The organism is Streptomyces sp. NPDC045778 (assembly GCF_056431945.1).
In genome coordinates this window covers 55990-113660 of record NZ_JBWKJZ010000028.1, presented here as the reverse complement: position 1 = coordinate 113660, position 57671 = coordinate 55990, and the positions used below count along the sequence as shown (strand labels likewise).

The following is a 57671-nucleotide window of genomic DNA, read 5'->3' as shown; positions in this document are numbered from 1 at the left end:
GCCCACGCCCGGCCACAGCCCCTCCCCCGGCCCGGACCGTGATAACCGGACAGTGACAACACGTCATCACCGGCAGACGCCGAGCGCCACCCTGCGTCGTGGCTGCCATCGGGACCGGGGCGGTGCGGCCGTGGAAGAGGTGCTCCTCCCACTGGTAGCCGGGTCTTCCGGGCATGGGCCAGGGGGCGCGTGTGAGAGCACGCCTCCTGAGCCGGTGCCATGGGCCCCGTCACTACTGCGATGCTGTTGGTGAATTCGGGCCCTGTCGCTTCGCCCCGCCTGTGGTCAGGCGGGGCGAAGTGCTGCGAGGTGGCTGGCCAGGCCCCGGTAGCGGGATCTGCGCAGGCCGTGGGCGTGCCTTCCGGCCCGGGCCTCACCAGCGCAGAGCCGAGAAGAGGCGGGCGAGATCCCCCGGAGTGCCGGGGTACATCCAGACCGTCCCAGTAGGCCGACCCGACCTCCAGGTTCCACCGCCGTCGTCCGATCTCGCTCATGGAGCGTTACATTCCGTCTGCCGTAGCGATACGAGCGCATCCTCTAGCGCTGCGGTGATGGGCAGGCGGACCAGGGTGACTGATGAGCTGCACGTGCGCTGTGCAGCGCGGCACAGGCACAGGTCGGCGGATGGAGGGCGGACGTACCCGGGTCCGCCCCCTCGCGGCGCGTGCCGTAGGTGAGCCAGCTGTGCTGTGGGCGGGCTCCACGCTCCCACCCAGGTGAACAAGCTCGCGTTGCGGCCCTGGACCGCGGTAACGCCTCTCATAACTCCGGCCGGAGACGCTCCGCCTGCCGCGTGGCAGGTCAGTACAGCTTGTTGACCGCGGTCCGCAGGGTGTTCTTCCATTCGGTGACCGGCGGGTCCCCCCAGTAGCTCTGCCACATGTTCAGGGTGACGGTGTCTCCGTCGCGGCCGACGCCCCAGAGGTAGTTGAAGTGCGGGCGGTCGGATGCCTCGGCGTCGAAGGTGTACATCCCGTGCAACGTCGCCCCTTCCTCCACGTCGAGTACGCCGTGGTCGTAACCGGTGGCGGTCACCCCGGGTTCCTGCGGACGGTTCGCGCACTCGGCGTAGCTCTTGCGGGTCTCTTCCGCGAACGTGATGGCTTCCGCTTCGGTGGCGAAGACCACCACCTTCTGCTCGGCGTAGGCGGTCTCCGCGGTACTGAAGTCCCGGTGCCAGACGTTGACTTCGGGTCGGCCTTCCGGCCAGTTCGCAAGGCATTCGTGTGACATGCCCCATCCTCGCGCGACCGGTGCCGCGCGCCACGACTCGGTCTTGGGCAGGTCGGAGATGTACAAGGTCCCGGGCCGAGGCCGCCACTGCTCGGCGCTCGCCGCCGGCCCAGATGCCACTGCTACCGCCACCACCGCGGCCCCCATTGCCATACCGGTCCCACGCATTCGCCCTCGTACCCCCATGACGTGTTCCTTCCCCCGCAGTGTTCCGATCGCTCATCGACCCTTTGCCGGGCAGCGACTGCACTGAAGTCCAGAGTGGGGTAACAGCGTCTCCTGAGCAGGGGCCTTCGGTAGCAGTGACCTGAAAAACCGTTTCCCTTGGCCGAAAGCGACGAACTGGTTCAGGGAGGAGGTCACCACTCCGGCGAGCAGGGGCTCCAGTCGCACACGGACCTGTGGCTCACTTCCCTGACCGGAGCGGACCCAGCGGGCATACAGCGGCGTGGGGCCCACGTCCTCGGCCAAGCCCGACCGTGTGCTGATGAGCCTGGGTAGGCGGGATCATCAGGCCGACCCGGGATGCGGTCGCCAGCTGCGCGGGCTTGTAGTCGGCGTGGGCGGCGGGCACACGGCCACTGACCCACCGGACGGAGTCAAGGGCGCCGAGTACCCCGCCGAATATCTTCCAGGCCGTCCAGGCCGTCCAGGCCGTCGCTGACGGGGACGGCCCGGTCGACTGGGCGATGGCGAATTTGGGCCCCACCGCGTGCCGTGCTCCTCAGTATGCCGTCGGCGCACGCAAGCAGGCGCCGCGGAAACCCGGCAGGTGCCCGCAGTCGGCCCAGCATCGTTCCGGTGAGGCGCTGGGCCGTGCGCGCGGTGGCCTGACAACGAATTCACTGGCCATGGCGGCGGAGAATAATCGGGATTCGATCAGCTGGAAGTCCTGAGACGTTGCACCGCCCCGGGCGCGGTGTAGAGGGTCAGCCCCTCGGCGAGCTGCTTGTCCAGTGCCGCCGCGGAGTGCTCGAAGTAGTCGGCGCGCACTCCCGCGTCCCGGGACGCCTGTGCCATGTTGCGCACACTGGCCAGCACCACGTCGAGGCCCTGGGTGAGCACCGGCTCCGCGTCCGAGTCCACGTCGGCGGCGAACGCGGGCATCACTTGCGTCATGCTCGTCAGCCAGGGCACCAGGAGTTCCGTGAAACCGGCCGCGGTGCCCTCCTGGTGTGAGGTGGCCATGGCGACCGAGTGGAAGAAGCCGTCGAACATCACGCTCATCGCGCTCAGCAGCGCCAGGTCGTACAGTGCGGCGATGCCCGCGTCAGCGCCGAGGTACTTGGCTGCCCCGAGCGCCTCCAACGTCTCCTTGTGCGCCTCGAAGTGCTGCTTCTGCCCGCTGTAGAGGACGAACGCGTGCGAGGTCGCGACCGTTGAGGGAATCGCCATGATCCCACCGTCCAGATAGGCCGCACCATGGCCCACTGCCCAGGCTTCCGTCTCTCGGGCCTGGGCCGGTGTGCCATTGGCGAGGTTCACCAGGGTCCGGCCGTGCAGGGAGCCCGCGACGGGCCGCAGGATCGCGTCGGTGACGTCGTAGTCCAGTAGGCAGACAAGTGTCAGGGGGCTGGCGAGGACCGCTTCCTCGACCGTTGCGGCTCGCGCAGCACCGCGCGCCACCAGGTCATCGGCCTTGGCGGCGCTGCGGTTCCATACGGTCGTGGGGTGCCCCGAAGTGATCAGGGCGTCCGCCAGAGCCCGTCCCATCTCGCCGAGACCGATGACTGTGACTGCTGTGTTGCCCACAAGTGCTCCTGTTGATGTGCTCGCTTGATCAGATGCCGTCCGTCCACCTTCAGGTCGGCACAGACACCTCACAAGTACGCACAAAAAAGTGCGTGGTTACCTCTGGGTGTGTAAGGAAAGAACACCTTGCGCCCTGAAGCGATTGACGGCCGGCGTCTTCCGCTGCCGACTGGGGCAGCAGCAGCCGGGGACAGACCGGTTCGGCTTGGCCACCCGTCGGACCGGCCCAGCCGTCCAGCTCTGCCGCAAGGAGCAGCCCGTATGAGCGCCGCGCCGCCCGCGGGCGCCCTCACCCTCGCGGGCGAGACCGTCTCCCGCCTCGGCCTGGGCTCCACGCGTCTGAGCCACGGCCGACAAGGCCCACGGCAGCGGACCCTGGGGCCGGCTCTCACGGGCGATGGCCGAGCGCCATGAAAGCTCGAGATCGCCTGCCAGGTGCCCCCAGAGTGTCGGGGGCACACCCGGCTCGACTGTCACGCTGTCGAGGTTCGGGGAGTCAATCCGCCAGCCACGGCAGGGGGCGGCTGGACGTCGCTTTGTCAACCGGTGAGGAAACGGGCGGCGCGCGTTGTCAGATCGGTGAGGTCTTCGTCGGCGCCCGCCGACCGTAGCCGGGGCAGGAATGAGTGGAAGAGGTGCCCATACCCCTGGCCGTCCCGGTCCGGAACTTCCACACGATGCCGTTCAGGGCCGTGCGGTCATCCAGCCGTACCCGTCCGAAACCAGCCGGGGGCAATAGCCTCCCCAGCAACTCCCGCTCTCCATCAGACAGTTCATGATGACGAATCACCACACCAGAATTCTCCTTGTGGTTGGAGCGCTATCGCGCCGAAGGTCTTGCCGATCTGATCGACGAGTCCCGGCGTCCGCGTGTCTCGCCCCCTACGCCCGCAGTGACGACAGGCCCTACGGCCTCAATCGCGAACGGGCACCTGGGGAGTAACTCCACCATGCCCGGCACGACAAGCAAGCCCCGTCCAGGATGTGCCAGTACCGTCCAACAAGTCGCGGGGCTGCCCGGCATCAGCCAGGGACGTCCTGTCCATGAACTCAGGGGACTTCACATTGCCACCTCGTCTGGGGACAGCCGACGGGAGTGATACTGACTTGGATACAGGTACGGATGAGGAGCATGACCAGTGACCAGCGACAAGCGCACAGGGCCGCCCAGTTTTGGAAGCGAACGCGACACGCTGCGGGCTTTCCTCGACTACCACCGCGCGACCCTCGCCATGAAGTGCGAAGGGCTTACCGACGAGGAGCTGCGGCGGCAGTCGATGCCGCCGTCCACGCTTTCGCTGCTCGGCTTGGTGCGGCACATGGCGGAGGTGGAGCGTGCTTGGTTCCGTCGAGTGTTCGAGGACAACGACGTGCCCCTGGTCTGGTCCGACCACATCGACTTCCAGGCGGCGTACGACGCGAGCACATCGACCAGGGACGAGGCATTCACGGCCTGGGAGGCCGAGGTGGAGAACTCGCGCCGCATCGAGCGGGAGGCGGAGTCCCTGGACCAGGCCGGGCACCAGCCAAGGTGGGGCGAGGAGGTATCGCTGCGGATGGTGATGGTGCACGTGCTTCTGGAGTACGGCCGCCACAACGGCCATGCGGACTTGTTGCGTGAGGGGGTTGACGGGACCGTGGGCGCCTGAATCTGGAGGAGTCTCCGACCTCCGCATGTGTGCCTCTTCCAGAGAATCGACCGCGCGGCTGGAAACAGGGAGTCCAAGGTCAGCCCTGTGGCGGCCGTCCGGTCGCTGCGCTGCGGCTCAACGACGCGGAGCTGGTGCGCCGCGATGATGCAGGGCATGTTGCGTCTGGGCACTCGGCGTGGAACCGGTGATAACCCGCCGCGGTACTGGGGCGTGTGTCGAAAGTGTCTGGTGAGGATGGAGGAGAGCCCATTTGTGGTCCAGAATGATTGGATGGTCAAGCTTGAGACGCCCCGTTTGATCCTGCGTCGCTGGCGTGAGGATGACGTTGCGCCCATGGCTGCGGTCAATGCCGACCCCGAGGTCATGCGGTGGATCCGTGACGGCAGCGTCCTTGACGAACAGCAGACTCGTGGTCGGGTCCAGGCATGGGAGAGCGAGTGGGAGTCACAGGGCTTCGGCCTGTTCGCCGTGGAGATCCGGTCCACCGGCGAGTTGGCCGGGTTCACCGGCCTTTCGGTGCCCAACTTCTTGCCGGAGGTACTGCCGGCGGTTGAGGTCGGCTGGCGGCTGGGACGTTCCCACTGGGGGCAGGGCTTGGCCACCGAGGCCGCTGCGGCCGCTGTACGGTTCGGGTTCGAAGAGCGAGGGCTGGAGCGGATCGTCAGCATCGCTCAAGTGGGCAATGACGCCTCCGAGCGGATCATGACCAAACTGGGGATGTATCCGCTCCGTGAGACGGTCAATCCCACCGGGGGTCGGCGAGTACGGGTGTTCGAGTTGTGGTCGGACCAGTACGTCACAACCACTCGTTGATGGCGGCAACGAGGACGGCAGCTTCGTAGCGGACCGCGAGTTTGTCGTACCTGGTGGCCACGGCCCGGTGTCTCTTGAGGCGATTGATACCGCACTCGACCGCGTGCCGAGCCTTGTCCTCCTGCGGGTCGAACTTCGGCGGCCGGCCGCCGCGCGAACCGCGTTTCCTGCGGTCGCGGGCCTGGTCGGCCTTGTCCGGGATGGTGCAGAGGATCCCGCGCCGCCGCAGATAAGCGCGGTTCTTCCGGGAGGCGTACGCCTTGTCGACGCGCACCCGACCTGGCCGGGTGCGCGGCCTGCCCGGCCCGAGACGCGGGACACGGACTTTGTTCAGGACAGGCCCGAACTGCGGGGAATCCCCGCGCTGTCCGGCCGTGATCACGATGGACAGGGGCTTTTGGCCCTGTTCGACGGCCAGGTGCAGCTTGGTGGTCAGGCCACCGCGCGAGCACCCGAGCCCGTGGTCGTCCGGCTCGACGGCGACGCCGCCGGGCGGCTCCTTCTGCAGCTCCCCTTTTTTCCTCGCCCCGACGGCATGCTGGTGGGCCCGGCACACAGTGGAGTCGACGTTGATGTCCCAGGTGATCAGCTCCTTCGCGTCGGCCCGGGCCTGCAGCGCGGTGAAGATCCGATGCCAGGTGCCGTCCCGCCGCCACCGGCGGAACAGGTCGTACGCCCGGCCCCACGGCCCGTACTCAGGCTCCGGCCTGGGCACGCAACGCCGGGGCGTGGAGCGCGCCTTCGCACACCCGCACTGGTTCCGCCGCCCTGCGCATCCGCTGGGAGATCCGTGACGACATCCACGGAGCCTTCCTCGAACTCGCCTGCTCACTCATCTGCTGGCGACTCCTGCAAACAACGTTAGCGACCCTCATCGACTCTCGATCAGTGTCGAGCCACTTCTGCCGCTGCTGCGTGGTCCATCAGTTGTCCGCCCTCATGAACATGTACCTTTGCCCGAACACAATTGCGCGGGACCTCGGTCCGCCCCTGGCGATGGAGCGGGCGATGCTGGTGAATGACCATGCATGGGTAGGGGTGTGCGGCTGCTGCGGTCTCGGCGCCCGGGTAGGTCAGAGGGCGACGTCCGCGTGCTCTCGCGCTTTCCATAGGGCAGGACGAAGTGGTGGCGTATTCCGTGCTCGTCACGCAAGGGCGCGGATCGCCTCGATGGTCTGGCCTACGCTGAGGGCCCCGTTCGCGCAGTCGGTCAGCAGGGCCGTCACCCGTGAGTCTTGGTATTCGCGCAACGGCTCGGGTGGGGTCTCGGGCGCTGCGGGTGGGGTGATGTCGTCGCGGGTCAGGAGGTAGTCCGCCAGGGCGGCGCAGGAGCGGTGTTGGAAGATGATGTCCGGTTTGATCGGGATGCCGAAGGTTGTTCCGGCCCGGCGGGCCAGGCGGACGTAGATGATGGAGTTCAGGCCGAGCTGTCGGAACGAGGCGTCTTCGTCGAAGTCCAGTGCCTCGTCGCCGATTTCCGGCTGGAGGATCTCGCGTTTGATGCGGTCGATCAGGTCTTGGCGGGGGTCGGGTGTGGGCTCTTGTGCAGGGGTGATGCAGTCGATGAGGTCTTGGTGTGGGCCAGTGGCGGGCTCTTGTGCGGCGGTGATGCGGTCGATGAGGGGGGTGAGTACCTTCGATTCGCTCAGTTCTGTGAAGACGGACACGCCTGCTTTCCGTAGGTAGCGGATGGTGTCGGTCCAGCGGACGGGCTTGGCGATCTGTTCGGCGAGTAGTTCGCGTACTTGCTGTGCGTCGGGGGCGAAGGGCCGGCCGGTCACGTTGGAGATGACCGGGGTTCGTAGTTCGCCCATGTCGACCGTGGTCAGCAGGTCGCGGAAGCGTGCGGCGGCGGGGGCCATCGCCGGGGCGTGGAAGGGGCCGCTGACGCGGACGGGGACGAAGCCTCGCACGCCCTCCACCTTTTCGAAGACCGGCTTGATCCGCGCCAGGTCCTCGAGGCTGCCGGAGAGGACGAACTGCTCGGGCGCGTTGTAGTTGGCGATGACGACGTCGGTGGCGTCGTGCTGCTTCAGGGTCTGCGTGATGGTGTGCTCGGAGACGCCGATGACTGCGGCCATCGCGCCGCCGCCGATCTGGCCCATCAGTTCCGCACGGCGTCGCACCAGTGTGAGGCCGGTTTCGAAGTCGAAGGCGCCGGCGGCGAACAGTGCGCTGTACTCGCCGAGGCTGTGGCCCGCGAGGAAGTCCGCGGGGGGCAGGTCTTCCTGGGCCGCGGACCAGTGCAGCGCGTTGACGACGTAGATCGCGGGCTGCGCGTACTCGGTCTGGGACAGGTGCCGTTCGGGGTTTTCCAGGCAGAGCTTTTCGATGGAGTATCCGAGTACGCGGTCGGCGCGGCGGCAGAGGTCGGGGAACCGTCCGAACAGGCTTCGCCCCATCCCCTTCTTCTGGGTTCCCTGGCCCGGGAAGACGTAGCAGCGCATCAGGGCCGCCCGCCCGCGAGGTCGGTGATGCGGACCACGGCGCACGTCCAGGTGAAGCCGGCGCCGACGCCGAGCAGCATGCACAGGTCGCCGGCGGCCACGGCGCGTTCCCGCACGAGGTGGTCGAGTCCGGCGATCTGGTCGCCCGCGCCGAGGTGGCCGACGGTGCGGCCCCAGGACCAGGTCGTGAGGCCGAGGTCGATGTCGAGTGCGGTGAGGACCTCGCGCTGGAGCACGATGCGTCCGAAGTGCGGAACGACGAAGCGGGCGATGTCGCCGAGACGTACGTCCGCGTCGTGCAGGGCTCGGTTGACGCAGTCGCTGAGGCCGGCCCGGAAGCGGCGGGTGAACTCGTCGAGTTCCACGTCGCCCAGGTATTGCAGTTTGCGCAGACGCAGGTCGATGGGGAGCGTGGGGTCGTGGTGGGGGGTGAAGGGCGCGTCGCCGCGGTGCAGGCGTTCAAGGGTGGGATCCGAGACCGTGGACGTGCTCAGCACCTGTGCGAACCCCGGCCTCTTGCTGAGGACCATCGCCGACGCGCCGTCGCCGGGGACGATGCCGATGTCGCTGTTCCAGCGGTCGATCGCCGGACGGCTGACCTTGTCGGCGGTGGTCACCAGCGCCGCCACGTCGCCGGTGGCCGCGAGGGAGCGCGCCGCGATGTCCAACGCGGTCATGCAGCCGTTGGAAGCGTTCTTGATCTCGAAGGCGAGCGCCGAGTGGTCCCCGAGTACTTCGCGGTGGATGTAGGAAGCCGTCGGGTACAGCTCAAGGCCTTGGAAGTACACGCAGGCGTGCAGCAGCAGGGCGATGTCCTCGGGCCGGTGACCCGACCTTTCCAGGGCTTCTTTGGCAGCGGCCACTGCCATCTCGGGCGGAGCTTCGTCCGTGGCCTCGCAGACCGATTCGAGCTGCGTGTCCTCGGCGTCCTGGGCGTCGAAGAGGCCGTCGGCGACGGCTTGTCCGACCTTGGTCGCCGGGGGCAGGTAGGTCGCGGTGCCCGCGATGAACAGGGCCTCTGTCTTCACTTCTCGTTCCCTCTCAGGGTGGTGACGTCGTGCAGCAGGAGCCCGGCGACGGCCTCGGCGGTCGGGTAGTCGAAGACCAGTGTGGCGGGCAGGGTGGTGTCCATCCGCTTGGCGAGGCGCTTGCGCAACTGGACCATGGTGAGCGAGTCGATCCCGAGGGAACGCAGTGCCCTGTCGGCCGGCACGCTGTCGGGTCCGGGCAGGCCGAGCACGTCGGCGACTTCGCTGCGGACGAGGTCGAGGAGCAGGGCCGGCCGTTCGGCTTCGGAGGCGTCCGCCAGCCGCGTATCGAGCGACTGCGCGGTCTCGGAAAGTCCGGCTTGGTGTCCTTCGGTGGTGCGGTGCAGCATGTCGCGCAGCAAAGGGGGCGCCGGCGCATCGCCGAGTGCGTGGCGCAGCGATGCCAGTTCCAGGCGCACGGGCATCAGCTGGGTCTCGGGCCGTACGAGTGCGACGTCCAGGGCATGGAGGCCCTCGGCCAAGGTCAGGGCACCGATCCCCTGGCGCCGCAGACGGCCAAGCTCGGCCTTGCCGAGGTGCGCGGTCATGCCCACTCCGGCCTGTTCCCAGAGCCCGAAGGCGAGGCTGAGTCCTGGCAGGCCCCGCTTGCGCCGGTTCGCCGCCAGGGCGTCCAGCGTCGCGTTCGCCGCGGCGTACCCGCTCTGGCCTGCGGTGCCCAGCGTTCCGGCCGCCGAGGAGAAGACGACGAACGCGGCCAGGTCCAGCCGCTCGGTCAACTCGTCCAACCAGCGCGCGCCCTGGACCTTGGGTGCCATCACCCGGTGCAGCCGCTCCGCGGTGAAGCCTTCCACCAGGCCGTCGTCGAGCACGCCGGCGAGGTGGAACACGGCCGTGAGGGGGTGGCTCGGGTGGATGCCTTCCAGTGCACCGGCCACTGCGGCCCGGTCCGCGGCATCGCCCGCGACCAGGTCGACCCGCTCGGCGCCCGCCGCTTGGAGTTCCCGTACGAACGCGCCGGCTTCGGGGGTGTTGCCACCGCGCCGTGACAGGAGCAGGAGCCGCCGCGCTCCATGCGCGCGGACCAGGTGTGCGGCGAGGGCGCTGCCCAGCTCACCCAGGCCGCCGGTGATCAGCACCGTGCCGTCCGGGTCGAGGGCACGTGGCAAGGTCAGCACCGTCTTGTGCGCGGCGTTCTGCCGCGCGTGGCGCAGGGCATGCGGCGCGTCTCGTACGTCGTAGGCGGTGAAGGACCCGTTGTCCTGCCTCGGATCGAGGGCGGACGGGTCAGCGGCCGCCTGGGCGAAGGTGAGGTGCGCGGGCATCGGCCTGAGGGCGGCACCGTCCACGCGCATCTGGTTGCCGAGCGCGGCTTCCGCACTGCCCATGACCCGGTCACCCGCGTGTACGGAGGTGACGCCGCTGCCGACCTCCATGGCGATCCCTGCGAACTCCAGGACCTGCGCGTGCTGGGGGCTCATGCGGGCAGCGCGCACCTCGATGCGGACTTCCTGCGGCGCGAGCGGCTCCGGCGCGCGCTCCTCGTGCGGGGCGGCGACGATGTCCAGCTGATCGTCTTCGCGCTGATGGAGGTGCCAGTCGCCGTCGTCCGGCAGGACGAGCGCGTCGACCTCCTCGACGGTCGGCCTTGCTCGTGGCACATGGGCGCTCTCGCCGCGCAGTACGCACTCCGGCTCGCCGCCGGTCTCGATCACGCGTGCCAGGAGCGGGAAGTCCGGGGTGCCGGGATCGAGGTCGATCAGGCGCAGGACGCGCTCGGGTTGTTCCGTGCGGGCCGTGCGCACCATGCCCCACACCGCGGCATGGGCCCAGTTCCCTGTCTGGTCGTCTGGGCTCGACGAGACCGCGTCGCGGGTGATCCAGATGAGTTCCGTGCCCTGGAGGCGGGCGTCGCCGAAGCACACCTGAAGCGTCCGCAGCGTTTCGGCGGCGCTGTGCTGCGCACCGTGCTCCGGAGCCGAAGCGCAGTCGGTCAGCGCGAACAGCAGGCGCCGGGGCGTGTCCGCCTGCGCGTCGAGCCGCTTCACGAGGGCGTCCGGATCGGGTACGACGTCGGCGCCGAGCCCCGCGCCCAGCTCCGCGTCGCCGACCACGAGGGTGCCCGCGGGGTCGGGGGTTTCGGCCACGGGGTGGACGGGTGCGAAGCCGACGCGGTAGAGGTGCTCGGCGAAGGGGTGTCCGCGGCGCCTGCCGCGCTGGAACTTCAGCCCGCCGATCCGGGCCACCAGGTGGCCTGCGGGGTCGGCCAGCCATACGGTGGCCGGCGCGAGGTCCTCGTCCCCGCCGGGGTCGAACGACACGCGCACCGTCAGTTCGCTGCCCGCGGTACGCAACAGCTCGACGTCCGACCAGATGAACGGGACGAGCGGCCCCTGAGGGGCGCCCGCCTCCATCAGAGCGGCGACGACGACTTGCAGTGCCGCGTCGAACAGCGCCGGATGCAGGCCGTGACCGGCCGGATTCAGCGCGCCGGGCAGGGAGACGCGCGCGTAGTGGACGCCGTCGCGGCAGGCGAGTTCGCGCAACCCTCGGAAGGCCGGGCCGTAGTCGAGCCCGTTGGCCAGGGCGCGCGTATAGAAGGCTTCGATGTCGAGGGCCCGGGCATCGGGCACCGGCCAGGTATCGATGTCCGGCGGCACGGTGGCGCCCTCACGCGCGCGGGTCACGCACTCTGCGCTCACGTGCTGCTGCCAGATCAGCGGCTCCTCGGTGTCCTCGGGCTGGCTGTAGAGGGCGAAGGGGCGTCGTCCGTGCGCATCCGGTTCGCCGACGGTGGCCTGGATCCGCAGCCCGCGGCCCGGCAGGAGGACGACCGGCTCCAGCAGTGTCAGGTCTGCCACGGCGTCGGCACCTGCGGTCCGGGCGGCGAACAGCGCGACGTCGATCAGGCCCGCGCCCGGTACGTAGACCTGCCCGCTGACGACGTGATCGGCCAGCCACGGGCACTCGTCGAGCGTCAGTCGGCCGGTGAACAGGTGGCCGCCGCTGCCGGCGAGCGTCGTGATCGCATCGAACCACGGGTGGCCGTCGGCGGGCTGACCTGGCGTCACCGCAGCGGGCCCGGCCGGAAGCTCGCCGAGCCAGAAGCGTTGGCGTTGGAAGGCGTACGTCGGGACGTCGACCTTGGAGGCGCCGCGGGAGGCGAGGGCTTGCTCCCAGTCCACGGGCACGCCCTGCTCGAACAATGCGGCGGCCGTTCGCCAGAGCTGGTCCACGCCGCCCGAGGCACCATCGGAGGGCGGGCCGACCTCGACGAACACCCCGAAGCCGTCCGCCCGCAACCGCTCCAACGCGCCGTCGAGCCTCATGGGCTCTGTGTCCGGCTCCGGCAGGTCGCGGAACCAGTAGTCGCCTCCGAGCTGGGAGCCCGGTACGACCTCGCCCGTCAGGCGCGCGTAGAAGGGGATGGAGGTCCGGGCGGGGGCCATGCCTGGCATCGCACCCGGGACCCGCCCTGATACCGCGCCCGGGGCCCGCCCTGATACCGCACCCAGGACCCGCCCTGACGTCACACCGCCGACCGCGCCCCCCGACCGCGCGCGAGCCCGAAGGGCGACGACGCGGGCGCCGTCCTCCAGGCTCAACGCCCCGCTCACCACGGCGGCGGCGACCTCGCCGTGCGCGTCGCCCACCACCGCCGCCGGTTCCACACCCCAACTGCGCCACAGCGCCGCATGTCCGAGGTAGGTCGCGAACAGCGTGCACGGCAGCACATCCGGAGTGTTCACGTCCTCCTCGCCGCGCAGCACCTTCAGTACGGACCAGCCGGTCAGCGGCGTAAGGACCGCGTCGCACTGTGCCACGGTGTCGCGGAACACCGCGCTCTGCTCCAGCAGGTGGCTGTCCATCGCTTGCGGCCGCGCGTCCTGGCCGCCGAAGACGAAGGCGATTTCCCCCGGCGCCGTGCCGGAGCCGGGCTCGACCGCCCGCAGGGCTTCGGCAGCCTCCCTGGCGCTGCCCGCGAAGACAACGGCGCGCGCCTCGAAGTGCGTACGGCCGACGGCGGAGGTGTAGGCGATGTCGCGCATCGACGCGGTGGGCCGAGCGTCGAGCCACTGGGCCCAGTGCGTGGCCTGCGCGCGCAGGGCGGCGGCGTCGGGGCCTGAGATCACCAATGGGTGGACGAGGTCGTCGCCAGGCCGGTCCGCGACGTCCGCGAGATCCGCGACGACGGCCTGCGGTGCTTCTTCGATGATGACGTGCGTGTTCGTGCCGCTGATGCCGAAGGAGCTGATGCCGGCGCGACGCACCCGCCGTGTCCGCGGCCACCGCCTCGGCTGCCGCAGCAGCTCCAGTTCGCCGCCGCTCCAGTCGATCCGGGTGTTCGGCCTTTCCGCGTGGAGCGTGCGGGGCAGCTGCTCGTGCTGAAGCGCCATCACCATCTTGATGACGCCGATGACGCCGGAGGCCGCCTGCGCGTGGCCGATGTTGGACTTGGCCGAGCCCAGGTGCAAAGGCCGTACGCGGCCCGAGAACACCGCGGCGAGGGCGCCGGCCTCGATGGGGTCGCCGAGCACGGTGCCCGTGGCGTGCGCTTCGACGGCGTCGATGTCGGCCGGGGCCAGTCCCCCGTCGGCCAGGGCCTCGCGCAGCACGCGCTGCTGCGCGAGGCCGTTGGGCGCGGTGAGTCCCTGGCTGCGGCCGTCCTGGTTCATGGCGGTGCCCCGCACGACGGCCAGCACCCGGTCACCGTCGCGCCTGGCGTCGGAGAGCCGCTTGAGCACCAGGACGCCGCAGCCTTCCGCCCAGCTCGTGCCGTCGGCGTCGTCGGCGAAGCTCTTGCAGCGGCCGTCGGCCGCGAGCCCGTTGAGGCGGCTGAACTCGACGAAGATCTGCGGGGTGCTCATCACGGTCACTCCGCCGGCGAGCGCCAGGTCGCATTCGCCGCCGCGCAGCGCCTCGCACGCCAGGCGCAGGGCCACGAGCGAGGAGCTGCACGCGGTGTCGATGGTGAGCGCGGGGCCGGACAGGCCCAGGGTGTAGGCCACACGACCGGAGATCAGGCTCGACCCGTTGCCAGTGATCTTGTAGCCGTCGCTGCTGGCGACGTCCCAGCGCCGAGCGATGTCGTAGTCCGAACTCATCGCGCCGAGGTAGACGCCGGTGTTGCTGCCTTCGAGGGAGGCGGGGCGCAGATGGGCCCGCTCCAGTGCCTCCCACGCGACTTCCAGCACGAGTCGCTGCTGGGGGTCCAGGGACAGCGCCTCGCGGGGGCTGAGCCCGAAGAACGCCGCGTCGAAGTCCTCCACGTCGCGTACGAAGCCACCCTTGCGCTCGAAGCGCCGGCCGGTGGCGGCGCGCTCCGCTTCGTCGAGCGTGCTGAGGTCCCACCCGTCCCAGCGCTGGGGGAACGGGCAGGAGGCTTCGCGGCCCTCGGCGAGCAGGTCCCAGAACGCTTCGGGCGTGTCGATCCCGTCCGGAAGCCGGCAGGCCATGGACACGATCACGACAGGGTCGTCGTCGGGCCGCATCGGCTCCGCGGCGACGGCGGGCGAGATGTCCGGGGTCTCGTCCTGCGCGCCGGCGTGCGTCAGCAGCAGGGTCGCGATGGCGTGCGGTGTGGGGTAGTCGAAGGCGAGCACGGTGGGCAGCGGGACCCGGGTCCGTGCGCTGAGCCGGTTGCGCAGCTCGACCACCATCAAGGAGTCAAAACCCTGTTCGCGCAGCGTCATGTCGGGACGCACGCCTTCCGGGGGCCGGCCGAGCAGGGCCGCGGCCTCCTCCGTGACGAGTGCGACCATGAAGGCCAGACGCTCGGGTTCGGGCAGTGCCCTCACGTCCTCGCGCCACGCGGCACTGTCGGCGGCCGGGTTCGCGTCGTCGTGTTCGTCCAGCCAGTAGCTGCGGTGTGTGAACGCGTACGTCGGCAGGTCCACCCTGTGCGCGTCCGAGGTCGCGTACAGGCGCTGCCACGGGATCGGCACCCCTTGGGTGTGCAGCTCTGCCAGCGCCCGCAGCGGCTGTTCGATTCCTCCGCGCTCGCGGCGCAAGCTGCCCACCACGACGGCCGTGTCGTCGGCTTCGGTTCCCTGCGCCAGGGCTATCTGGAGCACCGGATGCGGACTCACCTCGACGAAGACCCCGTACCCGTCCGCTCGCAGGCGTTCCAGCGCGCGATCGAAGCGCACCGGCTCGCGCAGGTTGCGGCACCAGTAGTCCGCGCCGAGGTCCGGCCCCGTCGCCCGCTCCCCCGTCACGCTCGAATAGAAGGCGATCCCCGCCTCCGCGGGGGCAAGGTCCGCGAGCTGTTCGCGCAGCGCGGGCAGCAGCGCGTCCATGTGCGGGCTGTGCGACGCGTAGTTGACGTCCACGCGCTGGCAGTACGCGCCGGTAGCCTCCATCCGCGCGAGGAAACGGTCCACCGCCTCCCCGTCTCCGGCCACGACGGTCGATCGCGCGGTGTTCACCACCGCGACGGACAGCGCCTCGCCACAGGCCGCCAGTTCCTCGGTGACGTCGTCCACCGGGCGCTCCACGAGCCCCATCGCCCCGTCCGGCGCGTGCTCGTGCACGGCCCGAGCGCGCAACGCCACGATGCGAGCGCCGTCCGCCAGGCTCAACGCCCCGCTGACGACCGCCGCGGCCACCTCGCCCTGGCTGTGGCCGACGACCGCCGAGGGCTCGATGCCCCAGGCGCGCCACATCGCGGCGAGACCGACGTACATCGCGAACAGGGCGGGCTGCACCACGTCGGTCCGCGTGAAGGTCGGCGCGAGCGCGTCCTGCCCCCGCACGACTGCGGCGACCGAGAACCCGGTGTGCGGGGCGAGGGCCTCGTCGCAGGCCGTCACGGCCTCGCGGAACGCGTCGTTCTGCTCCCACAGCGACCGGCCCATCCCCCACCACTGGGCGCCCTGGCCGGGGAAGACGAACGCGACGCGGCCTCGGCTCGCGGCCGCGCCCGTCACCACCGCGTCGTGGCTCTCGTCCGCGGCGAGCGCCCGCAGAGCGGCCACCGCCTCGTCCGTCGTCGCGGCGATCACCACGCCGCGCGTGGGGTGGTGCGTGCGGGTCGTCGCCAGTGAGTACGCGATGTCGCGCAGCCTCGTCCCGGGTGACTGTCCGAGGTGGCTCGCCAGCCGTGCGGCGTTACGCGCGAGCGCGTGCGGGTTCGTGCCGGACACCGCCAGGCAGAGCGGACCGCCGCCCGCGTCCGCTGGGGCCTGCATCGCGTCCGCTGGGGCCTGCACCGGGGCGCCCTCGGGTGCCTCGCCGAGGGCGATGTGCGCGTTGGTGCCGCCGTATCCGAAGCTGCTGACCCCCGCGAACCGCGGCCCGCCCGGCCACGTGGCCGCCTCGGTGACCACCTCCAGACGTGCGGCGGAAAAGTCGATGCGCGGGTTCGGTGTGCGGAAGTGCAGGCTCGGCGGAATGACACCGTGGTGCACCGCAAGGGCGGCCTTGACGAGCCCGAGCACTCCGGCCGCCGCTTCGAGATGGCCGAAGTTCGTCTTCGCCGAGCCGATGCGCAGCGGCGCGGGCCGGCCTGCCCCGAACACGGCGGCGAGGGCGCCCGCCTCTGTCACGTCGCCCAGGGGCGTGCCCGTGCCGTGCGCCTCCACGTACGACACCGCACTCGGCGCGACCCCGGCGTTGTCCCACGCCGAGCGCAGCACCTGCGTCTGTGCCTCGTGGCTGGGGGCGGTCAGTCCGTCCGTCGCGCCGTCGTTGTTGACGGCACTGCCGTGCACCAGAGCGTAGACGCGGTCGCCGTCGGCGAGGGCGTCGGAAAGGCGGCGCAGCACGACCACCGCGCAGCCCTCGCCCCGGGCGTAGCCGTCGCCGTCGCCGTCGAAGGCCCGGCTCAGGCCGGCCGGGCTCTGCGTGCCGAGTTTCGTCAGGGCCACCGAGGTGTTCGGGTGCAGCATCAGGTTGACGCCGCCGGCGAGTGCGACGTCCGACTCGCCGCAGCGCAGGCTCTGCACGGCCAGGTGCACCGCGACCAGGGAGGAGCTGGACGCGGTCGCCACGCCCATCGCGGGGCCGCGCAGCCCCAGCGCGTAGGCGATGCGGGAGGGGATCACCGAGGTGTCCCAGCCGATGGCGGAGTGGGCGTGGATCGCCTCGGCGGCGCCCTGCGTGAACAGCGGGTACTCCTGCCACATCGCGCCCATGAAGACGCCGGTGCGCGTGCCCGCGAGGCTCGCCGGGGAACGCCGCGCGTCCTCGATCGCGGCGCACGCCACCTCCAGGGCGATCCGCTGCTGGGGGTCCATCTGCCGGGCCTCGGCCGGGGGGATGCCGAAGTGCTCCGCGTCGAATCCCGTGACGTCGTCGAGGAATCCCCCTCGGCGGTTCGCCGCCTGGCCGGACGCCTCCGCGTCGGCCCACGCGGTGGCGTTCCACCGGTTGTCCGGCACCCGACGCACCGCGTCGACGCCCTGGAGCAGAGCCTGCCACAGTGCGGTCGGATCCTCGATCTGTGCCGGCAGTCGGCAACCGATGCCGACGATCGCCACCGGCTCGTGGCGGTCGTACGTCTGGGCGGCGGTCTGGTCAGCCACGGGTAGCCCCGATCTCCTCGGACGCGTAGAGCGCCAGGCATGTCTCCTCGATCGCGGCGAGCGGCTCCGCGTCGTTCAGGATCGTCATGTGGTTCGCGGCGTCGATCTCCACCAGGCGAAGGCCCGGCAGCTCGCGTTCCCAGTCCTGCTGGTAGTTCACGTGGTCCAGGGAGAAGGTCTCGCCTGCGACCTGGAAGTAGGGTTCGACCTCACCCAGGAAGAGCCCGCGCCGGTTGTGGAAGTAGGTGCACAGGACGGCTTCCGGACGCGGCAGAGGCCTGATGGTGTGCTCGCCGAGCCGGTAGGCGAGCTGGATCGCCATGTTGCGCCTGACGAACCGGGCGATCTGGGCCGGTGGCATGGCAAGGCCGCGCTCGGCCGCCGATTCCGCGAGCCTCGCTACGAACGCGTCCTCGTCCAGATTCTCCGTGACCTCGTCCCGGTCCTCCGCGATCTCGTCCCGGTCCTCCGCGACCTCGTCCCGGTCCTCCGCGACCTCGTCCCGGTGGACGAGACGGGCCCGCAGGGCCGCCGGGTCCTTCTCCCCCGCCGGCCAGAGCAGGGAATTGACGACCTGCAAAGCCGCGCTCTTCGCCGACTGGAACCCGTTCGCGTTCGACTTCGCCAGGCCGGTCTCGTCCGGCGAGTCCACCATCGTCAGCGAGGCCACGTCCTGGCCCTGCGCCTGCAACCTGCGGGTCACCTCATAGGCGACGATGCCACCGAGGCAGAACCCGCCGACGTCGTACGGCCCCTGGGGCTGCGCCTGGCGGATGACCTCGGTGTAGTACTCGGCCATGGCCGTGACGCCCTCGATCGGCGCGTCCTCGGTCAGCAGGCCTCGGGCCTGGATGCCGTAGAAGGGGCGGTCGATCCGCTCGGCGATCGAGCGGTAGGACTCGACGCCGGCGAGGGCGCCGTGGATCCAGAAGACCGGCCTGCCCTCGGTGACGCCGTTGAGGCGCACCAGCTCCGGGGCCGGACCGCGCGTGGAGGGGGCGGTCGCCTCGGGCAGCCTCGCGATCACGTCGTCCAACGTGTCGTGCGGCTGCCACCATTCAGGCCGGAATCCCGGGAACGCATGGGTGATCCGGCCCAGCATCGCGACCAGGAGCAGGGAGTTGAGGCCGTAGTCGGCGAGCGACCTGGTGCTGTCGATCTCGTGGCGCGGCAGGCCGAGCACCGAGGCGACGAGGTCGGCGACGAAGGCCTCGCCCTCCACAGGGCCGACGCCTGTGTGCGCGGCCTGATCCGGCCGCGGCGCCTGCTCCGCGAAACACGTCAGGCGGGCGAAGGGGTAGCCGGGCAGTGCGATCCGCCTGCGGCGAGCGCCGCGATGCATCAGGTCCCAGTCGATGGACGCGCCCGCGACCCAGTGCTCCGGTACGTGATCGAGCCGCTCCGGCTTCCCGTCGTGCGCGGCACCGGCAGCGGAATCGACGCCGTCGGCGAACGCCACGCGGGCGAGCGTGTCCGGGTCGCCCCTCAGCCAACCATCCAGAACGCGCGCGGCGTCCTCAGTGCTCTGCGCTACGAACGCCAGCCGGCAGCTCATCGCTTCCCGGCCGACCTGCAACGTGTACGCGATGTCCGCCCAGGAGCGCGGATCCGCCTCGGCAAGCCGGTGCGTCAACCGGCGCGCCCGCTCGCGCAGCGCGTCGAGGCTCTGCGCCGAGAGCACAAGGACCTGCGCGCCCGGGTCGTCGTCCCGGTCCGCGGAGGCGATGTGCTGCTCCAGCACCACATGGGCGTTCACGCCGCCGATCCCGAAGCTGTGCATGCTCGCGCGGCGCGGCAGCGGTCGGCCCGCGTCGTCGGTGCGCTCGGGCCAGGGCAGGTTCCGTTCGGCGACGCGCAGCCGCGACCCCTTCAGGGAGAGGTCGCGGTGCAGTCGCCCGAAGCCAGGGAGCGCCGGGATCACGCCGTGCCGCATCGCCTGCGCGGTCTTCACCAGCGCGGCCAGGCCGGAGACCACCTCCGTGTGCCCGATGCAGGGCTTCACATTGCCCAGATACGTCACGTCGTCGCTGTCGCCCTCGCTGTCGTCATCGCCGTCGCCCTCGCTGCGGAGGCCGACGCCGAGCGCCGCCAGCTCCGCGCTGTCCGCAAGCATCGAACTCATGCCGTGGGTCTCGATGTAGTCCACGGCGCCCGGATCGATCCCGGCGTCGGCGAAGGCGTGCGCGACGGCTGCCTTCATGCCCTTGATGTTCGGTGCCGTGAAGGACACACCCCGGCCGCCGTGGGCCACGCCGGTGCCGCGCACGACGCAGTGGACCACGTCCCCGTCCTCCAGGGCCCGCCTCAAGGGTTTGATCAGTACGGCGGCGACGCCCTCGCCGCGCGCTGTACCGTCGGCGCCCTGTTGGAACGGCCTCACGTCGCCGCGCGGGCTGAGCATCCCCGCGGTCCGCATCCCGCCGAACCCCGCGGGTGACATCACCAGGTTCACCCCGCCGACGAGCGCCTGCTCGCACTCGCCGTCGCGGATGGAACGGATCGCCCGGTGCAAGGCCACGAACGAGGACGAGCACGTCGTGTCGCACTGCTCGCTGGGGCCGTTGAGGTCGAGCAGGTACGAGATCCGGTTGGGCACCATCGCGGGCGACGGCAGGCTCATCAGGTCCAGGGCCGCGGGCCGGTACTCGCTCTGCGTCGCGGCGACGAACACGCCCGTGGGCCGCGTCCGCAGCTCGGCCGGTCGATAGCCCGCGTCCTCGACGGCGTTCCACGCCGTCATCAGCAGCAGGCGCAGCTCCGGCGTCACCTGGCGGGCCTCGGTCATCGACATGCGGAAGAAGAGCGGATCGAATTCATGCACCCCGTCGAGGAAGCCGCCCCGCAGCTCGGCTGCCTCCTCGCCGTAGCACGCCCAGTCCGCACGCTCTTCCGGTGGTGCGGTGATGCACCGTCTGCCTTGCTCGACGATCCGCCAGAACGCGTCGACGTCGTCGGCCCCGGGGAAGCGTGCGGCCATGCCGACGATGGCCATGCCGTCGAGCGCGGCCTCGTCGATCTCAAGCTGAGGTTGAATCTCAAGCTGAGGTTGAGGTTGAGGTTGCGCGGGATCGGGCGCCCGGTCGGGCGACGGGGGCTGCGGCGGAAGCACATCCCGCAGGTCATCGGCGTATTCGCAGACGATGAACTCGCCCAGCTCGGCCAGCGTGTTGTGCTCGAACAGCACGGTGATGTCGAGGTCGATGCCGAGCGTCCCGCCGAGGGTCCGGGCCACGTTCACCGCGAAGATCGAATCGAGCCCGTAGTCCGAGAAGGGCTCGCACCGGCCGATCCTCGTCCGCGGGATGTCCAACGCCTCTGCCAGCACATCCAGCGCGACTGCCTCGATGTGGGCGCGCAGCCGGTCTCCGGGCTCACTCCCGGCGCTCGGATCGGCCGCGGCCCGCGCCGGACTCTCGCGCACCGGCGCCCCGTGCGGCGCGGACGGGCGCGGCACGGCTGTCGCCTGCCGTATGACGCCGTCGCTCTCGCCCACGATGATCTGCTGCCCCAGATCCTCGGCATCCTGCGCGGGCAGAGCGATCGCGTGGAAACCCTCCTGCGTCAGGACGTGCCGCCAGTGCGCGGTGGACAGCAGCGGGCTGCCCGGGATCCGCAGGTACGGGTCCTCATAACGCCACCATCCGTCCAGGAGGCCGAAGGAGAACTGGCTGAGGAGATTGTTGGCGGTCAGCTCGTTCAGGACCAGCAGCCCGCCGGGCTTGAGGAGTGCCTTGGCGTTGCGCAGGGTGTGGCGGATGTCCCGGGTGGCGTGCAGGACGTTGGCGGCGATGACGACGTCGTAGCCGCCCAGGGTGAGGTCCTGGGCGGCCACCGGGCGCTCGATGTCCAGGATCGCGCAGGTCAGCGAAGGGTTTTCCGCACCGAACGAACGCTCCGCGTGGTTCAGGAAAGCCCTTGATATGTCGGTGTAGCAATACTCGCGCACGTCCAGGCGCGCGGATCGCAGCGCCTCCAGGACGACGGCGCTCGTGGCTCCCGTGCCGGCGCCGATCTCCAGGATCCGCGCGCCATCCGTCCTCAGGGGCCGTCGTCGCAGCCGCGCCACCAGGTCGGCGGCCAGGACCTGGTTGAAGAACGCGGACGCCGGATTGGTCTCGTACGCGTTCTGCACCAACTCCAACGATCCGCCGGGGAAGAGGACCTCGGTGGCCGGTCGCCGTCCGCTGAGGATGTCGGGGAAGGCACGCAAGGCGGTCTCCACCAGCAGGTGGGTGGCCGCGAGGTCGGGATTCTCCTGCCACGCGGGCTTTGCCGTCTCCCACTCGCGCCACAGCTGCTCGACCGGCCGCTGCCGCGGGGCATCGTCGTCGAGCAGGATCCTGCCGCCCTGCCGCTCGATGTAGCCGGCCCCTTCCAACACGCGCAGGCTTTCGTCGAACCAGGCGCCGTACCCCGGCGCGAGGCCCGCCGCCTCCCGTGCGGCCTGGGGAGTCTGCCCGGATTCACGGAACGCGCCGAGCGTGCACAGATGGGACCAGAGAAAGTCGAGCAGCAGCTTTTTCACGATCAGTCCCTTCGAAGGCCGCGATCAGATCGCGAGCGCGGTCAGCTCTGCGATGCGGGCGCGCAGCCGCTCCAGTTCGCCGCCCGGCGCCGCCGACGGTTCCTGGAGGTCGGCGGGCACGGCGTCCGACGGCACGGCGTCCGACGGCACGGCCGTGGGGAGGATGACGTCGTCGTCGCCCAGCACGATGCCCCGGTTGTTGAGCGCGGGACTGAACTTCATCAACGTCAGCCTGCCGACCGGCGCCGCGCACAGCCGTTCGATCGCCGCCGTCAGCTCGTCCGGCTGGATCAGCGGCGCCTGCGCCGCGACCACCGCGCCCGGCTCTCCCTCGGTGGGTGCGTTGTTGAAGCAGTAGCCCAGGTTCAGCACCTTGCCGACAGTGCCGTAGCGGCGTCGCACCGTCAGGGCGAACGAATCGAGGAACGTGCAGGCGGCCGCGTAGTTCGCCTGCTTGATGGCTTTGAGGTACGAGTTGATCGAGGACAGGAACAGCGCGAAATCGAGCGAGTCGCCGCCGAACACCTGCATGCACCGCACGCTCGCGTCGACCTTGCCGCGCAGCACGTCCTCGAACTGCGCCTCGCTCATCCGGGCCAGGCTCGCCCCCGAGAACACCAGTCCCGAGTGGATGACACCATGCACCGCGCCGAACCGTCGTACGATCTCGTCCTTCGCCGCGCGCAGGGACGCGAGGTCGGTGGCGTCGCAGCGCAGGTACAGCGGCGCGGGACCGTCCGCGCCGCTCGCCCGAGCGATGGCGGCCTCGACTCGCGCGTCCCGCGGCCTGCGTCCGAGCCACACCACCTGGGCGCGGTACCGGCGGATCACGTACTCGCTGATGACCGTGCCCAGGGCGCCCGCCCCGCCGATGATGACGTACGTGCCGCCCTGCCGCAGCCGGGAGGACATCGGCGCGGCCTGCTGGACGGTCATCAGCCGCTGCTCGTGCCAGCGGCCTTCGCGGTGGATACGCAGATTGCCGTCCGGGTCCGGCGCCAGGTCGAGCACCGCGGCCAGAGAAGGCGCGTCGTAGTCCTGGACGTCCGCCACCCGCACCCGCCAGTTGGGGTACTCCTTCGCGGTCGACCCCGCCAGGCCGGCCACGCCGGCGTGCGCCGGGTCGACGACCTCGGCCTCATGCACGGCGTGCGCCCGCTCGGTGATCAGGGTCAGGCCCAAGGAGCGGTCGCCGTACCCTGCGGCCAGAAGGGCTTTCACCGTGCGGAAGGCGTGCAGCGAGCCGCTGGACTGGTCCTCGACGACGCCCGCACCGGGCCGGTCGTCCACGGCGCTGGGCGCCACCCAGATCAGATGGTCGAGTTCCGGGAGGGACCGGAGGGCCGTCACCAGGTCGTCGTGCGTGCTCTGCCTGTCGTGCGTGCTCTGCCTGTCGTACGTACGCTGCGACGGGTCCGCGACCACGTGCGCGCCGGGCAGACGCGCGAGGAGCACGTCCCGCGCCTGCCCTGGGGGCGCGATGATGCCCACTGATGCGGAATGCTGCGGCCACGTCGCGGGTGGCGTCGGCTGAACGGGATCCCACACCGGCATCAGCGTGGCGAGGCCGCCCGCCGGATCCGTCGGCTGCTCGGCTCGACGGCCTGCGATGCCCCGCAGACGCAGGCACACCGTGCCGTCGCCGGTCGCGAGGTCGATGTCGATCCGGTCCGCGCCGCGCGTGTCCTGGGCACGGCGTATCAGGGCCCACATGGTGGTCGCGCCGGGGGCGAGGAATTCGGCCGACTTGATGCTGAACACCAGTCCGACCCGGTCGCCGTCGCCGTCGAGCAATCGCATGCACTGCATCGCCGAGTCCACCAGCGCCGGATGCGGGGCGGGGCCGTCCATGCTTCCTGACACCGTGCTGGGCAGCCGCAGTTCGGCGAGCACGGCGTTGTCGCCGCGGTGCACCGCCGCGACCCCCTGGAACGTGGGGCCGTAGGAGATACCGCGCTCTTGCCACTCGGCGTAGAAGCGCGCGGGGTCGAATTCCGCGGACGGGAGATCCCGCAGCAGCGCGGGCAGATCGAGCGCCGGCGCAGAGGTCGGCTCCTCGGCGGACACCTCGCCCTGACAGTGGAGAACGGGCTCGTCTCCGGCGGACTCCGTGGACGACACCATGAACCGGGTGACCTCGCCGTCCGCGCGAAGAGCCACCCGCAGTGCGCGCGGCACGCCGGATACCGCGAGGGGCCGGAGGAAGACGATGTCGTTCAAGCGAACCGCGTCGCTCGTGGTCCGCCTCGCCGCTGCCGCCGCCCACTTCAGATACATGGCCCCCGGGGCGATCCCGGCCCCCTGCACCTGATGTTCACGCAGGTAGAACTCGTCGCCGGTGAGGACCCGCCCATCGTGCTGCGGCCTCTCGTCCGACGCCGCGCGGGCCGACAGTGCGTAGCGTTCCCTCTCGAAGGGATAGCCGGGCAGCGGAACGCGGCGGTAGGAGCCGTCTGGGAACAACTCGGCGAAGTCCGGTGCCTCACCCTGAAGGAACCGTTGGGCGAGTGCCTGCACCCTGGAGTCCGCGCCATGCGCCGCAATGTCCTGCCCGGAGAGCCAGGCGGTGCACTGGCTCTCCAGTTCCGCGATATCCGCGACCACGCTCGCCCATCGATGCCGCAGGTGCCTGCGGCCGAGCAGAAGGGTGTGGCTCACGTCCTCGACATCGAGGTCCGGGTGCTCGCGGCAGTGTCGCGCGAGCCGGACCACCTGCTCGCGCAAGGCGTGCTCCGTCGCCGCCGACAGCGCGATCAACCGGGTCCCGTCCTGCCTGCCCCGCGCCGGCGTGGGCATCTTCGACGGCTGCTCGACGACAGCGTGGGCGTTGGTCCCGCTCGCGCCCAGCGACGTGACAGCGGCGCGCCGCTTGCCGCCTTCGGGCACGGCCCACCGCCTCGGCTCCGTGTGTACGAAGAACGGGCTGCCGGCCAACGTGACACTGGAGTTCGTCGCGGTGTGGTGGGGCAGACCGGGAATCACCTCGTGCCTCATCGCCAGCAGTGCCTTGATGACGCCGATCACGCCGGCCGCGGCCTGCGCGTGGCCGACGGATGCTTTCGTCGAGCCGAGCGAGCAGAACCGCTCGGCGTCCGTGAAGCCGCGGAAGGCGCGATCGAGCGCCCGGAACTCCACCGGGTCGCCGAGCTTGGTTCCGGTGCCGTGTGCCTCGACGAGGCCGATCCCCGCCGGGTCGATGTCGAAGTCCTGATAGATCTGCCGGATTAACCGTTCCTGCGAGGTGCCGTTCGGCGCGGCGATGCCGTTCGTCGTGCCGTTGTGGTTGATCCCGATTCCGCTGATCACCCCGTGGATGTGGTCGCCGTCCGCCTCGGCGTCCGAGAGCCGTTTGAGGACCAGCGCGCCGACTCCCTCGGCGGGCACGAATCCGTCGGCCGCCTGGTCGAACGAACGGCACCGGCCCGTCGGCGACAGCATCCCGGCCCGCGACGCCGCCAGATACAGCCGCGGCGAGTTCTGGACGTAGACCCCGCCCGCGATCGCCGTGGTGACCTCGCCCGCCCACAGCGCCTGACAGGCCAGGTAGAGGGAGACCAGCGAGCTGGAGCACGCGGTGTCGACCGCGATCGCCGGACCGTGCAGGTCCAGGTAGTACGCGATGCGGGACGGCACGAGCGAGTTCATGTTGCCCCACAGTGCCTGGCCCGGGTAGTCGGAAGGACCCGTCAGATCCAGGTAGTCGCCCGCGGCGCAGCCCACGTAGATTCCGCACCGGTCGCGGTCCAGCGACTCGCCCGCGTGGCCCGCGTCCTCGAGCGCCCGCCACGCTTCTTGAAGGAACAGCCGCTGTTGCGGCTCCATGTAGAGGGCCTCCGCACCGGAGATCCCGAAGAAGAGCGGGTCGAACTCGTCGACGCCGTCCAGGAGACCGCCGTCCAGGCACACGCTGCCCAGCGACGCGAGGTCCCAGCGGGACACCTTCGAGACAGCGTCCCGGCCGGAGGCCAACAGGTCCCAGAACTCGTCGACATCCCGGGCGCCCGGGAACCGACCGCTCATACCGACGATCGCGACGGGCTCCCGGGCACCACCGCGCGAGGGCCCGGGCACCACGGGCGGCCCGGGTACCGCGGAGGGCCCAGACACCACGGACGGCCCAGACACCACAGGCGGCCCGGGCACCGCAGGTAGCCCCGACGGTCCGGACGGCTCGGACACCCCTGACGGCCCGGACAGCGCAGACGACGCGGACACCACAGACGGCCCGAGCGGCCCGGACACCGCAGACGGTTCAGCCACCACGGACAGTCCAGAGACCCCAGACGGCCCAGAGACCGCGGCCACAAGGGCGGCGCCCTCCTCCTCGACGATGAAACTCGTCAGCCGCCGAATCGACGGGTTCTCGAACAGCACACTCGGATCGAGGTCCGTGCTCAGCGCGTCGTTGAGCCGGTTCACCAGGGAGACGCCGGTGAGCGAGTCCAGTCCGTAGTCGGCGAAGGGCTTGTCGGCCGCGAGTTCGTCCGCGGTCAGCTTCAGCGTTTCGGCGAGGACCCGCTCGACGCTCGCGCGCACGTGCTCCTCGATCGAGCGGACGTGCCCCTTGAGCGAACCGGGCGCGGCGGGCCGCGGATCCCGGCGCGCGACGGGCGCCCCGGCGCGCGCCAGCAGGACCTGCTGGCCCAGGTCGCGGGCGGGCTCCGCAAGGAGTTCCACCGTGTCGAACCCGCACTCCCGCAGCACTTCGCGCCACGCGTTCGAGGACAGCGCCGGTCCGCCCTGGATGCGCCGTCCGTCCGTGAAGCGCCACCACCCTTCGAGGAGCCCGAAGGTCAGGTGCGACCACCAGTCGTTCCGGGCGAGTTCGTTGAGTACGAGGACTCCGCCGGGCCGCAGCAGTGCTCTGGCATGACGCACGGCCTGCACGATGTCCTGGGTGGCGTGCAGGACGTTGTTGGCGATGACGATGTCGTAGGCGCCCGCGGCAAGTCCCTGTGCGCCGGGTTCCCGCTCCACGTCGAAGGTCCTGAAGGACAAGTTCGGCACGTGTCCGGCGAACCGCCGCTCCGCGTCGATCACGAACGCCTTCGAGACGTCCGTATAGCAGTACTCAGCGAGGTCGTAGCCCCTCAGCCGGGCGAAAACACGCTCGCTGGTGCTGCCGGTGCCCGCTCCGATCTCCAGCAGCCGGACCCCGTCGCGGCGGGCTTCCACCGCCGCGCGCACCGCGCCGGCCGTCACGTCGTTGAAGTAGTCGGCCGTCGCGTTCCCCCGGTACACCGGTTCGACCAGCTCGAACGAGCCGCCCGGGAACATGACCGCCGTGGCCTTCGTCCGCCCGGACAGGATCTCGGGCAAGGCCTCGGTCATGCGCTCGGTCAGGCCGGTCTTGGCCGCCAGCTCCGGATCTGTGGCACGGGCGTCCTTCCACGCACGCCAGGCGCGCCACGCCTGTTCGAGGCCTGGCGCACTCTTCCTGGGGGCCACGTATTCGCCCTCGCGTACGAGTTCTCCGTGGCGCAGCAGTACGGTCACCGTGTGGTCGAGCCACGGGGCGTAGGACGGCGTGATCCTCTGCCCGATCAGGTCGCGGCGAACGGGCGCGTCGAAGAGTCCCGCCGCCACGAGCTGTGCGAGCACCAGCGGGCGCGAGAGGCTGTCCAGCTCCTCTGTGGCGGACGCGCGGCCGGACAGGAACGTCTCGACGCTCTCTGGCCTGGCCGCGGCAAGAAGCAACGATTCCGCGTCGAGCGGGTCGGTGGCCCGAGAAACCGGAACCGACACCGCCTCGGCAGCCGGCCAGTACCGTTTCGCGGCGAAGGGATACGTCGGCAGGCTCACCCGCACCGGTGGATTCGCGCCGTGGTAGGCGCCCCAGTCGACGTCGACGCCGTTGACCCACAGGGGCGCGATCTTGTCCCACTCCCCTTGTCCGAGCCACCCGGCAACCAGGTCTCGTAGCTCCCCGGGGCGATCGAAGAGGCCGAGCAGCTGGTCTTCGGGCCGCCGGGCAGTACCTTCGAACACCGTCGCGCGCGCCCCGCCCTCGACGTACTCCTGAAGCGTTGCCATCAACTCGTCGACGTCGTGCGCGACGAAGACCACTCGTTCGGCCATCGCCCGCCGCCCGACCTGCAACGTGTACGCGAGGGACGCCAGCTCGCCGTGCGCGTCGCGGTATCCCGGCAGGAACTCCAGGAGTTGCCGCGCGAGGACGGCGAGCCGCTCCCCGTCGCGGGCGGAGAGGACCACCGCCTGGGGGCCGGGGCGTCCGGCGGCCCGCGCACCGGTCGGCGCCTGTTCCAGGACCGCGTGCGCGTTGGTGCCGCCGATCCCGAAGGAACTCAGTCCCGCCCGCGCTGGCTCGTCACCGTCCAGCGGCAGGTTCCGGTCGGCCACGAAGAACGGCGACTCGTCCCAGTCGATCTCCGCGCTCGGCGCGTCGCAGTGCAGAGTCCGCGGCACCTCTCCGTGCTGCAAGGCCAGGGCCACCTTGATGAGGCCTGCGATCCCCGCGGCCGCGTCCAGGTGGCCGATGTTGCTCTTGACCGAGCCGATGCCGCAGTACCGGCTGCGCGTCGTGTAGTGGCGGTAGGCCTCGGTCAGAGCCGCGACCTCGATGGGATCGCCGAGCCTGGTACCGGTGCCGTGCGCTTCGACGTAGCTGATCGTCGACGGGTCCGTGCCCGCCTTGTCGAGGGCCTTGCGGATCACCTCGGCCTGGCCGCGCACACCGGGCGCGTAGAACCCTGCTTTGTCACCGCCGTCGTTGTTCACCGCGATGCCGCGGATCAGGCAGTACACGTGATCACCGGCCGCGATCGCCTCACTGGCGCGCTTGAGGACGACCACGCCGACCCCTTCGCCGCCGGACATGCCGTCGGCGCCGTCGGCGAACGCGCGGCTGCGCCCGTCGCTCGAGAAGTTCAGACCCGGCTGGTGTACGTATCCCAGTTCCCCCGCGGAGAACAGGCTGGCCGCGCCGACGATCGCCTGGTCGACCTCGCCGGCCAGGAGTCCCTGGCCGGCGACGTGCACCGCGCTCAGCGCCGAGGAGCAGTTGGTGCTCACCGCCATGCTGGGGCCGCGCAGGCCCAGCTTCGTGGAAATCATGGCGGGCACCGTGCCGCCTTGGGCGAACAGCCACGCGGCGTAGGTCTCAGAACTCGCCAGGACCCGCGGACCCGACGCGTTCGCCATCAGAGCAGGGAGCAGGGCCTGGTAGAAGTTCGTGCTCGTGGACGTGGTGACGCTGGTTTCGGGGACGTCCTCCGGGCGGTAACCGGCGTCCTCCAGCGCCTGCCACGCGTGCTGCAACAGCAAGCGCGCCTGGGGGTCCATGAACTCGGCGTCGCGGGGGGAGATGTCGAAGAACGCCGCGTCGAACTCCGCCCTGCCGTCCACGACCGACCGCTGCGGCACGTATCCGGGTCGGGTGATCAGCTCCTCCGGCACTCCGAGCGCGCGCAGTTCCTCCACTGACCACGAGGTGCCGCCGCTGCGTCCTTCCACGAGCGCGGACCAGAATTCACGGTGGTCCATGGCTCCGGGGAAGCGGCAGGAGATACCGATCACCGCGATCGCGTCAGCGAGCGAGGCGTCGCCGGCCGCCGGAGCGGCGGGGAGCGGATCAGGTTGCCGCTCGGGCTCGTCCGGCTGCGCCGCTGCCGCCTGCCCGGCAGGGAGCAGCCCCGTCAGGTGCCGGGCCATCGCCGCGACGGAGGGGTGCGCGAAAACGCTGGTGGGCCGCAACGAGCAGCCGAACTCACGGTTGATCCGCGCCGCCGCTTCGATGGCCGCGAACGAGTCTCCGCCGATGTCGAAGAAGCCCGCGGCCCGATCGATATCCCGCGACCCGAGCACCTCTTCGAAGATCCCGCGTACGGTCCGCTCGATGGCGAGCACGGCCACCGGCCTCTCGGCGGCCGGCCTTTCGGCGACTGGCCCTTCGGCGACTGGCCTTTCGGCGGCCGGGAGCGGCACCGTCCGGGCGGCCTCGGCCAGCTTCGCCCGGTCGACCTTGCCGTGCGCGGTGAGCGGAAAGGCGTCCAGGGCCACGAATGCGGTGGGCAGCATGTAGGCGGGCAGGGTGGTGGCGAGTTCCGCGCGCAGCAGCGCGGCGTCGACCGGTGCGCCCCCGTTCCCGGTGTAGTAGGCCGTGAGCCTGTCGGACAGGCCGACATGTTCGAGCAGGACGACGCTTCGGCCGATCCCTGGCTGGGCGTTGAGCACCGCCTCGATCTCGCCGAGTTCGATGCGGTGGCCGCGCAGTTTGACCTGGTGGTCCATCCGGCCCAGGATGACGATCTCGCCGTTCGGCAGTCGGCGCGCGCGGTCGCCGGTCCGGTAGAGGCGTCCGGGCGCGAACGGGTTGGCCACGAAGCGCTCGGCCGTCAACTCCGGCTTGCGGTGATATCCCAGGGCGAGCCCGTCGCCCGCGATGTGCAGCTCGCCGGTCACGCCGACCGGCAGGGGGCTCAGGTTCTGGTCGAGGACGTACAGCTGGGTGTTCGCGAGGGGGTTGCCGATGGTCACCGGCTCCTCACGGCGCATCCGCTTGGCCGCTGACCAGATGGTCGTCTCCGTGGGCCCGTACAGGTTCCAGGCCTCGCCGCGCGCCACGAGTTGGTCCTTCAGGCCCTCGGGCAACGCCTCGCCGCCGCACAACACCTTGACGCCTTCGGTGTTCTGCCATCCGACGCGCACGAGCATGGCCCAGGTCGCCGGGGTGGCCTGCATGAGGGTGGGCCGCCAGTCGGCGATCTTCTCGGCCAGCAACGTGGCATCGGCGGCCGTGGCCGATTCGCAGACGCAGACCTGTCCGCCGGTGATAAGCGGGAGGTAGAGTTCCAGGGCGGCGATGTCGAAGCTGTGCGTGGTGAGGGCCAGCAGCCGATCGCTGGAGGTCACTTCCAGCGTGCGCGCCATGGCCAGCAGGAAATTGGTCAGCGCCGCGTGCGGAACTACGACGCCCTTGGGCTTTCCCGTGCTGCCCGAGGTGTAGATGATGTAGGCGGCTTGCGGTGTGGAGGCTCGCGAGTCCGGCGCGTCGGCGGTGTTCTCCCCCGCCGCTACCCCTGCCTCTGCCCCGGCGTGGGCGTGGGCGTGGGCGGCCTGATCGTCCTGGCGGTCTGTCGGGTGCAGTCTCGCCTTCGGCGACCGAACGGCGGCCAGCCTGTCCAGCACCGCCTCATGGCAGACGACGAGTTGCGCGCCACTGTCCTCGACCATGTAGGAGAGGCGTTCGGCCGGCAGTCGGCTCTCCAAGGGCAGGTACACCGCGCCGAGCTTCATGACGGCGAGGAGGGCCGCGACAAGGTCGAGTGACCGTTCGTAGCAGACCCCTACGACGTCCCCGGGGCCGACGCCTTGACGCGTCAGCGCCTGGGCAACGGCCGAGCTGTGGTCGGCGAGTTCACGATAGGTGAGGGTCCGCTCCCCGCAGGTGAGCGCCGGGGCGTCCGGGTGCGCCTCTGCCTGCTCCGCGAAGAGATCCCAGCACGTCCGATGCGCGGGGTAGTCGACCTCGGTGCGGTTCCATGCCTCGATGACACGGCGCCGTTCGTCGTCGTCGAGCAGGTTTAGTCTGCCGATCGGCGACTGTCCGTCCGAGGCGAGGACGCTGTCCACCAGGGCGGCGAAGTGTCGGGCCATGCCCTCGACGGCGTGGGCCGAGTACGCGTCGGGGTGGTACTTCCAGTTCACCAGGAACCCGTCGCCGGGAGCTACGTCCACCGTGAGGTCGTACTCACCCAGCTGGTACAGCCCGTCGACCAGCTCGAAGTCCGTCTCCCCGGTGGCGCGAGCCCGCTCGCCCAGGTATCCGGACAGGGCGGAATCCTGATAGTTGTACACGATCTGGTAGAGCGGCGACCGCGGATTCGCGCCCCGCACACCGAGATCGTCCACGATCCGGTGGAACGGGTAGGTCCCGTGCTCAAGTACGTCGAGCACCGTGGACTGTACGCGCCGGGCGAACGACGTGAACTCCTCTGAAGCCTGTGGCCTGCTCCGGATGGGCAGGGTGTTGACGAAGCAGCCGACGATCGGGTCGAAGCGTTCCGTCGGGCGCCCGGCCACCGGCATCCCGATGACGAGGTCCTCGCTGCCGGTGTACCGGTGCAGCAGCGTCAGGAAGGCCGCCAGGAAGAAGATCCCCGGGCTGATCTCATGCGCAGCGGTGAAGGCCGCGACGGCGTCGGCCTGCTCTTTCGACAGCCGACTTGTGTGCACCTCGCCCACATGTGGCGCGTCCTGCGGCAAAGCCACCTGCGAGGGCAACCCCGTGAGGGCCTCCGCCCCGGCGAGTTCCCGCACCCAGAACTCGCGGTCCTCCTCAGCGCGTTCGCCGGCGAGTACGTCCCGCTCCCACACGACGAAGTCACCGAAGGAGGCGGAGCCCACCTCGATCGGCACGTCCCGGCCCTCGACCCGCGCCCGGTACGAACTGAACAGCGTGTCGATGACGAGTCGCCCCGACACCCCATCGATCACGAGGTGATGGACGACCAGCAGAACGTACGCCTCGGACGCTGAGCGGCGCAGGACAGCCAGCCTGGTCAAGGGACCGCCGGCCAGGTCGAACGGCCGCCTCGCCCTTTCCTTCAAAAAGTCCAGCACTCGACCGGACGGCACATCGGAAATGTCCACGTGCTCGACGAAGAAACCGTCCGCGTCTCCGTGGGACAGAAGCGGCCCGTCATCCGTCTCACGCACCGTGGCCGAAAGAAGCGGATGCCGGGAAAGCGTGTCGCGGAATGCGGCCTGAAGCGCCTCAGGATCCACGTCCGCAGAAGAAAAACACACGGGAACGTTGTACGCGTACGTCTCCGGTTCCATCTTGGCGAGTGCCCACAGGCCGCGCTGCCCCTCGGACAAAGGAATGTCCACGCGCCTGTCGAGTTCGGCCAGCACCTCCGTCGTCGACAATTCGCCGTCGGCATACATGCGGGCGAGCGCACGAAGGCTCATGACTGACTCCTTTCCGCCACGCCACCCAGGCATAACGCTGCGGCAGAAGATCGCGAGCGAACGTAAGGACTCTTCCCAAGCGCACACGGAGCGTGGTCGGACATCGCGTCCCTGTACCGGGCCACGTCCCCAAGCGGATCCCGCAGCGGCACCGGCTCCGCATTCCGGAGGCCGAAGGTCCATCGGCGGGGTGATGCGACGTGCAGCGCCCCGACCAGATCCCACGCGGTGGTGTCGGACGACTCGGCACGCTCCGGCCGCTTCAGCCCGCTCACCATCGCGTCGGCCAGGCCGCAGGACCAGCCGTGGTGGATGCAGGTGCCCTTGCGGATCGAGCCGGAATCAGCGCGGCACACCGGGATATCGCAGTCAGGGCACGAGTCGAGGCAAGCGCGGATCCGGGCGAACACACGACCCCCGGTCCCGGCGGCAGAGGTCCGCTTCGGTGCACACGGCAAGGCCCACCAGTCCCCCCTCGGCGTCGACGAACCCCGGGGGTCCGTCGAACGCGACAGCTCGGCCAGGCACTTGAGGCCCGCACACAGCAGCGAACAGCAAGCACCCACGGATGTGGCCGTCGGCGCCATGGCACTCAGTATGACCCGCGGACCGTTGCGCGTTCATACGGATTTTCCGCTGTGGGGCACATCACTTTTCGGCCAGAGTGGAGTACGTGATGCGTGGTGCCGCCGTGAGTTCAGCGCCTGACAGCCCCGCTTGCCGCCTCTTCTAGGCCCTGGCAGCGGGGGCCGATGCTCTCTGGCAGCAGGGGCCGACGCCTACCTGGCAGCAGGGGCCGACGGCTACCTGCTCATGGACGCCCACCCAGCCGAGATCGTGGCCGTCGCTCACGCCGTGGCTCGGGGCCAAACCCCGCCGACCGCACAAGCCGCCCTCGCGTCCTGCACCGGACGCCCATGCCCAGACCGCAGTTGGCCGAGCCGACCAACTGCTGCTGAATGCGCGCTGTGGGGTTCACCAGAACTTCGCCAGTACGCCCTCCTTGAACGCATCCGGTGGCACGCTGATGTCCCCGGAGAACGGGTGGTCCAGGACCAGGACAAGTAGGAGGCTGAAGGCGACGAGTGCGGCGACCGAGCCGACGAACAGCAGCCGGACGCGTCTGCTCCTGTTGCCGTAAAGAAAGGTGAGCGGGATGATCACGAGCGCGCCCCCGTACGCCAGCAACTTGAACAGCCCAGGCAGCGACTGCTGCGCCTTGGTGATCCGGGCCCGGCGCTCCGCGACGACCCTGTTGATATCGCTGATGATCTCACGGTAGAACGCCTTCTCGCGCTCCGACTTCGGCTCGAATGAATTCAGCGCGGCGAACATGTCCTCTATGGCCGCCTCGGTGGCGCCATATTTGGGACGGCCCTCGCGCATGAGGGGCCACTGCACCTGCGCCACGGCATGGGCGTACGCACTGACGGCACTCTCCAGTTGCGCGCGCTGGGCGGGCGGGAAGGCTTGAGAGTCCCGGACCATCTGCGCCAGGTATGTGGCCTCGTTGGCGACCACCGTCTCGGCCTCGTCCGCCTCGGTCCACAAGGTGACGACGACAAAGGCCAGGATGATTCCGTAAATGGCTGCGAACATGCCGAGCCCCGCACCGACCATGTCGTTGTGCTGGCCCTCGGCGAGGGCGGGATGCCGCCGGTAGACCAGCACGCTGCCCGACAAGGCAAGGCCGACAATGCCCCCCACCATGATCAGAGCAAGAGAAGGAGTGGAAAGGTGGTTCAACAGCCAAATCTCCATTACCAGTTCTTCTGCTCGACTGCCGCGCACGCCATGCGAGGCGGGAGCTAGGTACACCTGGATGGGTGAACCTTCAGCGCACCTTCTGAGGCGGGGCCGATCAGTCCTTCGTGCGGTCGGCGGGCCCAGGGATTTCGTCATGGGCTGATGAGTTGGTGCCTAATGCAGCCTCCAAAGGTCCCACGACCAGGCTTTCACCAGGGTCAGGCCGTGGTGGAGGGAAGGGCCTCAAGGGCGCCCCAGGGCCCGGTAATTCCATCCGGCGGCCCGCCATGCATCGGCATGGAGGGTTCCACGGCCGTCAATAACGCGAGGGATTGCGGTGCGGGTGGCGAGGCGGTGGGGGTCGGTGTGGGAGTACTGGGGCCACTCGGCCAGGTGCAGCAGCAGGTCGGCGTCCTGGACAGGACCCAGGGCGCCTTCACCCGGGCCAAAGGCCTGGCCGCCCCGAGAGTGCTGGCGTTCACCAAGCTCATCGAGGCCCGCGCGCACGCCCGCGAGAACGACGCGCGGGCCGCCTCACGGGCCCTGGCCGCCTCCGAAAACCTCCTCGACCAGGCCCGTCAGGACAGCGTCGACGAACCCGGCTGGATCGACTTCTATCACCACGCGCGGCTGTCTGCGGATGCCTCCGAGGTCTTCCGCGACCTGAACAACCCCAAGGCTTCCCTGACCTGGAACCAGCGGGCCGCCGCGATGCCGACCGGGGTCTTCACCCGCTCCGTCGGCACGCGGCTCGCCATCGTCGGGACCTCCCATCTCCAGGCCCGCGACCTCGACCACGGCCACCGCTCCGTCGACATCCTCGCCCGGGTCCAGTCCTCCCGGGCCAAGGACTACGTCCGCGAGTTCACCACCGCCCTCGCCCCCTGGCGCCGCGAAGCAGCCGTCCGCGAGTTCACCCACCGCTGCCGCACCGAACTCGGCGTCACTGCCTGACGGAAGCCGACCAACGGCAGGTCAGGAGGAAACGGTCGGGCCAGCTGCTGGCTGGACGCTCGGGGCGCGGCTCATCGGGATCCGGAGGGGAGGCAGCGGAAGTTGCCGTAGCCGCTGCTCGGCTCTGTCCGTCCTGACCCGGCTACGGCTCCGTCCGGCTGGCCCTCGCACTCACCGGAGCCCCGGCGCATATCCTCGTACGGGTCCGCTCCGACCGGCCCCTCTACACCGACCCGACCGGACAGGCGCGGGACGACCACGTCGGCACGGCACGAAGCTCGCCATCCCCTGACGCCGAGGCCAACCACCACGTTCGAACTCGAGCGGCCAGCCGGTGCTTCTTGGCGGCACCATTGCTTTTGGCCGCTTCCCGAGCCGCGACCAGAGCCTGAGGAGCGAGGCCGACGCCGCTCAGCTCGCTCATGCGGTCACCATCCCGGTCGTGGCGTCGTCGTCCAGCGGGCGCGGCCGACGCCGGACAGCTTCAGCCCGTCGACGGCGGGCTGCCCGCCGGGAGCGGCCGGCTCGGTCAAGGCGTCAGGTCCAGGACACGAACCGGCTCGCCGAGCCACCGGTCTGGTGCGGTGGTGGCGATGACGGCGCCGTCGGGGCGGTCAGGAGTGGGCTGGGCTGCGTACTGGCAGTGAGCCGCCGCCCAGGTGCTCTGCCCGGCCACCGCTGAGGCGGCTGGAAGGTCCAGGTCGAGCACCGTGATGCCGGGCAGCGCGGCCAGGTGTTCCGCGGTGCCGGGCTGTACGCCCCCGCGTGCGCGCTGGGGTACCAGCCGGTCTGGGCGTGGGCGCGGTGGATGAGGCGCGAGGCGAGCACGTTGCCCCGGCCTGCGGCGGCCATCGCGGTGTCGTCCAGGACGATGTGCATGGCGTCGCTCACCGGGCGGCCGCCTGGGCCAGGCGGCGGTCCAGCTCGCTGTCGAGGTCCTGCTCCTCAGTGGGGGTGGGCGCGTAGCCGTTCCACTTCTTCAGCGCGCTCCGGGCCTGCTCGGCCCGCGCGGCCCGCTCCTGCGGGGTGAGCAGGGTTTCGGCGAGCCGGGCCAGGTAGGCACGCAACGACATGCCCTCCGCCGCGGCGAGAGCGGCGAGGCGGTTGCGGGCTTCTTCGGGAATGCGGATGTTGGCGTCAGGCATCAGCGGGGTCCCTCCAAAAGGGTTCGGGTACGTACCCGTACCCAGCGACGAGTCCCGTCACGAGGCTGTTATACGGCGAGACCAACGCCGTGCTGCCAGCAGCGGTGACCCGCGGACCTCGGGGCCGCCGCCCTGGCTCACCAGGGTCATCTTGGCGCGGGTCACGCCGTCTCTCCCGGCCTCCCCGCGGGAGGACCGACGGGTGCAGCCGCAGGCGGACGCCGAAGTACGGGTCTGGGGCCGGCTCGTACCGGCCCCGGTGCGAGGTTACACATCCACGCCTCCGCTTCGTCCCACAGCCCCGGCAGCGGAAACACCGTGGCGCGAAGAGGTCCGGATCGTGCGCTCCGGCCGGACTCCGGGCCGGCCACGACGTGCGCGACCTTGTCGCAGCTGGGGCAACGTACGAGAACAGACGCGAGGTTCGCGGCATCGGCTTCGTGTGGCTGTGACGGCAGTGAAGTGACGGGCCAGGCGGATCAAGCATTGAGGTAGGTGAGCACGGCTTGTACGCGCCGGTGGGTGTCGTTGGTGAGGGGGAGGTCGAGTTTGGCCAGGAGGTTGGAGATGTGTTTCTCGACGGAGACGGGGGCCAGGACGAGGCGTTCGGCGATGGCGGAGTTGGACAGTCCCTGGGCCATGAGGGCGAGGACTTCGTGTTCGCGGGAGGTCAGGCGGGCGATGCCGGTGTCCTGGCTGTTGCGGGCGAAGATCTGGGCGACGACCTGGGGGTCGAGGGCGGTGCCGCCGGCGGCGACGCGGTCGAGGGCGTCGAGGAAGGCGTCGATGTCGGTGACGCGGTCCTTGAGGAGGTAGCCGACGCTGCCGCGGCCGTCGGCCAGCAGTTCGGCGGCGTAGGTGCGCTCGACGTACTGCGACAGGATGATCACCGGCAGGGCGGGGGTGTGGCGGGCGCGGACCTCGATGGCGGCGCGGAGCCCTTCGTCGCGGAAGCCGGGGGGCAGGCGGACGTCGATCAGGGCCAGGTCGGGGTGATGGGTGTCCACGGCGGCGATCAGGTCGGGGGCGGAGTCGACGGCGGCCAGGACCTCGTGGCCGGTGGCGGCGAGCAGGCGGATGAGTCCTTCGCGCAGCAGGAGCAGGTCTTCGGCGATTACAAGGCGCATGGGATCTCCGCGTGCACGGTGGTGGGGCCCCCGCTGGGGCTGGTGAGGGTGAGGGTGCCGTCGAGAGCTTCGATGCGGCGGCGCAGTCCGGTCAGGCCGGAGCCGCCCGGGTCGGCTCCGCCGTGTCCGTCGTCGGTGACGGCGACGGACAGGGTGCCGTCGGGGCGGACGTGGACCGCGACGGTGGCGGTGGTGGCGTGGGCGTGCTTGGTGATGTTGGTGAGGGCCTCGGCGATCAGGAAGTAGGCAGCGGCCTCCAGCGCGGGTGCCATGCGGCGCGGCACACGGATGTCGGAGGTGATGGGCAGGGGGTGGTCGGCGAAGAGGGCGGTCAGGGCACCGTCCAGGCCGCGGTCGGTCAGGATCGGGGGGTGGATGCCGCGCACGAGGTGGCGCAGTTCGTCCAGGGCGAGATGGACGTCGGCGCGGGCTGCGGCCACGTCGGCGCGGGCGTGATCAGCAGCAGGTCCCAGGGTTTTGAGGCGTCGCTCGGCCAGGGCCAGGGTCATGCCGAGGGCGACGATGCGGGCCTGGGCGCCGTCGTGGAGATCGCGTTCGATGCGCCGCAGTTCGGCGGCCTGCGCGTCGATGGCCCGGCTGCGGGTGCGGGCCAGTTGGTCGGTGCGTTCGGTCAGCTGCTGGGTGCGGCCGGGCCTGAGCAGCCCGGCGGCCAGTGCTGCCTGCCCGGTGGCCAGGGCGCGGACCAGGCGGGTGATGAGGGGCAGCGCGATCAGGGCGGCCAGGGCCGTCAGCACCCGGCGCGGCACAGTGGTCACGGTGATGAACCCGAGGTCGCCGCGGCGGGCCGTCGGCAGGGCCCAGGCCCAGGCCGGTGAGGTGAGGGCCGCCAGGTCCACGGCCAGGACCACCACGGCGACAACGAAACAGGCCAGGGTCAGCGGGAAGAGGATCGTCAGCCAGGCCGCGTCCCGCCAGGTGGCCGGGTGCACGGCCTGCTGCCGGGCCCGGCCGGTGACGGTCGCGGCCTCCGTCAGCGGGTAGGGAGCCGGGATGGGGGCGGCCAGGATGAGGGCGGCACGGCGGCGTTCGAGTCCGGCGAGCCAGCGCACCACGGAGTTCGTGGCCACGAAGGCGGGGGCGCCCAGGTGGGTGACGGCCAGGACCGCGCAGCCGGTGACCCCGGCGACGACGGTCACCAACGCCCCGACACCCGAAGCCAGGCCCAGCAGCAGATACCGCAGAGACCGGACGGTGCGCTGGACCATGTCCCGCCCTCGCTGGATCATGTCCCGCACTCTACGAACGCCCGGCCCCGCCCCGGTGGCACGGGGCTCGGTCGTCGCCTGGTGTGTCGCCTTCACTGCTCGCTCCGTCCGCCGCCTGCCGACGCGGAGCGCAGGACGAGGCGGGTGGGCAGGGCGGCGGCGGCCAGACCGAGAAGGCCGGTACCGGCCAGCAGCCCCATGTACCAGAGAGGATCGACCAGCACGCGCCACTGGCCGTCCTGGGCACTGCTGAAGGTTCCCACGACCACCGCGGTGATCCCCGCACCGACCACGAGGCCGACGGCGACAGTCAGCACCGCTTCACGCGCGGCCATCGCCCGTACCTGCCGGGCGGTGGCGCCCAGCAGCCGCAGAGCGGCGTACTCACCGCGGCGGCCGAGGGCGGCCATGGCGAAGGTGTTGAGGACGGCGACGGCCGTGAAGACGAGGGAAATGCCGGTCAGCAGGCGCAGTGCCGCCCGCTGGGAGGTGGCTTCGGCGTCCGGCTGGTTGTCGGCCGCGGGGCCGTTCGCGGTCAGGTGCGGGAGCTGGGACCTCAGCTTTGTCATGGCCGCCGGGTGGGGGGCCTGGCCGAGGTGGACGGCTGACAGCAGGGGGCGGGCGGTGTGTGCGGCGACCAGCGGGCCGGGCAGCAGCATGTCGCCGAACCCGGCGGAACGGGCGTACAGGGCGATCACCGGCCGCGCTACGCGGGTGCCGTCCGGCAGCCACCACCCGACCGTGTCACCCACCCGCCAGTGCTGGGTGCCGGCCAGGTCCGTGCTGACTGCCACCCCGTCGGCGAGCCGGTTCAGGGAACCGCTGGTGACTTTCAGGTCCAGTACGCCGTCTCCGGTGCGATACAGGCCCTGAGCGGGGTAATGCTGCGGCTTGCCACCCTTGCGGACCATGACCTCGCTCGGCACGGTCGCATCCACATCCCGTACTCCCGGCGTCCTGGCCGCCTCCTCATAGGCACCCAGCGGCAGACCGGGAACGTCTGCGGCGGTCAGGGTCTCGCGGGCAGCGGCGACCCGGGCCCGGCCGGCCTGGTCGGTGAGGTCGCTGAGCAGGGTGGAGTTCAGCAGCATGGTGGCGTTCAGAGCGAACAGCAGCGCCAACGGCATGGCAGCCCCCGCCGCCCGCAGCGGAAAGCGCCGGGTGTTGGCAGCGGCCAGACGGCCGGTCGCTCCCGGCAGAAGGCCGCCCAGCACGGCGCCCACCGTCCGCACCAGCCACGGCCCCAGGGCGGCAGCGGCACAGATCAGAAGAGCGCAGCCGATGAAGCCCATGCCCACGCCGATCCCGCCGCGCATCGGCGTGAACACCAGCACCGCCGCTGCCCCCGCGATGAGCACCGTTCCGGTCAACAGCCGCCAGACCCTGCCGCCTGCCGGGGCCGCGGCCGACTGCCGCATCGCCTCCGCCGGCGCGATCCGGGCCACCCGCCGTGCGGCGAAGTACGCCGCCAGCCGCGCCACCCCCACGCCGGAACCGGCCGCGATCAGCAGCGGCCACACACCGCCGTCCACCTCGAGGGAGGCCGGAACGGCGCCGGTGGCCACGAAGCGGTCGCGCATCCAGCCCGCGAGCCACCGTCCCAGCGGAACCCCCACCACGACGGCGGCCATGCCCACGGCCCACGCTTCCAGGCCCAGCAGTCGGCGCACCTGGCGCGGCGTGGCGCCCAGGGTACGCAGCAGGGCCAGCTCACGCAGCCGCTGCCGGGCAGCGAAGGCAATGGTTCCGGCGATGACGAACAGGGCGGCGAACACGGTGATGCCAGCCATCGAACCGAACACTCCGACCGCGCCTGCATAGCTGACCAGCACGCTCGGCGCGTCGGCCTGTACCCGCTCTTCGCCGGTGAGCACCCGCACCCCCGCTCCAGCGGCCGACCGAACGTCGTCCAGTACCTCGCTGCTGTCAGCACCCGGCGAAAAGCGCAGGGCGAGCGCGCTCGCATCACCGGGCTGGGCCAGGCGCCGTGCGTCCGAGGCGGAGAAGAACACCGCGCCCTGCGAGGAGAGCTGCGACTCCCGGGGGCCGACCACGATGCCGGCGACACGGAACGAGGTGACCTCCTGCGGCAGGGCCATGCGCACCCGGCCCCCAGGGTGTGCGTCGGCGCGCTGGGCCAGTCCTGCGTCGAGTACCACCTCGCCGTTGCGGGGTGCGTGCCCGCTGAGAAGTCGGAAGGGAGTCAGGGGCGCCGACGTCCAGGGGTGCCCCATCACCGGCGCCCCGCCCGAGCCGCCGCCGACTGGCTTTCCCCCGGTCGTCAAAGGCTGGGCGTAGAACGACACGTCCTTGGTCACCTGCGCGACTCCGGGCACCCCGGCCAGCCGGTCGGCCACATCCCCGGGCAGCGCGGGCGCACCGGACAACGGGCGGCTCTTGGTCTTGCCCTCTTCGTGCACGCTCACCTGGCGTTGTGCGCTGACCACGGCGTCCGCAGCGGTGTACCGGTCGGCTCCGGCCGGGGAGGACAGCGCGGAGAACAGCAGCGTGCCGCAAGCGGCAACCAGTGCCACCGCCAGGGCTGTGCCGGCGAAGGTCCCGGCGAAGGACCACCAGCGGTGGCGCACCGTGGCCAGAGCGAGACGGATCATCGGGCACTCAGCTCCGTCAGTACCGCGGCGACCTGCGCGGCCGAGACATCCTCAAGGCAGGAGTGAACCCGGCCGTCGGCGAGGAAAAGGACGTGGTCCGCCCAGGCAGCGGCGGCCGGGTCATGCGTGACCATCACCACCGTCTGACCCAGCTCGTCCACCGCCTCCCGGAGCAGCGCCAGCACCTCATGCCCTGCCGACAGGTCGAGTGCTCCGGTCGGCTCGTCCGCGAACAGCACCTGCGGGCGCCCGGCCAGCGCCCGCGCGACCGCCACCCGCTGCTGCTGACCGCCCGAGAGCTGGTCAGGCCGCGCGTGCTTGCGCCCGGAGAGCCCCACACGGGCCAGGACTTCTTCCGCCCAGCGCCGGTCCGGGCGCACTCCGGCCAGGTGCTGTGGCAACAGCACGTTCTGCCACACCGACAAGGCCGGAATCAGGTTGAACGACTGGAACACGAAACCCGCCCGGCGACGGCGCTCTCGAGTCAACGCCGGCTCACGCAGCACACCGATGTCCTCCCCGGCCAGCCGGACCCGCCCGGCGCTGGGGCGCTCAAGACCCGCGGAGCAGTTCAGCAGCGTGGTCTTCCCGGATCCGGAAGGGCCCATCACCGCCGAGAACGTTCCTGCCGCCAGCCGCGCGCTGACTCCCCGCAGCGCGGGCGTCCCGCCACCGCCGGGGTAGGTTTTCGACACATCTTCCAGCTCGACCGCAGCCGCCACCGGATCTCCCGCGAGGTACATGCTCCCAGCCTCGCCAGAACGAGAGCGCCCGCCTACATGGCCCACGCGTAACTTGAAGGTAGGGGTAGCCCTACCTTCTCTCCAGGCGAACGGCCACAGGCAGCGAAGCAGAAGGTCGGGTGACTGCTTGGTGAGCCGTGCTCACGTGACTTCAGGCGCTACGCCGTGAACCCATGGGTTCTGAGAAACAGGGCGAGCTGCTGTAGGGCGCTTCGCCCCGCGGCTGGTGCTCCGTGGCCCCAGGTCAGAGGAACGCGCCGCACTTGGGGCACTGATACCGGTCGCCGTGCTTCGTCATGGTCCCGCCGCACCCCGGGGTGGGGCAGGTCATCGCCCGGGGGCGTAGGGCCGTTCCTGGCCGTCGGGGCCGCATTGGGTGCACACGCCCCGCGCGCGGATGATGGGCCGTCCGCCGGACGGGGGGGATTGGGTGTCCTCGCTGACCACGATGGCCAGTCTGGACTTGCACGCCTTGCACTGCGCGTACTCCGGGTCCAGGTCGTGCTCCACGACCTCCGCCACGGCGCGCAATGGATCGTCGGACATGAGATATGAGACCTTCCATTCCGAAAGCTCCTAGACGGTAGCGGACTTGCCTCTTCCCGGACATAGAACGCCCGTTCACAGTCCGGCGCCACCATCCCCGCAGGCCGCGCCGAGGTGCCGTACGTACGTGGCCGCACGGTCGGGTGCGCCGCGGCGCACGTGGTCCCGCCCGCCCCGGCCTGGCATTCCGCGCACCCCACGCCGGCTCTTCGCCTGCCCGGCGCCGGGCATCGAGGTGAGCGGTGGCCAGGGAGCGGGGCCCCGCTCGTGCCGGCACCACACGCAGACAGCGCCGGAGCGCTGCGGCGCGCTCAGGGCATCGGGAGGGGGCACCGCCGTCTGCGGAGCCCCCGCTCCCACGCTCGATCAGCTCCAGGTCATGTTGATCTCACGCTCGAAATTGATGTAACCGGCGCGCCGGAAGGCGTTCGCCATCGGAATGTTGCCGAGGTCTGTGGACGCGCGGATGCGGGGGACGTCTTGCCCTGCGAGGACTCGGGTGCCCTCGGCGAGGATGTCGTCGATGTAGCCGTTGCCGCGGTGTGCGGGCAGGACTCCGATGTAGGCGATGATCGGGTTGTAGTCGTTGCGGGCCGGGATGACGAACCCCACTGGCTCCCCATCAGGCAGTGTCGCGATGCGCCACCAGTCCCGTGGGCTCGTGTAACGCGCCAGTTCGGCCTCGTAATGCCGGGTGGCCGCTTCGCGCACGGACATCCTGGTCAGGTCGTCACGGCCATGCGCGTCCAACGTCCCGTCCAGAACCGAGGCCATCAGAGCGACGAGTTCCTCGCTGTCGTGGACCGGCCGGAAGGCGAGGCGTCCGTTGGGCTCGGGAACTGGCGATTCCGGACGCCATTCCAGGCGCAGTCGTTCGACGAAGAGCCGGGCACCGGTCCGTTCAAGTACCGTCATGCGGTCTTCGACGGCTCGCCTCGTCACCGCGTTCTCACGCCAGTCCGGCGGAACGAAACGGCTGTACCCGGGGCGACGCGACCCGTCCGGGAGGATAGCGGCCATCGCCGTGTGCAGAAGTCGCACCCCGATGTCCACGTGATCGGAGCCCGAGGTGCTGTCGTCGATGTCAAAGATGTCCAGGATGAGCGGTGCATCGCCGGCCGAGCGGCACCACCAGGCCACCCTGGCCAGCACCCGGTCGCCGCGCAGGGCGACCCACATCCACTCCGGACGTCGGCGGCCGTCGGCAAGGTCGTCCGCCAGTTCCTCATTGAGGACGTAGGGCAGTTGGGAGAACAGATCGAGTTCTTCGCGCCCGGTGATCGGACGCATGGTGAGGTCGTTCGTTTTCATGGTCAAGGCACGCTCCGGTGAAGGCGCCCGTCCGTTCCGGGGTCAGACGTGGTCCGCATCCCGGGAGGACATAAGCGCGGTGATCATGGGGATCATGGCCTATCCCTCCTCTCGCTGTCGTGGCCCTCAACCCTCGTGGTGGGGGTCCAGCGGTAACGTCTATCCAGCTGCAACGCTCATCCGCAAACCCTTTTCGACCACCCTGCTTCCGACAGCGCCGGGCAGCGAGTCCCGGGCTAGCAGTTGCAGGTTCCGATCACTGATGGTCCGCGGGCAACGGGCCGAGTCATACATCCCGAAGCAGGCGGTCGGCGGGGGTGCCGGGGACGGGTCGGTGACCCAGCAGTAGTGCGCGGGCCCAAGGTGAACGACCGTGACGCGTCTGGTCAGGAGGTTGAGCACGTCGCGGTCGCCGCGCTGAATCTTCGGCACTGCTGCTGCCTCGAGCTTCTCATCGATGCTGGCGAAGGTCTGAGGGAAGCCGCGGGCCCCGGGACCCACCGGGATAGTGCCTTACTAGTGCTCTGACCGCATAGGTTCGCCGGGTTGGTGGTCGTGGCGGTTGGATGTGCGGTGACGTCCAATCCGACCGCTGGAGGCGCGGTGGCCGAGCCTGTCCGTGTGCGCAGACTGACCGACCAGGAGGGGCAGAAGGTGCAGCAGATCGTGCGTCTGGGCAGCACTAACTCAGTGCGCTATCGGCGGGCGATGATGCTGCTGGCCTCGGTCGGCGGGAACCGGGTGCCCGTGATCGCCCAGCTGGTGCAGGCCGACGAGGACACCGTCCGGGACGTGATCCACCGCTTCAACGAGATCGGCCTGGCCTGCCTGGACCCTCAGTGGGCGGGAGGCCGCCCCCGCCAACTCAGCCCTGACGACGAGGACTTCGTCATCCAGACGGCCACCACCCGCCCGATCAAACTCGGCCAGCCCTTCACCCATTGGTCCCTGCGCAAGCTCGTCGCCTACCTGCGCAAAGTCCACGGCCACGTGATCCGGATCGGCCGCGAGGCGTTACGCTGCCTGCTCGCCCGCCGCGGCGTGACCTTCCAGCGCACCAAGACGTGGAAGGAATCCCCGGACCCCGACCGCGAGGCGAAGCTGGTCCGGATCGAGGAGGTCCTGGACCGATTCCCCGACCGGGTCTTCGCCTTCGACGAGTTCGGCCCGCTCGGGATCCGTCCCACCGCGGACTCGGGCTGGACCGAGCAGAATCGTCCCGACCGGCTGCCCGCCACCTACCACCGCACTCACGGCGTGCGGTACTTCCACGGCTGCTACTCGGTCGGCGACGACACCCTGTGGGGCGTCAACCGCAGCAGAAAGGGTGCCGCCAACACGCTGGCCACGCTGAAGTCGATCCGTGCCGCCCGGCCCGACGGCGCCCCGATCTACGTGATCCTGGACAACCTGTCCGCCCATAAAAGCGCCGACATCCGTCGCTGGGCGGGGAAGAACAAGGTCGAGCTGTGCTTCACCCCGACCTATGCATCCTGGGCGAATCCGATCGAGGCGCATTTCGGACCGCTGCGGCAGTTCACCATCGCCAACTCCCACCACTCCAACCACACCGTCCAGACACGGGCCCTGCACGCCTACCTGCGCTGGCGCAACGCCAACGCCCGCCACCGCGACGTCCTGGCCGCCGAGCGCAAGGAACGCGCCCGCATCCGCAGCGAGAAGGGCATTCGCTGGGGCGGACGTCCCCTCAAGACCGCAGCGTGAGCGCACTTCCTACCCGGTGCGAAGCTCCTCGTGAAAGGCTTGGAGCATGATGGGTGGACCGTCTGACAACCCAGAACTCTGGGCATTCCTGGAGTCATTGCACCGCGGCGAGTTCCTTTCCGGCACCGTCACAGCGATCGAACGGTTCGGCGTGTTCGTGGCGCTGGACGACGGACCCGACCATCCGGTCTTCCCCGGCGTCGGGTTCATCTCCTTCGCTGAACTGACCTGGCGTCGCTTCGAGGCAGCCACCGACGTCGTGCAGGTCGGGCAGCGCGTCTCATGCGAGTTCCTCCAGTTCGACACATGGAACCTGGAGGCCAGACTGTCCTTGAAGGCCACACAGCCAGACCCCTTTCAGCTATTCGCCGACACGACTGCGGTGGGGCAGAAACTGCCTGGCCAGGTCACCAAGCTGATCCCGTTCGGCGTCTTCGTCCAGGTCGCCGACGGGATCGAGGGACTGGTTCACCTGCGAGAGCTCGCCTGGACACCGGTGGAGACTCCAGCAGATGTCGTCCAGGTCGGCGACGAGATCACGGTGGTCGTCACCGAGATCGACCGAGAGCGACGCAGGCTATCCCTCTCCCGACGACAAGGCTCATCCGCCGGCGTATGACGCACTGCGTTCCTGCGACGGTTCCCTTGCCCGAGTGCTCCTGAACGTCTGCTCAGCCAAAGGAAGACACACGCCCAGGCCGGTGAACCTTTGCGGTCACAGCACTAGCAGTTGCGGAACTCGGACAGGACCAGTTCCAGATTGCCTTGCTGTTCGTGGTCGTTGACCTCGGCCGACAACTCGGCTTGACCTCCGCCGGGGTGCGAAGTGCCACCTTCTGTAGTTGCTGGGCTGCTTCGAGGCCATGATCCCTCTCGCCATGACCGACCTGATGGCCCGCCGCCTCACTGGCGAAGCCAGCATTTCCTGGCGCGACCCGACATCAGCGCCCCAAAGCCGCAACTAGGGATGAAGCATCAGGATGAAGCGACCTCTGAGCCGAGGGCTCTTGCACGGCCGACTTGGGAGCCCCGAGCTCGGGCTACGGAGACCAGGCTGTCCAGTTTTCACTCCGTCGACACCGACTCGTCCGGGGCCCAGAGATCGTCAGCGGGTTCACACGGCAACCGACCGGCGGGAGCGGCTTGACCCGGATTGATGGATCAGGCGGGGCTGCCCGGGCCAAGACCAGCTGATTCACGGTATGCCGGGCTGCCGCGTTGCGATCGGGCGGCAGAACACTCACCCACCCGAACTGGGAACGTAGCAGTAATCCTGACCGAAGGTTTTCGGTCACTCTACATATCCATCTGGCATGAGGCGCAACAGTAGGTGTAGCGTCTCAGTAGGTTGCAGTTGCAATCGGCCGGATGGGGGATCCGAGACATGCATCAGAGCGTCCTCGCGAACCGACCCATATGCCAGCGCCTCCTTCGCCTGCCCGTGCAACTCACCGTGCCGTGAGCCACTCCGCTTCAGCAAGCCTGAGTCACAACATCCTGCGCTCACTTGGGGGCCCGGGAAACGGAACGCTGGGATCCATAACGGGAAAGAGGTCTTTCGTGGAATTCAAGGCACTTGGCTCGGTCAGGGATATCGATTCCCAGCAGTGGGATCAGCTGGCGCGTGGACTCCTCTTCGATACACACAACTGGCTGGCCGCGACTGAGGCACAACCGTCAGGCGATGCCCTAGTGACGGTAGAGTTCGACAAGGGGGCGCTTCGATCTGCGATTGCTTGGCAGGCAACCGACTCCACTGATCCGTCGCCCTACTACAACATCGACTCCCTCCTGGCACGGTTCGACGATGCTCATCAACGCAGCGAAGCCGGGTGGACGCTCAACTGTGCGCGCGTCGGACTCCATTCACCAATTCTGGCGGCGCCGGGAGACACGTTCGATTCCTCAAGGCTTGTCGGCCACCTGGACGCTGCAATCGCTACGCGCGACAGCAGTCCGGCAAGGTGTGCGGTCAACTTCTTACCTCACGCTCCTGTGCCAGGTCTGCTCGACGCCCTGAGGGAGCTGGGGTTCCAGGAAGAGAAAACGTACAAGCGCGCTTTCCTGGAAGTGCGAGGTGACTCCTACGACGCCTATCTGGACAGTCTCAATTCTAATCAGAGACGCAACGCGCGGCGAGACCGGACCATGTTCAGGGAGAGTCGGCAGAGAATTTCAATTACGACAGGCCCTGGAGCTGCTGGTGAAGATCTCGTTGCACTCCAGGGCCTCAATAAAATTAAGTACGGACAGCCTTTCGACGCCGAGGGAACACGTCGCCTCTTCCAGGGACTACTTGATTCATTGGGCGAGAACGGCCTTGTCGTACGCAGCCACCAGGGGCAGGAGTGTACCGGCTTCGCCATGTTCTTCGCCGGGAACGAAACCCTCCATTCACTGTGCACTGGATTTGCAGAATTCGACAACAGGAACAGCCCGTACTTCGAGTGCTTCTTCCATGCCCCTATTGAGTGGGCGTATCGAAACAGTATCAAGGAAATCGATTACGGCGTCGGCTCCGTAACAGCGAAACAAAGGCGTGGATGCAAAATTGTCGATGTTTCCACGTGGCATCGATGAGCTACCTTTCCGAACAGCGATGAATCCGACCGTGTTCATGGGGCGACAGAGCATCCGGCCAAGTCTCTTTGTCGCTGCATCGGTAACCGTGCGATAAGCCGCCTACGCAAGAGAGAGAAATCGAATGGCAAGCCCATTAGTGATCCTTGCGGTCGGCTTCTTCAGCGACCTCGTGGAAGAGTTGCTGGAAGCTCACCCACGCCATCGAGTACTGGTCATCGAAGAGAGTGACATCCTCGAATCGCTGCCACCTCGCTGGCGTGACGACCCTCGGATAAGCATGCGGCCAGGCTCGTATCAACAGAGCCTGGAAGCCGCCGAGGTGGGCGTCCACTGGTTCAATACCGATCCCTTCCAAGCCGTGGTGGCCGGACGGGAATACGGCGTGCCGGCCGCACAGCTGATCGCCACACGCCTCGGGTTGAAGGGCCCGGGCCCAACTGCGGCGCAGGTCTGTACCGACAAGCTCGCCATGCGCGAGATCAGCACGAACTGCGGCCTGACGAAAGGGCGATTCGCCGCCGTACGCTCCCCGGCAGACGTCCGCTCCTTCATGGCCGGCTCTCCCGTCGTCCTCAAGCCCCGCAACCGACACGCTTCCCTCGGGGTCGTTCGTATCGACTCCGCCGACGGCATCGAGGCGGGCTGGGCCCAGGCCGTTTCCTCGCATGGGCAGGGAGGGTTGACCGGCAACCGTGAGTTGCATTGGGACTACATGGTGGAAGACCTGGTGGTCGGCCTCGGCGAGTTCTCGGTCGAGTCATTGATCCAGGACGGCAGCATCATCTTCTCGAACACGACCCTGAAGACGATGAGCTCGCCGGATCATTTCAGCCCTACAGGCCATGTCGTCCCCGCACCGATTTCCGAAGACGTGGCTGAGGCACTGCGTAAAGCCGAGCATCGGTTCCTGGAAGCTGTCGGAGTAGCCGATGGAATTGTCCATTCAGAATGGATATGGACCGAATCTGGTCCGCATTTCATTGAATGCGCGGTCCGCTACCCCGGAGGCAGTCTGTCTCGACTGATGGCTTCCGTTTACGGAATGAATCTGGCCGACACTCTGGTGCGACTTCTCGTCGGCGATGAGTTATCGATGAACTTACGCCCGCAGGGCGTTGCCGCCGTGCACTTTCTTGGCGGTACCGAAGGCCGTCTGGTAGCTGTGCGAGGTCTTGACTCGTGTGACTCCGTGGACTGGATCGCAGACCGCAGGATATCGGCCCCGTTGGGCTCCAATATCTCCGGGATGCGAAATTCTGCCGACAGGATCGGCCATGTGGTGATCACTGCGGAGTCCTACCCGATGCTTGAAGAGCGCGTGGGCTGGGTGAAGGACCATATAACGGTTCTGACCGCAAAGGACGAGGCTTGAACTTCGTGAAGCCCGGGAGCGAAAAAAGCGAGGCGCGCCTCGGCAGGCCTATGCTTTTCCTTTTCGCCGGCTACCTGTTGTCTGCCGTCGGATCAGGCATGGTGTACCCATACCTGGCGGTCTACGTGCAGGAGGTGCAGGGCGCGGGCGGGACAGGGGCCGCGTCCGCGCTCGCACTCATAGCCGTGGGAAACGTGCTCGGGAGCCTTGTATCCGGATCCTTCATCGATCGGCGTGGCCCACGCGTCGTGGGAATCTTCGGATTGATTGCTCAGGCCTGCGGCTATGGACTCATCGGATCCGCAGGGTCCGATTATCTCATCTTCGCGTCCTGTTGCCTGATTGGCCTCGGTGGTGGATCGTTCTTCGCGGTGCTCTCGCCAACGATCAGTGCACTCTGCCCTCCGGCCCAGCTACGGAAGGCATTTTCTGCACGATACGTGATCAATAACCTGGGCCTGGGAGCCGGTGCTGGGCTCTCGGCACTGCTGCTGAAGAACGCAGACACCGCAGAATTTCAGACCCTCTACTTTATGAACGGCCTGTCGTACCTCATCCTGCTGGTACTGTTCTGCATAGCCCTGTCCGGTAAATCTCCTGTGAGCTGGCACCAGGCGAGGGACACCCCTGAGCAGAGTTCCTCTTTGCGCAAGCAGCGGCGAGACCTGGACCCGAACTTCAAGCTCCTCCTGGTTGTGCAGACGCTGCTCGTGGCCGCCGGCCTCTCCCAAATACAGTCCGTCATACCCCTGCTCCTCAGTGTGCGCCTTGATCAGTCGACGACGGTGATCAGCAGCTTCTTCATCGTCAACTCTCTAGGGATCGTACTGATTCAACCGCTGGTTGTCCGCCTCGGCAGGCACCTATCTGATGGTTACCTGCTTTCCTTTGCCGGAGGACTCTGGGCTCTGGCTTTCGTGGTGGGGATGGGGTCGTCGTTCCGCGGAGCCCTGGGGACAACCGCGATCTTCGCTTTCTGCGTTATATTCACTGTCGGCGAATGTTTCTACGGGGCAAGTTATCAGCCGTTGTTGATCAAGGTCGCTCCGGACGATCGACTTGGCCAGTACAGCGGTATTTCCTCATCCCTGTACGGCGCCGCCAACTACAGTGCTCCTCCACTGGGAATACTTCTCGTAAACTCCAATTGGCCGAACTCGATCTGGTTCGTCTGTGCGGCGTCGGGGGCGGTGGCAGCGATGTGCTGCCGCCCAATTTCACGCACGCTGCGGCCAGAGGCCAGTCACGTTTCTTAGCGATCGGGGTCGTTGGCAATGCCGCTTCAATAATCCAACATCGCAAAATTCGCGGCCAGCCGCCCTGGTGCGCTCAACGGTTGTTTCTCGCTGTGTCTCGGCCGCAGCCCGGCAGCGCCCCAACCACCGACTCAGGTGCGCCACAACGCGAGGGCTGGGTCCGGCCGCCGCCCGACAGGGCGACTTCATCCAGCCGCGTGATTCTGAATGCGCTTGCGTGATTACTGACATGTGCACGCGATATCTCTGAAATGTCGTGAGGGAAGCTCCTCTTCCAGGACTCCCGGTAGATCGAAAGCTCCGTTCCAGTCTCTCATGCCGCCTGCGTGGCGCCGATTCATGTGAAGGAACGCAAACGCATGCCCATAAATTGGCTCGACCTCAAACCGACGCTGCAAGGGCTCCGCCGACCGCTCGACAAGGACCGCGGTGTCTACCAGCAGATCACGGAGGCTGCCACACGTCATTCGACCGAACTCGCCGTGATACACGGCGATGTCGCGGTGACCTATCAGGAACTCATGGGTCGCGTCCTGGAGTTACGGCACCACTTCCAGACACTCGACCTCCCGCCGAACTCCGCGATCGTCGTCCAGCTCCCGCGCGGCACCGAGTACATCGTCACAGTGCTCGCCACTCTGGCGCACGACTGCCACTTCGTGCCGGTCGCGGAGGGCGAGCCCGAGGAGCGGGTCGCGGAGATCGTCGGCCGAGTGCACGCCGTGGCCCGCGTGAGGCTCTCGCCCTTGGGGCAGCCCGTCGTCTCGCGCCTCAGCGGCGCGGGCTCGTTGCAGCGAGAAGCGCCCGGGCTCGCCTACATACTGCACACGTCGGGAAGCACCGGTCGGCCGAAGGGGGCGGCGCTCTCGACGGCAGCGCTCGCCAACCTCCTCAGCTGGTACGGCGATCAATTGTCACTCACTCCCGACGCCCGCTTCGCACAGCTGTCGCGCCCGTCCTTCGACTTCTCCATCCCCGAGATCTTCCTGCCGCTCGTGCACGGCGCTCGGATGATCATTCCTCCGCGTCCCATCGACAGCGGCCTGATCCCGGTCACGGAATACCTGATCGAGCAAGGCGTGACGACGCTTCAACTCGTCCCCACGCTGCTGCGGCCGTTCGTGAATCTTCTGGATGCCGTTCCGCCCATGGCAAACCGCCTGGAGTCCGTCTCGACCATCGTCTGCAACGGCGAGGCCCTTCCTGATCCGCTCCGGCGGGACGTGTCGCGGGTGCTCCCGACTGCGACCCTCGTCAACTCCTATGGGCCCACCGAGGCTTGTGTCGCGGTCACCTGGCATCGGTGTTCCAAGCAGCAGGAGACCCTGCCGAGCATCATCGGCGCCCCCATGCCCAACGTGGACCTGTACGTCATGTCCGCAGACCTCGAGCCGGTCCCCGCCGGAGGCATCGGCGAACTGTGGATCGGAGGCGTCCAGGTCGCGGACGGTTACACAGGCGCCCCGGCCGAGACACAGCGTTCGTTCCTCGCGCGCCCGGGTCACCAAGGTGAGTCGCAGACCGCGGGCCTCGTCTATCGCACCGGTGACCTGGTACGCGTGCTGGGCGACGGAGATCTGGAGTTCATCGGGCGCCGTGATCGCCAGGTGCAACTGAGGGGCGTACGGGTCGAGATCGGCGAGATCGAGGCCGCGGTCAAGGGAACGGGTCTGTGCGACGAGTGCCGGGTCATCGCGGTCCCCGGACCGGTCGATTCGACCGCGGACGCACTGGAATGCTTCGTGACACCCTCCACGGTCGACACCGTCGAGCTGGAGCGGCAGGTTCGCTCCCGTCTCCCGAAGGACCGATGGCTTCGCCGCTTCCATGCTCTGGCTACTCTGCCCGCAACCGCGAACGGAAAGGCCGACGAAGCAGCACTGCTGGCTTTGGCGCAGCACCCGGGGCCGGGAGCCGATCCCGCTGCCCTCGCTCAGAATCTCGGCACGCGAGGGGCGCACGACACGCCTGGGTCCGCATCTGCGGAAGAAGTGCTCCGGGGGACTCTCGCAGGGCTGATCGGCCGCCTGCCGGCCGCGGAAGAGACCCTGGAGAACATCGGCCTCGACTCGCTGGGGTACCTCGAGCTGCAGGTCGCCACGGCTGACCGTGGCTACGTCCTACCCGAGGATCTCTGTTCCAAGGGGACGAGCACGCTCGGTGGGGTCGCCGCCGGCATGACTGAGCGGACGGCTGGATCTCCCGGAACCGTGGGCCGCACCGGAGCCGATCTCGTGGCATTCAGAGACGAGTTGAGGCGAGTCTTCGACCAGGCATGCGAAGGCGATACCGAATTCGTCGTCGTACAGAGTTCGCTGCCGGACTTCAAGAACGTCTCCCCGCACGATGCCCTCTCCATGCTGCTGTCCGAGATCGACCGCGTATCCGAGCGGATTACCGTCGCCCTGCCCGCCTACACCCTTTCCTTCATCGGTACCGGGACGGTGGATCTCACGCGTGCCCCCTCCGAATCGGGCATGGCTGCTACCCATGTGACGAAAGCCATCGGGGGCCACCGCACTCGGCATCCGGTGTATTCGTTCGTGGTCGTCGGCCCTGACGCCAAACTGTTCGCGGACATCGACTGGAGCGAGCGGTCACCCTTCGGGGATGACTCGATCTTCGGATGGTTCTCGTCGAGACGTACGACGTACGTCCTCCTCGGCACACGCGCCTACGTTCAGGTGCACAGGTCCGAGTATCTGGCCGAGGTGCCGTACATGTCACACGTGTACGTGGAGGGCACTATCACGGACGCCGTCGGCACGAGGAAGGGCGGTGCCAACGTCTATGCGAGGGATGTTCCGGAAAGCCGCGAGGCACAGCTCTTCGGGGTGAACACGGACAGCATCTTCGAGCTGGGCGGGCGCGCGGTGACCACACGAAATCTGGGGATGTGCGAGGCCGCTGTGATCGATGCGCGGGCATTCGAGGAGGTCGTCGTACCTGTGCTCCGGAGCGAACCGTATGCGCTGCTCCATCCGGAACTACAGGAACCCGCCCGGGCACTGGTCAAGAAGCGCGCACTCGACGAGGGACGCGGCCGACAGGCCGGCCGCCGCAAGGACAAGACCGAGGAGGAAGTGTGAATTCGACGTTTGCTGGGGAATTCGATGTGCTGAACGGGGCGCCGTACGGGGTCGTCGACGCGTGCGTGTCCGGCAGCCTCCTTGAGGGCAACCCGGCGGCGGTCGTGCAGCTGGACCGCGAACTGCCGGATGCGGCCCTGCTTCGCATCGCGCAGCTGCTGGACGAGCCTGTCACCGCGTTCGTGTCTGAGCGAGCCGACTCGAGTGGCTACGAACTCCGTTGGTTCACGCGGAACTGCGAGCTACGCATCTGCGGCCACGCCACACTGGCGGCCAGTGAATGGATGCTGGGGCGACTGGGGGACGGCCAGCCCGTGGAGTGGCACACCAAGGCGGGCGTCCTGACGGCCGATCGGGTCGATGGGAAGGTGCGGGTGAGTTTACCCGAGACGACGCTTCACTCCATGGACTCGGAGCTGACGCGGCAGCTGACGGCGGTCCTGGGGACGCAGACGAAGGAGTGTTACGTCGCAGGGGACGACTACCTCGCCGTGCTGGACGACGGCGAGAAGGTGATGGACTTCCAACCGGACGTAGCCGCCATCGAACGCCTGGAATGCCGTGGGGTGATCATGACCGCGGAGTACCCGTCGGCGGGCGGGAAGGAGGACCTGGACTACGACATCGTGTCCCGGATGTTCGCACCCAGAATCGCGCTACCCGAGGATGAGGTCTGTGTTTCGGCGCACCTGGCGTTGTATCCCTTTTGGGCGCAGAGGCTTGGGCGTCGGAAGCTGAAGGCCTTACAGCCCTCTCCTCGCGGTGGCGCGCTGGAACTCGAGTCCCACATTCCGGGGCGCGTTTCGGTCACCAGTGAATGCCGCGTGACCACGAGTGGAATGTGGAGTCCTGGAATCTAGACGGGTGTGCCTCTCGTCGGCCCCGGAGAGGGTTCGCGACCTCCGGGGCCGTTCGGCCGGCCGGGTCATGGCCAATTGGGGCGCACGCCAGAGCAGCCTCGGGACCTGTCTGGCCGGGGAGCCTTCTTACAGCGCCCGCAGCTGTCTGAGTCGTCCTGGGCCTCGGGGCAGGCCGACGATCGGTGGCTGCAACTCCCGGCTGAGGAGTTGCCCACCACGAGCTGGAAGAACTCATCGATACACATGGGCGTCAGGTGCTGTAGCAGTTGGCCCGGATGCTCTGGAGTGCGCCCGCGGCGCGAGGGGGAAGCCGTCTGCCAGCCCAGCACCAAAATCCCTGACACAGCGTCAAGCTGTAGGCTCCACCGCGTGCCATTCAGATACTTAGCGACCGATCCCGCCCCGATCCCTCTCGGCGCCAAGGTGGCGGTCATCGCCCCCGCCGGGCCTGTCCGCCCGGAGCGTCTTGAACGTGGCTGCGAACTACTCCGTGGGCTGGGCCTGGAGCCAGTACTGGGCCGACACCTCCTTGGACCGGTGCGTGGGTATCTGGCCGCCGGAGACGCACAGCGCGCCAGTGACCTGGAAGAGGCTTACACCGATCCGGACATCCGTGCCGTACTCTGCGCGCACGGCGGATACGGATCCGTGCGCCTGCTCGACATCCTCGACTGGGAGCGGCTTTCAAAGGTCGCTGCCGACAGTCCCCCGAAGCCGTTCGTGGGCTCCAGCGACATCACCGCCTTGCACCGGGCACTGGCACTACATCTGGGCGTGCGCACCTACTACGGCCCGGTCGTCGCCGGGCCGATTCTCGGCGAGCCGAAGCCGTGTCCGCAGACCGTCCGGAGCTTCGCCGACAGCCTGTTCTCTCCAGGCGCGCCCTCCGACCTGTCCGGCGGCACCTGCATCGTCCCCGGCAAGGCCGAGGGAATGACCACCGGTGGCACCCTCACCCTGATCTGTTCGCTCGCAGGGGCCCCCGAGTTCCGGTCGGCCGCGGGCAAGATCGTCCTGTTCGAGGACGTGAAGGAGAGTCCCTATCGGATCGACCGGATGCTCACGCAGCTTGTCCGAGGCGGCTGGTTGGACCAGGCCCGAGGGATCGCCTGCGGCTCGTGGGAGGATTGCCGACCCGCCGAGCAGGTCGTCGAGATCCTGTTCGACCGTCTGGGAGGGCTGGGCATCCCCATCGTCACCGGCTTGCCGTTCGGCCATGGCCCAACGCAGTTGACCGTGCCGTTGGGCGCACACGCTGAACTTGATGCCACATCCGGCGTGTTGAGGTTCGGCCCTTACTGAGCTTGCCGGGTGCTGCCGGATGATGGGTCAGGTCGAGTCCGGGCTCGGTCTGACAACCGTCGATCAAGTGGGGACGGAGCTGAATGTGCCGCAAGCCGCGACGAAGGATGCACTCAAGGAGGTCATCAGCGCTGAAGGCGGTGTTGGCCAGCGGGCCGCGCCGCAATATCAACCAGATGCGTTCGACCGGCTTCAGGTCCGTTGAGTAGAAGGGCAGTTGGATGAGAATGAGCCGGTCGTGCTCGTCGGCGTACTCCCGCCTCCCGACTACATCAGCCGGGGTCGGGTCGATGTGGTGGAGCCGCCTGTGGTTGCGGCCATGCGCGGGCGGCACCCGCCGCAACCGCGCGGACGTCGCCCGGCTCTCGGCCTGGGACGGAGCGCGCCGTGGTGAGGGGCGCGCGCAAGCAAGAGCAAGGGGCAAGGGCGTCCGAGGAGAACCTCGGCAGGGTCTGCGCGAGGGCCGGATCCTGCACCCCGGTGATGAGGGCGTCCAGGTGATCGTTCGTCACCACTACCTCGGATGCCCTCACCGTGCTGCCGCCCTCACCATCAGCAGTCATCACCGCTCCTGTGGGCAGCAGTGCCCGCCGCCATGCGGCGGGCGAGCCGATGACTACGAATCCCAGTCGAGGCGGCCGTTGACCACTGGCGGCGGGCCGCAGCCGTCGAGGCCGGGCCATCCCTGCCCTGCCTCGAAAGCGTCAGCCACGGTGGTCAGGTAGGCGGCCAGCGTCGGCCCGCCGGACTCGGGGGCTCCGCCCAGGAAGAAGTAGTGGCCGAGCTGCCCGTACGTGTCCGAACCGGGCGTCAGGTCGACGAATTCGCCAGAAACCCCGTCGTCGCCAGTACTGAGCAGCGGCAGATACTTCACGCGCTCTTCCAGCCCCACATCCTCGTGATCGAAGAAGTAACGGGTCTCAAGCGGATAGATGCCGACCCCGCCGGGCAGCGGGTAGCAGCACGGGGCGAGAGGGTCCCACCGCTCCCACTCCTCGCGGTCCTCCTCGCCCCTCACCGGCCCCAGGCTGACGGGCGTCTTGTCGAACTCGTCTTCTGAGCCGGTGCCGTTGCGCAGCAGGTAGAAGGCGCGCACATCGGCGGGCAGGGCGGCGCCGAGCTGCTCCTCGTGGGCGCGAACCTGTTCCTCGGTGCAGGGCGGAGGCAGGGCGGCGTAGGTGCGGGGTGCGTGCTGCTTGAGCCACAGCT

Annotated in this window: 30 protein-coding genes and 3 pseudogenes (2 of these 33 only partly in view); 14 read left to right on the top strand and 19 right to left on the bottom strand. The window is 69.1% G+C overall.

Annotated features, from left to right (window positions below):
- Positions 1-42: the 3' end of a hypothetical protein gene (locus AC07GB_RS30020; protein WP_478850870.1), read on the top strand. The gene continues 1890 nt to the left of window position 1, outside the view; 42 of the gene's 1932 nt are visible here — the last part of the coding sequence; its start codon lies off the left edge, out of view; it ends in the stop codon at positions 40-42.
- A gap of 759 nt (positions 43-801) precedes the next feature.
- On the opposite strand, the gene AC07GB_RS30015 is transcribed toward AC07GB_RS30020, so the two are convergent.
- The 3 genes and pseudogenes from AC07GB_RS30015 to AC07GB_RS30005 all read right to left on the bottom strand — a co-directional run.
- Complete coding sequence (locus tag AC07GB_RS30015; RefSeq protein ID WP_478850868.1) at positions 802-1233, bottom strand: hypothetical protein; 432 nt, start codon at positions 1231-1233, stop codon at positions 802-804.
- Positions 1234-2112: 879 nt separating this feature from the next.
- Positions 2113-2985 (bottom strand): NAD(P)-dependent oxidoreductase, encoded by an 873-nt coding sequence (locus AC07GB_RS30010; RefSeq protein WP_478850867.1) that lies wholly within the window; start codon positions 2983-2985, stop codon positions 2113-2115.
- Positions 2986-3524: 539 nt separating this feature from the next.
- A pseudogene (locus AC07GB_RS30005) lies at positions 3525-3638 on the bottom strand (phosphotriesterase family protein); the annotation flags it as partial.
- Positions 3639-4124: 486 nt separating this feature from the next.
- Here AC07GB_RS30005 and AC07GB_RS30000 point away from each other — a divergent pair.
- Positions 4125-4634, top strand: coding sequence for a DinB family protein (locus tag AC07GB_RS30000; protein WP_478850865.1), 510 nt, complete (start codon positions 4125-4127; stop codon positions 4632-4634).
- A gap of 273 nt (positions 4635-4907) precedes the next feature.
- Positions 4908-5450, top strand: a complete 543-nt coding sequence (locus tag AC07GB_RS29995) for a GNAT family N-acetyltransferase (RefSeq protein ID WP_478850863.1) — start codon at positions 4908-4910, stop codon at positions 5448-5450.
- Here the strand turns inward: AC07GB_RS29995 and AC07GB_RS29990 are convergent.
- The 7 genes from AC07GB_RS29990 to AC07GB_RS29960 all read right to left on the bottom strand — a co-directional run bounded on the left by AC07GB_RS29990 (position 5434) and on the right by AC07GB_RS29960 (position 34626).
- A complete protein-coding gene (locus AC07GB_RS29990; RefSeq protein ID WP_478850861.1) occupies positions 5434-6165 on the bottom strand; it encodes an IS5 family transposase in 732 nt (243 codons plus the stop codon). The two genes, AC07GB_RS29995 and AC07GB_RS29990, sit on opposite strands and share 17 nt — an antisense overlap.
- Positions 6166-6595: 430 nt before the next feature.
- On the bottom strand, positions 6596-7897 hold the full coding sequence (gene fabD / locus AC07GB_RS29985; protein ID WP_478850859.1) for an ACP S-malonyltransferase: 1302 nt from the start codon (positions 7895-7897) through the stop codon (positions 6596-6598).
- Positions 7897-8925, bottom strand: coding sequence for a ketoacyl-ACP synthase III family protein (locus AC07GB_RS29980; RefSeq protein WP_478850857.1), 1029 nt, complete (start codon positions 8923-8925; stop codon positions 7897-7899). The genes fabD and AC07GB_RS29980 overlap by 1 nt, the downstream gene beginning before the upstream one ends.
- Positions 8922-17408 carry a type I polyketide synthase gene (locus AC07GB_RS29975; protein ID WP_478850855.1) on the bottom strand — a complete coding sequence of 2829 codons (8487 nt, stop codon included), beginning with the start codon at positions 17406-17408 and terminating at the stop codon, positions 8922-8924. The genes AC07GB_RS29980 and AC07GB_RS29975 overlap by 4 nt, the downstream gene beginning before the upstream one ends.
- Positions 17401-21933 carry a beta-ketoacyl synthase N-terminal-like domain-containing protein gene (locus AC07GB_RS29970; protein WP_478850853.1) on the bottom strand — a complete coding sequence of 1511 codons (4533 nt, stop codon included), beginning with the start codon at positions 21931-21933 and terminating at the stop codon, positions 17401-17403. The genes AC07GB_RS29975 and AC07GB_RS29970 overlap by 8 nt, the downstream gene beginning before the upstream one ends.
- Positions 21934-21957: 24 nt before the next feature.
- A complete protein-coding gene (locus tag AC07GB_RS29965; RefSeq protein WP_478850851.1) occupies positions 21958-32865 on the bottom strand; it encodes an amino acid adenylation domain-containing protein in 10908 nt (3635 codons plus the stop codon).
- A 975-nt stretch (positions 32866-33840) separates the two neighbouring features.
- Positions 33841-34626, bottom strand: coding sequence for a bestrophin-like domain (locus AC07GB_RS29960; protein WP_478850849.1), 786 nt, complete (start codon positions 34624-34626; stop codon positions 33841-33843).
- A 351-nt stretch (positions 34627-34977) separates the two neighbouring features.
- On the opposite strand from AC07GB_RS29960, the gene AC07GB_RS29955 reads away from it, so the two are divergent.
- Positions 34978-35565 carry a hypothetical protein gene (locus AC07GB_RS29955; protein WP_478850848.1) on the top strand — a complete coding sequence of 196 codons (588 nt, stop codon included), beginning with the start codon at positions 34978-34980 and terminating at the stop codon, positions 35563-35565.
- A 529-nt stretch (positions 35566-36094) separates the two neighbouring features.
- On the opposite strand, the pseudogene AC07GB_RS29950 reads toward AC07GB_RS29955, so the two are convergent.
- From AC07GB_RS29950 to AC07GB_RS29915, 8 genes and pseudogenes are all read right to left on the bottom strand, one after another.
- Positions 36095-36444: pseudogene (locus tag AC07GB_RS29950) on the bottom strand (PIN domain-containing protein).
- A gap of 8 nt (positions 36445-36452) precedes the next feature.
- Positions 36453-36710, bottom strand: a complete 258-nt coding sequence (locus AC07GB_RS29945; protein ID WP_478850846.1) for a hypothetical protein — start codon at positions 36708-36710, stop codon at positions 36453-36455.
- Between the two features lie 479 nt (positions 36711-37189).
- Positions 37190-37837: a LuxR C-terminal-related transcriptional regulator gene (locus AC07GB_RS29940; RefSeq protein WP_478850845.1), complete on the bottom strand. Its 648-nt coding sequence runs from the start codon at positions 37835-37837 to the stop codon at positions 37190-37192.
- Entirely contained in the window at positions 37825-39084 is a 1260-nt protein-coding gene (locus tag AC07GB_RS29935) for a sensor histidine kinase (protein ID WP_478850843.1), read from the bottom strand. Before AC07GB_RS29935 ends, AC07GB_RS29940 begins: the two co-directional genes overlap by 13 nt.
- A 71-nt stretch (positions 39085-39155) precedes the next feature.
- The gene (locus AC07GB_RS29930) at positions 39156-41675 is read right to left on the bottom strand and encodes an FtsX-like permease family protein (protein ID WP_478850841.1); all 2520 of its coding nucleotides are present in this window, start codon (positions 41673-41675) and stop codon (positions 39156-39158) included.
- Positions 41672-42418 carry an ABC transporter ATP-binding protein gene (locus AC07GB_RS29925; protein ID WP_478850839.1) on the bottom strand — a complete coding sequence of 249 codons (747 nt, stop codon included), beginning with the start codon at positions 42416-42418 and terminating at the stop codon, positions 41672-41674. Before AC07GB_RS29925 ends, AC07GB_RS29930 begins: the two co-directional genes overlap by 4 nt.
- A 327-nt stretch (positions 42419-42745) precedes the next feature.
- Entirely contained in the window at positions 42746-42964 is a 219-nt protein-coding gene (locus AC07GB_RS29920) for a hypothetical protein (protein ID WP_478850837.1), read from the bottom strand.
- A gap of 366 nt (positions 42965-43330) precedes the next feature.
- Complete coding sequence (locus tag AC07GB_RS29915; protein ID WP_478850835.1) at positions 43331-44275, bottom strand: GNAT family N-acetyltransferase; 945 nt, start codon at positions 44273-44275, stop codon at positions 43331-43333.
- A 603-nt stretch (positions 44276-44878) separates the two neighbouring features.
- Between AC07GB_RS29915 and AC07GB_RS29910 the strand changes: the two genes are divergently transcribed.
- The 10 genes and pseudogenes from AC07GB_RS29910 (at position 44879) to AC07GB_RS29865 (ending at position 56667) form a co-directional block, all read left to right on the top strand.
- Positions 44879-46000 carry an IS630 family transposase gene (locus tag AC07GB_RS29910; protein ID WP_478850833.1) on the top strand — a complete coding sequence of 374 codons (1122 nt, stop codon included), beginning with the start codon at positions 44879-44881 and terminating at the stop codon, positions 45998-46000.
- Between the two features lie 46 nt (positions 46001-46046).
- The gene (locus AC07GB_RS29905; protein ID WP_478850831.1) at positions 46047-46619 is read left to right on the top strand and encodes a S1 RNA-binding domain-containing protein; all 573 of its coding nucleotides are present in this window, start codon (positions 46047-46049) and stop codon (positions 46617-46619) included.
- Positions 46620-46857: 238 nt separating this feature from the next.
- Positions 46858-46965 (top strand): annotated as a pseudogene (locus AC07GB_RS29900) (IS5 family transposase); the annotation flags it as partial.
- 595 nt (positions 46966-47560) lie between these two features.
- The gene (locus AC07GB_RS29895) at positions 47561-48580 is read left to right on the top strand and encodes a GNAT family N-acetyltransferase (protein ID WP_478850829.1); all 1020 of its coding nucleotides are present in this window, start codon (positions 47561-47563) and stop codon (positions 48578-48580) included.
- Between the two features lie 124 nt (positions 48581-48704).
- Positions 48705-49955, top strand: coding sequence for an ATP-grasp domain-containing protein (locus AC07GB_RS29890; RefSeq protein ID WP_478850827.1), 1251 nt, complete (start codon positions 48705-48707; stop codon positions 49953-49955).
- Positions 49956-49960: 5 nt separating this feature from the next.
- Positions 49961-51211: an MFS transporter gene (locus tag AC07GB_RS29885; RefSeq protein WP_478850892.1), complete on the top strand. Its 1251-nt coding sequence runs from the start codon at positions 49961-49963 to the stop codon at positions 51209-51211.
- Positions 51212-51537: 326 nt separating this feature from the next.
- Positions 51538-54300 (top strand): AMP-binding protein, encoded by a 2763-nt coding sequence (locus tag AC07GB_RS29880; RefSeq protein WP_478850825.1) that lies wholly within the window; start codon positions 51538-51540, stop codon positions 54298-54300.
- On the top strand, positions 54297-55160 hold the full coding sequence (locus AC07GB_RS29875) for a PhzF family phenazine biosynthesis protein (protein WP_478850823.1): 864 nt from the start codon (positions 54297-54299) through the stop codon (positions 55158-55160). The genes AC07GB_RS29880 and AC07GB_RS29875 overlap by 4 nt, the downstream gene beginning before the upstream one ends.
- A gap of 243 nt (positions 55161-55403) precedes the next feature.
- The gene (locus AC07GB_RS29870) at positions 55404-56462 is read left to right on the top strand and encodes a S66 peptidase family protein (protein ID WP_478850890.1); all 1059 of its coding nucleotides are present in this window, start codon (positions 55404-55406) and stop codon (positions 56460-56462) included.
- 19 nt (positions 56463-56481) lie between these two features.
- Positions 56482-56667, top strand: a complete 186-nt coding sequence (locus tag AC07GB_RS29865; RefSeq protein WP_478850821.1) for a hypothetical protein — start codon at positions 56482-56484, stop codon at positions 56665-56667.
- A gap of 411 nt (positions 56668-57078) precedes the next feature.
- Here the strand turns inward: AC07GB_RS29865 and AC07GB_RS29860 are convergent, their stop codons facing one another.
- Positions 57079-57671 carry the 3' portion of an SMI1/KNR4 family protein gene (locus AC07GB_RS29860; RefSeq protein ID WP_478850819.1) on the bottom strand. It continues 58 nt past the right edge of the window, so 593 of the gene's 651 nt are visible here — the last part of the coding sequence; the start codon falls outside the window, past its right edge; its stop codon occupies positions 57079-57081.

Bases quoted from the DNA above. Each gene is read 5' to 3' on its own strand.
- AC07GB_RS30015 (WP_478850868.1), bottom strand. From the start codon at position 1,233: ATGTCACACGAATGCCTTGCGAACTGGCCGGAAGGCCGACCCGAAGTC.
- AC07GB_RS29995 (WP_478850863.1), top strand. From the start codon at position 4,908: ATGGTCAAGCTTGAGACGCCCCGTTTGATCCTGCGTCGCTGGCGTGAG.
- fabD (WP_478850859.1), bottom strand. From the start codon at position 7,897: ATGCGCTGCTACGTCTTCCCGGGCCAGGGAACCCAGAAGAAGGGGATG.
- AC07GB_RS29965 (WP_478850851.1), bottom strand. From the start codon at position 32,865: ATGAGCCTTCGTGCGCTCGCCCGCATGTATGCCGACGGCGAATTGTCG.
- AC07GB_RS29960 (WP_478850849.1), bottom strand. From the start codon at position 34,626: ATGGAGATTTGGCTGTTGAACCACCTTTCCACTCCTTCTCTTGCTCTG.
- AC07GB_RS29945 (WP_478850846.1), bottom strand. From the start codon at position 36,710: ATGCCTGACGCCAACATCCGCATTCCCGAAGAAGCCCGCAACCGCCTC.
- AC07GB_RS29940 (WP_478850845.1), bottom strand. From the start codon at position 37,837: ATGCGCCTTGTAATCGCCGAAGACCTGCTCCTGCTGCGCGAAGGACTC.
- AC07GB_RS29935 (WP_478850843.1), bottom strand. From the start codon at position 39,084: ATGATCCAGCGAGGGCGGGACATGGTCCAGCGCACCGTCCGGTCTCTG.
- AC07GB_RS29930 (WP_478850841.1), bottom strand. From the start codon at position 41,675: ATGATCCGTCTCGCTCTGGCCACGGTGCGCCACCGCTGGTGGTCCTTC.
- AC07GB_RS29925 (WP_478850839.1), bottom strand. From the start codon at position 42,418: ATGTACCTCGCGGGAGATCCGGTGGCGGCTGCGGTCGAGCTGGAAGAT.
- AC07GB_RS29920 (WP_478850837.1), bottom strand. From the start codon at position 42,964: ATGTCCGACGATCCATTGCGCGCCGTGGCGGAGGTCGTGGAGCACGAC.
- AC07GB_RS29915 (WP_478850835.1), bottom strand. From the start codon at position 44,275: ATGAAAACGAACGACCTCACCATGCGTCCGATCACCGGGCGCGAAGAA.
- AC07GB_RS29905 (WP_478850831.1), top strand. From the start codon at position 46,047: ATGATGGGTGGACCGTCTGACAACCCAGAACTCTGGGCATTCCTGGAG.
- AC07GB_RS29890 (WP_478850827.1), top strand. From the start codon at position 48,705: ATGGCAAGCCCATTAGTGATCCTTGCGGTCGGCTTCTTCAGCGACCTC.
- AC07GB_RS29870 (WP_478850890.1), top strand. From the start codon at position 55,404: ATGGGCGTCAGGTGCTGTAGCAGTTGGCCCGGATGCTCTGGAGTGCGC.
- AC07GB_RS29865 (WP_478850821.1), top strand. From the start codon at position 56,482: ATGATGGGTCAGGTCGAGTCCGGGCTCGGTCTGACAACCGTCGATCAA.